Genomic DNA, 55,244 nt, shown 5'->3' on the forward strand with positions numbered 1-55,244 from the left:
AGAGAAACTTCGCCGTGCGGTGGCCTTCCAGGTGCTTGAGTTCGGTCAGGGCGTTGTAGACCTTGCTCGAGGTGCATAAACCGACGATGCGGTGCGGATTTTGTGTAGGCATTCAAGTCGTCCTTGTTGTTATCAACCTGTTGTATGCGGACGGATTCAGAGTGCGGTTCCGTCATGACAAATAGATGACCGTTTGTGTTTTGCCCCCGACGGTCGAGTCCATCATGCCGACTTTAACGGTTCAAACTGTCCCCACAGCGACCTTGGCGAGATTTTTTCAGACCTTGGCCGACGGACGGTTGGCTTTCCTGGAGGCAATAAAAAGCCCCGCTATCAAGCGGGGCTTCGTGTGCCGGTTACCAGCGCGGGCCACCGTAGTAGTGTGGCCGACCGTAATAACCGCGCGGCGGGCCGTAATAGACCGGGGCCGGTTGGACGTAGACCGGTTGCTGCACATAAACCGGGGCCGGCTGGTAATAGACCGGTGGCGGCGGTTGCTGCACGTAGACCGGTGCCGGTTGAGCGTAAACAGGCTGTTGGACGTACACCGGCCGATCCTGGTTGATGAGCGCCGAGCCGATGATGGCCGAGCCGACGATCGCACCAAATACCGCCGGGCCCTGCCAGCCACCGCCGTGGGCTTCTGCCTGACCCGTGATCGCGAATGCACCAATCAACAAGGCCACGATGGGGAGTTTACGAATCATGATAATTCCTCGGTTCTTCGACCCGGCGTCCGAACCTGCAGCAGGCCCGGAATGGCGCGGGGATACTTCTAAGACAGCAACATTTTGAAAAACAGCACGGCCGCTAGGTAAATTTTGTGTAAGGTCTGTACCGGTTTGTTTACCGGATTTCCGGCATCGGCTGTGGTGCCCGGAACAGACCGCCTTATGATCGTTCAGAACCCGATGGCCTGGCTAATCCCGTCCATCCGAAAGTGCATTCGAAGGAGCCTCCCATGCAGATGAACCCCAACAAAGACACCCAATTGTGCATGTCCCTGTCTGGGCGTCCCGGGAATTTCGGTCTGCGTTTTCATAACCATTTGTATGAACAACTGGGCCTGAATTTCTACTACAAGGCGTTCAGCAGCCAGGATCTGTCCGGTGCCGTCGGCGGGATCCGCGCGCTGGGAATTCGCGGTTGCGGCGTATCGATGCCGTTCAAGGAAGCGAGTATTGCGCTGGTCGATGAACTGGATGCCTCGGCGGCGGCGATCCAGTCGATCAACACCATCGTCAACACCAACGGCCATCTCAAGGCCTACAACACCGATTACATCGCCATTGCTCAGTTGCTGGAAACCCACGCGGTGCCGAAGGACACGACTTTCGCCCTGCGCGGCAGCGGCGGCATGGCCAAGGCTGTGGCCAGTGCCTTGCGCGATGGCGGTTACAAGAACGGTTTGATCGTCGCCCGCAATGAGCGGGCCGGGCGTGCGCTGGCAGATTCACTCGGGTATCGCTGGCAGGCGGAACTGGGTGACGAGCGCCCGCAGATGGTGATCAACGTGACTCCGGTCGGGATGGATGGCGGTCCGGAAGCGGGTCAGCTTTCTTTTGACGTGGATGTGATCAAGTCTGCCGACACTGTGTTCGATGTGGTGGCGATCCCCTCGGAAACCCCGCTGATCGTGCGTGGTCGTGCGGAAGGTAAAAAAGTGATCACCGGGCTGGAAGTGATTGCGATCCAGGCACTTGAGCAGTTTGTGCTGTACACCGGCGTGCGGCCGACGGCCGAGCAGTTCGATGCAGCGGTGGCGTTTGCCCGTAGCTGATGGAGCCTGAGCAACGGCATATCCGCCCGGATTTGTCGTTGCCTATACTGCCGGATCAGCAAGCACAGACTTGCCCATCACAAAAGCCGAGGTTTGCATGCATCCGCCCATTCTCAACCTGAATGACGTCGAACTCGAACCGCTTCCCGAATCATTGGCCCCCGAGGGCGAAACCGCCGGGCGTTATCAGCAACGGTTCGCCCGGGTCGGCCAGCAACTGGGCGCGCAGAAACTCGGTTATCGCCTGTATGCGTTGCCGCCGGGCATGCGCGGCAGTCCGTTTCACAGTCATCGGGTCAATGAGGAAATGTTCTACGTGGTGGCCGGGGAAGGGGAAGTGCGCCTCGGTGCCGAACGTTTCCCGATCCGCGCTGGTGATGTGATCGCCTGTCCGCCGGGCGGCCCGGAAGCCGCGCATCAGATCATCAACACCAGTGCTGCGGAACTTCGCTATCTGGCCGTCAGCACCCAGCAGCAACCGGAAATCTGCGAGTACCCGGACTCGAACAAATACGCGGTGATGGACAACTTCAACGTCGATGCCGACGGCAATGCCTCGGGATTCGTCGCGGTGGCGCGGCAGGCAGACGGCGTGGATTACTGGGACGGCGAATAACGCCGCCCCGGTGCGTTTATTCTTCGAGGCGGGCCAGACGCTCTTCCAGCGCTGCAATCCGCGCTTCCAGCTCTTCGATGCGCTCCACTGACACGCCGCTGGCAGCGCCGCGATCACTCGGGTTCTGTCGTGCCGCGATAATCGCCTCGATGTCCGCCGGATCGCCCAGCGCGTGGGTGTAGCGATCTTCGCGCTGACCGGCCTGACGCGGAATCAACACCGCCAGCTCCCGGGCGATCAGGCGTTCCAGCTGATGCACCACTTGTTCGGCGTCTTCGAATTCATGCATGCGACCGCTGCGGGTCAGCAGTTCGTTGACGGTCTGCGGGCCGCGCAGGAACATCAACCCGGTCAGGATCAATTGCGCCGGCACCAGCTCCAGCGCCTTGTCGACCTTGTGCTCCCAGCGGTCGGCGCGACTGCCCATCACCAGTTTGGCGAAACCGCGGCTTTCGAGGGCGCGCAGGCTCTGGCCGACCTGGCCCTGAGTCAGGTTCATCACTGGCTCCCGGCTGGTTTTCTGGTTGCAGGCCAGCACCAGTGCGTTGAGGGTCAACGGGTAGGTTTCCGGGCTGGTGGCCTGTTTCTCGATCAACGAGCCCAGAATGCGGATTTCCGTGGCGTTGAGCCGTGGTTCGTCGGAGCGGGTTTCAAATTCTGTGGTCATCGCGCGTTCCCTCTGCAGTCGAAGGCGCCTAGCCTAATCCTTGCTGGATAAAAGACAAGCCGCGCCGCCATGCGAGCATGGCTATAATCGCCCCCACGATTCACCCAGCCACCACGTGAGACTGCCATGACCATTTCCCTTTACGCCGCATCCGTCCCGGTTTTCCAACAAATGCTCAACGCCGTGAGCGATGTGCTGAAAAAGGCTGAAGCCCACGCCACCGAGAAAAACATCGACCCGAACGCCTTCCTGCAAGCGCGTCTGTACCCGGACATGTTCCCGCTGGTGCGTCAGGTGCAGATTGCCGTGGACTTCGCCAAAGGCGTTTCCTCGCGTCTGGCCGAAATCGAAATCCCGAAATATGACGACACCGAAACCACCTTCGCCGAGTTGCAGGCGCTGATCGCCAAGGTTCTGGCTTTCATCGGCGAGATCAAGCCAGAGCAGATCAATGGCAAGGAAGGCATCGAGATCGTGACTCGTCCGGGCACGCCGAAAGAGAAGCGCTTCAGTGGCCAGGCTTACCTGCTGAGCTACGGCCTGCCGCAGTTCTTCTTCCACGTCACCACCACCTACGCACTGCTGCGTCACAACGGTGTGGAAGTGGGCAAGCGCGATTACATGGGCGCGTTCTAAAACGTTCTGCAACAAAAAGCCCGCCAAGGTTTGCGCCTTGGCGGGCTTTTTTATTGCGTGGTTTTTTACGCCGGACGCTGGGCTTTCTGTTCTTCGCCCAGGCATGCGGCGGCGGTGAACAGCACGTCGGTGGAGGAGTTCAGCGCCGTCTCGGCCGAATCCTGCAATACACCGATGATGAAACCGACCGCCACCACTTGCATGGCGATCTCGCTCGGGATGCCGAACAGGCTGCACGCCAGCGGGATCAGCAGCAGCGAGCCACCGGCCACACCCGAAGCACCGCAAGCGCAGATCGCGGCGACGACGCTGAGCAGGATCGCGGTCGGGATGTCCACGGCGATGCCCAGGGTGTGTACGGCTGCGAGGGTCAGCACGGTGATGGTGATCGACGCGCCGGCCATGTTGATGGTGGCGCCGAGCGGAATCGATACCGAGTAGGTGTCTTCATGCAGGCCCAGGCGCTTGCTCAATTCCAGGTTGACCGGAATGTTCGCCGCCGAGCTGCGGGTGAAGAACGCGGTGATGCCGCTTTCACGCAGGCACTGAAGCGTCAGCGGGTACGGGTTGCGACGCAGCTTCCAGAACACGATCAGCGGGTTCATCACCAGCGCGACGAACAGCATGCAGCCCAGCAAAACCGCCAGCAGGTGCGCGTAACCGACCAGCGCGCCGAAACCGGAGGTGGCCAGGGTCGAGGCCACCAGACCGAAAATCCCCAGCGGCGCGAAGCGGATCACCACACGCACGATCAGGGTCACGCCGTTGGACAGGTCGCTGACCACTTCGCGGGTGGTGTCGCCGGCGTGGCGGATGGCCACGCCCATGCCGATGGCCCAGGCCAGAATGCCGATGAAGTTGGCGTTCATCAGTGCGCTCACCGGGTTGTCGACCACGCTCAGCAACAGGCTTTGCAGCACTTCACTGATGCCGCCCGGCGCGCTTACCGCGATGTTGTCGGTGGACAGCACCAGATGCGACGGGAACATCATGCTGGCGATCACCGCGACCACGGCAGCGGCGAAGGTGCCCAGCAGATACAGGAACAGAATCGGCCGGATGTGGGTTTCCTGGCCGTGCTTGTGGTTGGCGATCGACGCCATGACCAGCACGAACACCAGGATCGGCGCCACGGCTTTCAGCGCCGAGACGAACACCTTGCCGATGAAGGCCGTGCCTTTGGCCGCTTCCGGCGCGAACAGCGCGAGGGCGATGCCGGCAATCAGGCCGATCAGGATCTGGGTGACCAGGCTGAGGCTTTTAAGGCGTTGCAATAGAGAAGGGGATGAAGCGGTCATAACGGCATCTCTGGTTTTTTTATAGGGTGCAAGGTTGCGTGATCCGGGCGATGAATCGGGGGCAGGCCACAGACACGAACCGAAAGGACTGACGCGACAGCCACGCCGTTAAACGGTTGGCTGAACAGGGTGTACGTTTTGCAGGGCGCGGACTTTATCACAGCGTCGTCCGGATCCTTCAGACCTGTGACGATCTGCCACCGGATCCATCCACAACTTAGACAGGTTTGTGCAAGTCACTCGGGAAACACTCTGTTAAGATTGCGCATCCTTATTTTCAAGTTCTGCCGGCGGGCCCTCGGGTCAGCGCTGGTGTCGTCGTTTTGCTGGAGTTCCTCATGCTGTTGCCCATCCTTCTGTTGTCTGCCGCCGGGTTTACGGTGCTGACCACGGAGTTCGTCATCGTCGGCCTGCTGCCGGCGATTGCCCGCGACCTGGCCGTCACCATCCCGCAGGCCGGGCTGCTGGTGACTCTGTTCGCGTTCACCGTGGCGATGTTCGGTCCATTCTTGACCGCGTATTTCGCCCGCTTCGAGCGCCGCAAACTGTTCATCACCATCCTGATCATGTTCGGTCTGGCCAATACCGTGGCGGCATTGGCGCCGAACATCTGGGTCATGGCGATTGCCCGGCTGATCCCGGCACTGGGGCTTCCGGTGTTCTGGGCGCTGGCCAGCGAAACGGCGGTGGACATCGTCGGCCCGGACTTCGCCGGTCGCGCGATCGCCAAGATCGGCTTCGGCATCGTCTGCGCCACCGTGTTCGGGATTCCGGTCGGCACGCTGATTTCCGATGCGTTCGGCTGGCGCAGTGCGTTCGCCATTCTGGCGGTGATCGCGTTCGCCAAGGCGTTGCTGCTGTTTGTCTATCTGCCGAAAACCAGCCTGCACCAGCATCAGGTCAGTTTCGCTTCGCAGTTCAAGATCCTGCGCAGCCCGCTGATGCTCGGCCATGTGCTGCTGTCGATCCTGGTGTTCAGCGGCATGTTCACCGCTTATACCTATCTGGCGGACATCCTCGAACGTCTGGCCGGCTTCAATGGCACCGTGGTCGGCTGGTGCCTGATGGGCTTTGGCGCGGTCGGTCTGATTGGCAACTCGCTGGGCGGTCGTGCGGTGGATCGCCATCCACTGATGGCTTCGGTGATGTTCTGCGCGTTCATGATCCCGGGGATGGTGGCGCTGGTGCCGAACATCAATTCGTCGCTGGGTCTGGCGGCGGCGATGGGCATCTGGGGCGTGACTCAGGCGGCGCTGTTTCTGGTCAGCCACGTGCGCTTGATGAAAGCCGCACCTGAGGCGCCGGCCTTCGCCGCGTCGCTGAACATTGCCGGGGCCAATCTCGGGATTGGTTTGGGCGCGATCATTGGCGGTCGAGTGATCGACAGCGCCGGCCTCGGCTTTGTGGGTTTCGCCGCTGCCGGGTTCATTCTGCTGTCGATTTTCCTCGCCATGGTGCTGATGGTGCTCAAGCCGCGCGACGTCTGCGCGCCGGCTTAAAAGGCTGTAAACAGCTCGCGTCGGGCACCTTCGGTAATCGCTTTGATGCCGGGGTGCTTGACCTTGCGTTCCACCGAGATCGCGTAGAACGACTCGCTCACCGCATCGGTCTGACCGATCAACTCGACGCCGTACTGGCGCTTCACCTCATCGGCAATCACGCTCGGGCCAATGAAAATCCCGCTGCCGGACTGGCCGAACGCCTGCATCAAGGCGCTGTCATCGAACTCCCCGACAATCCTCGGCTGAATCTGCTGCTCGGCGAACCAGCGCTGCAACCGGCTGCGCACCACGGTTTCCGCGCCGGGGATCAACAGCGGCGCACCGTGCAGGCTGCGCGGAAAATCCTGACCGTATTGCGCTGCCAGCTCGGCGGTGGCGAAAAAACTGATCCCGCATTCCCCAAGCTTCTGGCTGTAGCCCTTGATGTCCAGGTGCGAGGGCATCGGGCTGTCGGAGATCACCAGGTCCAGGCGCTGGATCGCCAGGTCCGCCAGCAGGCGCTCGAGTTTGTCTTCGCGGCAGGTGATGCGCAGTGGCTCGCTCAATTCCATGGTCGGCGCGATCAGGCGATAGACGATGGATTTGGGCACCACGTCCGCCACACCGACCCGGAACAGGATCTGCTGTTCGTTGGGCTGGGCGCGCAGCATCAGCTCCAGTTCGCCGCCGAGCTGGAACATTTGCTCGGCGTAGGGCAGGGCTTGGCGCCCGGCCTCGGTGAGCTCAAGTTGCCGGCCGACCCTTTGAAACAGTTCGATGCCGTAAGTCTGTTCGAGCAGAGAAATCTGTCCGCTGATGGTCTGTGGCGTCAGATTCAGTTGCTCGCAGGCGCGCACGATGCTGCCGGTCTTGGCCACCACCCAGAAGTAGTGCAGTTGTCGGTAATTGAGCATGGGGTTCGGTCCGTCAAATACAGTTCGTATAAATCGAAGTATAGCCGCTAAAAATACGAATTTTCCTGAAGTGTCTGTCTCCCTAGAATGCCCAGCCATCGACGGCCGGTCTTTACGGCGCTGTCTGTTCTATCGAGGGAAGCATCATGAAACTAAAAACTACGGGGCTGTTGATCGCGTCTTTACTGGTACTGGCCGGTTGCGACCAGGCCGAAAAGAGCGCCCAGCAACTGATGGGGCAGGCGGCCGAAGCGGCCAAGCAAGCCATCGACGACACGCATAAAGCCGCCGAAGAGGCGCTCAGCGATGCCACCGGCAATCTGATCAGCAAGAAAGAACCGAAAGACGACGAAGAAAAATCCGAATCGTCCTCCCAGGAAATCTAAACCGTCTTACACAGAGTCAGGACTGACCCATGGAATATCTGTTAGAACTCGCCGCCAGCCCGACCGCCTGGATTGCCTTGGCCACGTTGGTGGTGATGGAGATCGTGCTTGGCATCGATAACCTGATCTTTATCTCGATCCTGACCAACAAACTGCCCGAGCAGTACCGGCAGAAGGCCCGTCGTCTGGGGATCGGCATGGCGCTGATCATGCGTCTGGCCCTGTTGAGCACCATCGCGTTCATCGTTCAGCTGACCGCGCCGGTCATCGAGATTCTCGGCCACGCGTTCTCCTGGAAAGACATGATCCTGATCGCCGGCGGCCTGTTCCTGTTGTGGAAAGCCACCACGGAAATCCATCACAGCATGGATCCGGCACCGGAAGATCCGAAGACTGCGACGTCTAAGGTGACCTTGGGCTTCGCCGCCGCCATCGGGCAGATCCTGATGCTGGACATGGTGTTCTCGATCGACAGCATCATTACCGCTGTCGGCATGACCGAACACTTGCCGATCATGGTGATCGCGGTTGTGGTCTCGGTGCTGGTGATGCTGTTTGCAGCTGATCCGCTGGCCAAGTTCATCAACGACAACCCGACGGTGGTGATGCTGGCGCTGGGCTTCCTGATCATGATCGGCATGACGCTGATCGCCGAAGGCTTCGGCGCCCATGTACCGAAAGGTTATGTGTATGCTGCCATGGCGTTCTCGGCTTCGATTGAAGTGCTGAACATGATGTCGCGCCGCGCCAAGCAGAAGAAACTGACTGCCGAAGCGTAATCGCCGGAAAACCAAAGGCCGCCTGAACTCGCGAGAGTCCAGGCGGCCTTTTTGTTTGTGTCGGTTACAGAAAGTCAGTGCGCGGTGGCGTGACGGGCGTCGTGTTTCTCGATCTTGCGGGTCGGTGCAGGTTGTACCGGGTGGTGATGGCGGCGGGAAATCCGCAACACGCCCCACAGCATGGCGGCGGCAACGGCCAGCCAGCCGGCAATCAGCATTACGATGGTCATGGTCAGGCTCATCTGTGCCTCCTCTTTGCCCTGCGTCGGGCGCTCTTTCTTTGGCTCTTGTCTGAGTGACAGTCTAGTCGCTGGCGTGTTTCAGGCTATTGACCAAAGGTCGGTGGTGACCAATCAGTTCGCTCTATGCAGCCGATTCATCTGCCGCTTTGGGCTATACCGCAGCGTGGCGCCGTCCTATGATCCTCGACCAAGCCGGAACACGATGACCGGTAACTGATCAAGAGAGTGACGATGGTGCAGCTATTTTCCCGAATTCGCGCGGCGCTGCTGGTGGCCGGTTGCGTAGCAGCATTGGTGGGGTGTGCGGGCAGTGTGGCGCCGGAGGTCAAGCGCCTGCCGGAGCGGGTCGAGCTCAGCGGCACCTTCTATCGCGGTGAGGCCTATCAAAGCGGGCCGCAAGTGCTGGCCAGCCTCCTGTCGCAGCAGGGCATCGTGATCACGCCGGGTCTGCTGGAAAAACCGCTGCACTTGCCGGGCGCCGAGGACAAGTTGCAACAGAATCTACAGAGCCTTGCGCGTGAGTATGGGATGGTCGTGTATCCGCTGGACAGCAATCTGCCGGCGTTGCTGACCCAAGTGGCGGCCGGGTATCCGGTGATGGTGCGTTTCAGCGAAGGTTCGGCATTCTGGGCGGAGCCGCGTTACGCGATCCTCTCCGGCTATGATCGTCTGAAGCAGAAAGTGCTGCTGCGCGCCGGGATGAATCGCCGTGAATTGATGAGCTTCAGCTCGTTCGAGTCGGCTCTCGAAAAGTCCGGCGGCTGGGCAGTGTTGATCCAGAAACCGACGCAGATTCCCGCAGCGGTCGATCAACAGCGCTGGCTCAAGGCTGCCGACGCACTGGCGCAAGCTGGACAGGAGCGGGAAGCAGCGCAGGCGAGGAAGGCGCTGGCAGCGCACTGAGGTTCCGTTCGTCGCTTGTCGGGCACCCTGGCGGGGGATGCGCTTCTGAACTGTAGCGTCCCGTGTTTTACGGGTCAGGTATCAGGAGACGAACATGGCAATTCCAAATTCACCCAGTGGGCCGCACTCTTCCGAGCATGGCAGTGGCGACGACCTGGGTTTCGATCCGGACTCGCCTGACCTGGACGATCCGCAAGTCGATCCCATCGGCCCGGCGAAGGCGCCGAAGGATGTGCAGCCGGGCGATGATCCCAAACGTCCGGCCAAGCCTTACGATCCCTTGGCTGATCTCAAGCCTTGAAGCGAGGTGCGTATGAGTACCGATTCGAGTTTCGACGACCACAAGCCTGACAGTGTGCCCACCACGCCTGAGCCGGAAGTTGATCCGGTGCTGGACCCGGAGAGCCCCATGCGCGATCCGCTGGCGCGTCCGGCGGTGATAACGCCGGAGCATTCGCGCGACCCGAGCGCCGGTGACGGCATTCCCGATGACGACAAGATGCCGTTGCCCAACGACTGAGTGCATAAATGAAAAAGCCCCGACGATTCGGGGCTTTTTCATGAGTGACGGATTATTTGGAGGCTTCGATCACGCCGCTCTGGCGACTCTTGAGGTTTTTGTCGGCCTTGTATTGCTGAGCCACGGCCGGGACGTTGGCGCTCTTGCCGGTTTCCACCCAGCTGCGGATGCGGCTGGCATCGGCAAAGTGGGTGTACTTGCCGAACGCGTCGAGAATCACCAGGGCGACCGGGCGGTTGGCCATGCGAGTCACCAGCACCAGGCAGTGGCCGGCCGGGTTGGTGAAGCCGGTTTTGGTGATGCGGATATCCCAGTCGGCCTTGTTGACCAGGTGGTCGGTGTTACGGAAACCCAGGGTGTAATTGGGTTTGCGGAACGAGACGGTCTTCTCCTTGGTGGTGGTCAGCTCGATGAGCAGCGGCTGTTTGTGCGCAGCCACCAGCAACTTGCTCAGGTCGCGGGCGGTGGAAACGTTGCGCTCGGACAGGCCGGTGGGTTCCACAAAGTGCGTGCTGGTCATGCCCAGCGCCTTGGCCTTGGCGTTCATCGCGGCGATGAACGCCGCGTAACCGCCCGGATAGTGATGAGCCAGGCTGGCGGCAGCGCGGTTTTCCGAGGACATCAGGGCAATCAGCAGCATCTCTCGGCGGGGCAGTTCGCTTCGCAGTTTGACGCGGGAAAACACGCCCTTCATTTCCGGGGTGCGGCTGATGTCGACGTCAATCCATTCGTCCATGTTCTGGTGCGCTTCGACCACTACCAAACCCGTCATCAACTTGCTCACGGAAGCGATGGGCACCACCACGTCCGGGTTGCTGGAATAAATGACTTTGTTGGTCTGCAGATCCATCAGCAGGGCGCTGCCGGAGGCAATCTTCAATTGCGAAGCGTCTCGAGGGGCAGCGGTAGTTTCGGCGGCGTTGACCGTTGGCGTGAGGAGCGTGCCTGAAAATGCAAAAACCAGGCTCAGGATGGACAGACGAATATTCACGCGGGCGAACTCATGAAGGTTGGAAATGCCGTACTTTGTAACGGCCTGTGTCGTAAAAACGACGCATTTTAGGAGTATGGCTGAAGAACTGTCGATGGTTGTTTGAAGGGCATGAAAAACTCGTGAAAAGCCCTGTAAAAATAGGGGTTTCCGGCGAACGGTAAAGGTTTTTTCGAGGGCATGAAAAACCCCGCACAAGGCGGGGTTCTCGAAGGGCGGAAAACGCGACTCAGGCGTGCAGGGTTTTCGGGCCGGGCATGAGGTTAAGATTGGGCCCAAGGTAGTGCTTTGAGCCTGTATCTTGGATTGCTCGACCCGATTCTCCTTGCGGTAACCTGAATGGTCAGTTGCATGTAGAGGTGGCCGTTGATGTCATTCGGGGTCGTGATTTCCGTGGGAATCCTTCCGTGAATAATCTCGCCACTGTTGGTTTTGAATTCAAAGACCCTTTTCTCAGGCAAGACTCCGACAAAGGCCCCGGTTAAGGTCTCATCGTCCTCTTTGATGTTGTCTCGGCTTAACCGCGCTTTACTGCGGCGAACTTGCTCAACGTCGGAGAACTGGAATCTTCGGGTGTTCGTCGTTAGCGCACAGGACGCATCATTTTCAGATAGCTCGTTGAGGAAGTCCGATACGGCAGCTATCGCTCTATCGGCCAGGCGGGAGACTGGCTCGGACAACTCTTCATCGCTTTTGGTCGTGGCCTCAAGCAGCTCGGTGAGAATGTCGATAGCTTGCGATACCGGAGTGGTGCCCTCGATATCAAGCTGCTTGTCCGCAGGGATTTCTTCGAGCTCGAATCCAAAGGATCCGCGAGCTGGTCCAGTAATTAAAAGCTGGTTGCTCAGGCGGTTCGGGATGGGGCCCTTGTCTGCCAGTGATCCGGAAACCGACGCTGCTATTGCCGTTATCGCGACGCTGAATGCCCGGGTCGCATTAGTTCCGAATTCGGCTAGCACGCCGTGTGTCCCCCAAACAGGAACGCCACGATAAGTCAGTCGAACCTTCGCTGGTCGATAGACATGCTTGCCATTGTCGACAAGACAGGCCCGAGCCTGTTCAATTCTTGCCTGAATCGACATGAGGGTAAGTTTGCTTATCCCTGGAGTGGCAGCCTGCTTCTCAAGAAAGCCGAGCTCCGCAGCCTTGTGGGTGTATTCAGATCTGTTCATGTTCAAGCTCCTGCCGGCGTACCACGAGCAAGCCTTCTGCATCTGCATCGTGAGCAGGAGAAAGGTCAACTTTCAAAAAACCTTTCCACTGGCCGGTGCGCCGATGTGACCACATGCTGTACCAATAGGTTGTCATGGCTACCAACGTTTCGGCAGGGTCGCTCAATGACTGGATGTAGAAGTCGATCTTGAACTCTTTCTTGAGATTAGCCCGATCGCCGCCAAGTAGTTTGATTTCGCGGTCGTCGAGGGTGTCAAAAAATACATCACCAGCAGGAGTGAAGGTCACCACGTCAATATCTCGGGGAGGGCGGTGCTCCAGCATCTCGATGTCCTCAGTAAAGCTGCCGTCCAGCCACTGAAAACCGCAATCGATACCCATCTTGTGCAGTTCTGCTCTGTGAGCAAGGTATCCGGCCAAAATATCACACCGTTCCGGGCTGGTCGCGAACCGATCCACCACCTGACCAAGGCTTACCTCATAAGGTGCTCTGATGTGTCCTGCAGGGTCATCCTCGTTAACAGGGGGCAGAACCCCTTCAGCGTTCCATTCTGGTATCAAGTCAGCCTCCAGGCATTTCGCTATTCCAAGCTACCCGGCGTGGTAGCGAGATGCTGCCGTGCCGAGTGGGATTGGATTGGTCAAAAATCCAATCCTGCTTCAGTCTGGCCACGATACGCCCAGGCATCTCAACATCCCATGATAGAGATGCTTCAGCGTGTTAGCTCGAATACGCCTCCTCCCATTAGAGATCGGTAGCTCCGTGCATCGATGCCTGCTGTTCTGTCGCGGGACAGTGCGGAGAGTTTTTTTCGAAGGCATGAAAAACCCCGCACAAGGCGGGGTTCTCGGAGGGCGGAAAACGCGACTCAGGCGTGCAGGGTTTCTGCCGCGTAGAGGGTGTTTTCCAGCAGGCAGGCGCGGGTCATCGGACCGACGCCGCCGGGTACCGGGGTGATCCAGCCGGCGCGGGGCAGGGCGGTTTCGTACACGACGTCACCGACCAGTTTGCCGTCGTCCTGACGGTTGATGCCGACGTCGATCACGATCGCGCCTTCCTTGATCCACTCGCCCTTGACCAGGCCCGGCTTGCCGGCGGCCACGACCACCAGATCGGCACGGCCGACATGGCCGGCCAGATCCTTGGTGAAGCGGTGAGTGACGGTCACGGTGCAACCGGCCAGCAACAGTTCCATCGCCATCGGGCGACCGACGATGTTGGACGCGCCGACAACGACTGCGTCCATCCCGTACAGATCGGCACCGGTGCTTTCCAGCAGGGTCATGATGCCTTTCGGGGTGCACGGACGCAGCAGCGGAATGCGCTGGGCCAGACGGCCGACGTTATAAGGATGGAAACCATCGACGTCCTTGTCCGGGCGGATGCGCTCCAGCAGCTTGGAAGCGTCCAGGTGCTCCGGCAGAGGAAGCTGAAGCAGAACGCCGTCGATTGCCGGATCGTCGTTCAGTCGATCGATCAGATCGGTCAGTGCTTCCTGAGTGGTTTCGGAAGGCAGGTCGTAGGCTTGAGAGAGGAAGCCGACCTCTTCACAGTCTTTACGCTTGTGCGAGACATAAACCTGAGAGGCAGGATCGCTGCCGACCAGGATCACCGCGAGGCCGGGAGTGCGCAAGCCTTGCTCGCGACGTTCGGCTACCCGTTGGGCGATCTGCTGGCGCAGGCTGGCGGCGATTGATTTGCCGTCGATTAGTTGTGCAGTCATTGCGCGTGATTAACCATCGAGAGGGGAAAAAAAGAGAACGCATTCTCGCATGTCAAACGGTGAGGGCAAAGGCGCTTGGTCAGCAAATTCCCCTAAGCCCTTTAATTAAATGAATTTTTTTCAAAAAGGATTTGACGACCTTCGGGTCGCTCTATACTATTCGTCGCACTTGTCGGGCACAGCCTAGCACTGGTTAAGAAGGTCGAACGAAATTACAGTTTCGAACGACTGGAAAGCACTTAGTTTGTAGTCCTCCAAGGGTACAGCTAACAAGGCGCCCGTAGCTCAGCTGGATAGAGCATCCGCCTTCTAAGCGGATGGTCGCAGGTTCGAGTCCTGCCGGGTGCGCCATTAGGCAGCATTGGCACAAGTAACGCGATATGGTGGGCGTAGCTCAGTTGGTAGAGCACGGGATTGTGACTCCCGTTGTCGTGGGTTCGATCCCCATCGTCCACCCCATATTTCGAAAGGCGCCAGATGTAACAGTCTGGCGCCTTTGCTTTAAAAAGCTTCATCCGCGGATGTGGTGGAATTGGTAGACACACTGGATTTAGGTTCCAGCGCCGCGAGGCGTAAGAGTTCGAGTCTCTTCATCCGCACCAATCAAAGCTTCATTCATGCCGTTGGCCGGGTGAGGTTCTACAAAGAAGTTGTTTGGCTTCTTTGACACGCAATATGGTGGGCGTAGCTCAGTTGGTAGAGCACGGGATTGTGACTCCCGTTGTCGTGGGTTCGATCCCCATCGTCCACCCCATATTCCGAAAGGCGCCAGATTTAACAGTCTGGCGCCTTTTTTGTTTTACGGTTTCGGATTTTGGCGGCTGCAGGTTTCGGGTCGCAGGGCAGGGTGCTTCGTCGTATTAATGTTGCTCGATGATGCTGCACTGCCCGTCGGCCTTGCTTGCGAGGTCGGCTGTCAGGGAGATGATTCAACCGCCTCTATATATAGAAGAGGTTGGCGCAGAGCCCTGGCTTGAATTGGCTGTATTTGCTAACAGGGCGAGGCGCAACCGTTTGTCCCCGCCTTCAAATGGCCTGCTGTTTTTTTACCCGTTTTCAGTAGGGTGACTTCTTGAGTTTGACCTACTAGAATGCTTGCCCTTGATTCTTGGGTCGGAAACGGCCGGCTAACGTCTGTGCAACGAGGAATATCCATGCAAGTTTCTGTTGAAAATACTACTGCTCTTGAGCGCCGCATGAGCATCACCGTGCCGGCTGAGCAGATTGAGAGCCAGGTCAACAAGCGTCTGCAGCAGACTGCCCAGAAAGCCAAAATTGCTGGCTTCCGTCCAGGCAAAGTGCCAATGAGCGAAATCAAACGTCGTTTCGGTGCTGACGCACGTCAGGAAGCGATCGGCGACGTGATTCAAAAATCTTTCTACGAAGCTGTGGTTGAGCAGAAGCTGAACCCGGCCGGTTCGCCATCCATCGAGCCAAAATCGCTCGAAGCTGGCAAGGACCTGGAATACGTAGCCGTATTCGAAGTGTTCCCTGAGTTCACCGTTGCCGGCTTCGAAGGCATCACCGTTGAGCGCCTGAGCGCTGACGTGGCTGACGCCGATCTGGACAAGATGCTGGACATCCTGCGCAAGCAGAACACCCGTTTTGAAGTGGCCGATCGCGCTGCCCAGAACGAAGACCAGCTGAACATCGATTTCGTTGGCAAGGTTGACGGCGAAGTATTCGCTGGCGGTTCCGCCAAGGGCACTCAGCTGGTACTGGGTTCCGGCCGCATGATCCCTGGCTTCGAAGAAGGCCTGGTTGGTGCTAAAGCCGGCGAAGAGCGCGTTCTGAACCTGACCTTCCCAGAGGACTATCAGAACCTGGACCTGGCTGGCAAAACCGCCGAGTTCACCGTGACTGTAAACACCGTTTCCGAGCCAAAACTGCCTGAGCTGAACGAAGAGTTCTTCGCTCAATTCGGCATCAAGGAAAGCGGCATCGACGGTTTCCGCACCGAAGTTCGCAAGAACATGGAGCGTGAACTGCGTCAGGCGATCAAATCCAAGGTCAAGAATCAGGTAATGGACGGTCTGCTGGCCACCAACCCGATCGAAGTGCCTAAGGCTCTGCTGTCCAACGAAGTTGACCGTCTGCGCGTGCAGGCTGTTCAGCAGTTCGGTGGCAACATCAAGCCAGACCAACTGCCGGCCGAGCTGTTCGAAGAACAAGCCAAGCGTCGCGTTGTTCTGGGTCTGATCGTGGCCGAAGTGGTCAAGCAGTTCGACCTGAAGCCGGACGAAGCCCGCGTTCGCGAAATGATCCAGGAAATGGCTTCGGCTTACCAAGAGCCTGAGCAGGTCGTGTCCTGGTACTACAAGAACGAGCAGCAACTGAACGAAGTTCGTTCGGTTGTGCTGGAAGAACAAGTTGTGGATACTGTTCTGCAGAAAGCTAGCGTGACCGACAAATCGGTCTCTTACGAAGAAGCGGTCAAGCCGGTAGAAGCTCCAAAAGCCGACTGATTGTTTTTGCGTTAGAAGCACACACCATAAGCCAGCCTTCGAGCTGGCTTATGCGTATTCAAGACATGACTATTTGGGAGTGACTGCAGAGCATGTTCCGTAATTCCTATATTCAGCAGAACTCTGATATCCAGGCCGCCGGCGGCCTGGTCCCGATGGTTGTCGAGCAATCTGCTCGTGGCGAGCGCGCCTATGACATCTACTCGCGTCTTCTCAAGGAACGAGTAATCTTTCTGGTGGGTCCTGTAGAGGACTACATGGCCAACCTGATTTGCGCGCAATTGCTGTTCCTTGAAGCGGAAAACCCGGACAAGGACATCCATCTTTACATCAACTCCCCGGGCGGTTCGGTGACAGCGGGCATGTCGATCTACGACACCATGCAGTTCATCAAGCCAAACGTATCGACTACCTGTATCGGTCAGGCGTGCAGCATGGGCGCATTCCTGCTGACGGCCGGTGCTCCTGGCAAGCGTTTCTGCCTGCCGAACTCGCGCGTGATGATTCACCAGCCACTGGGCGGTTTCCAGGGCCAGGCATCGGACATCGAAATCCATGCCAAGGAAATCCTCTTCATCCGCGAGCGTCTGAACACGCTGATGGCCAAGCACAGCGGCCGTACGCTTGAAGAAATCGAGCGCGACACCAACCGCGACAACTTCATGAGTGCAGAAGCTGCGAAGGAATACGGTCTGATCGACGAAGTGATCAACCAGCGCCCAGCTTAAAAATAAGCAGCTCAAAATAGGCTTGGTCGGCTCGTCTGATCAGCGGCGGGCTTGAAAAAGCCCGCAATAGCCTTCATCTTGTGTTGCAAGCCTATCGGATTTGGATCGAACGAATGACTGACACCCGCAACGGCGAGGACAACGGCAAGCTGCTCTATTGCTCCTTCTGTGGCAAAAGCCAGCATGAAGTGCGCAAATTGATTGCCGGCCCCTCGGTCTTTATCTGCGACGAGTGCGTCGACCTGTGCAATGACATCATCCGCGAGGAGGTGCAGGAAGCACAGGCCGAAAGCAGCGCGCATAAATTGCCTTCGCCTAAAGAAATCAGCGGCATCCTTGATCAGTATGTAATTGGTCAGGAACGTGCCAAGAAGGTTCTGGCAGTAGCGGTGTACAACCACTACAAGCGTCTGAACCAGCGTGACAAAAAGGCTGACGACGTCGAACTCGGCAAAAGCAACATCCTGCTGATCGGCCCGACAGGCTCCGGTAAAACCCTGCTGGCCGAAACTCTGGCCCGCTTGCTGAACGTTCCGTTCACCATCGCCGACGCAACCACCCTCACCGAGGCGGGTTATGTGGGTGAAGACGTCGAGAACATCATTCAGAAGCTGCTGCAGAAGTGCGATTACGACGTAGAAAAAGCCCAGATGGGCATTGTCTACATCGACGAAATCGACAAGATTTCGCGCAAGTCCGACAACCCGTCGATCACCCGGGACGTTTCCGGTGAAGGCGTGCAGCAGGCCTTGCTCAAACTGATCGAAGGCACGGTCGCTTCCGTTCCGCCGCAAGGTGGCCGCAAGCATCCGCAGCAGGAATTCCTTCAGGTTGATACCCGTAACATCCTGTTCATCTGCGGTGGCGCATTCTCCGGTCTGGAGAAGGTCATTCAGAACCGTTCCACCAAGGGTGGCATCGGTTTCAACGCAGAAGTGCGCAGCAAGGAAGAAGGCAAGAAAGTCGGTGAATCCCTGCGTGAAGTCGAGCCTGACGATCTGGTCAAGTTCGGTCTGATCCCGGAATTCGTCGGTCGTCTGCCGGTTCTTGCGACGCTGGACGAGCTGGATGAGGCTGCTTTGATGCAGATTCTCACCGAACCGAAAAATGCCCTGACCAAACAGTATGCCAAGCTGTTCGAGATGGAAGGCGTGGATCTGGAATTCCGTTCCGACGCGCTGAAATCGGTCGCCAAGCGTGCCCTGGAGCGTAAAACCGGTGCCCGTGGCCTGCGTTCGATTCTCGAAGGTGTGCTGCTCGACACGATGTATGAAATCCCCTCGCAGTCCGAGGTGAGCAAAGTCGTGATCGATGAAAGTGTCATCGAAGGCAAGTCCAAGCCACTGTATATCTACGAAAACAGTGAGCCGGCTGCCAAGGCTGCACCGGACGCGTAAGCGCCCGGTCTGCCGGAACAAAGAAGGGGCCTTCGGGCCTCTTTTTTTTTATGTCGTTTTTTACATCCCCTTTGCGCTTGTTTTTTTTCAAGTCAGCCCCCATCTTGGTTTCAAGCTTAATTCCATCTGATTACGGCCATATGGCCGCCGTAGAGGCGAAATCATGAAGACCACCATCGAATTGCCTCTCCTGCCATTGCGTGATGTCGTTGTGTATCCGCACATGGTTATCCCGCTGTTCGTGGGGCGCGAGAAATCCATCGAAGCCCTCGAGGCCGCGATGACGGGCGACAAGCAGATCCTGCTGCTGGCCCAGAGAAACCCGGCTGACGACGATCCCGGTGAAGAAGCTCTCTATCGCGTAGGTACCATCGCCACTGTTCTGCAGCTGCTCAAACTGCCTGACGGCACCGTCAAGGTTCTGGTCGAAGGCGAGCAGCGTGGCGCTGTCGAGCGCTTCAGCGAAGTCGATGGCCACTGCCGTGCCGAAGTCTCGCTGATCGACGAAGTCGACGCCGCCGAGCGCGAATCCGAAGTGTTCGTGCGCAGCCTGCTGTCGCAGTTCGAACAATATGTGCAGCTGGGCAAGAAAGTCCCGGCTGAAGTCCTGTCGTCGCTCAACAGCATCGACGAGCCTGGCCGCCTGGTAGACACCATGGCCGCGCACATGGCGCTGAAGATCGAGCAGAAGCAGGAAATCCTCGAAATCATCGATTTGTCGGCCCGGGTCGAGCACGTTCTGGCTTTGCTGGACGCCGAGATCGACCTGCTGCAAGTCGAAAAACGCATTCGTGGCCGCGTTAAAAAGCAAATGGAGCGCAGTCAGCGCGAGTACTACCTGAACGAGCAGATGAAGGCCATTCAGAAAGAGCTCGGCGACAGCGACGAAGGCCACAACGAAATCGAAGACCTGAAAAAGCGTATCGACGCTGCCGGTCTGCCGAAAGATGCCCTGGCCAAGGCCACTGCCGAGCTGAACAAGCTCAAGCAGATGTCGCCGATGTCCGCCGAAGCCACCGTGGTGCGCTCGTACATCGACTGGCTGGTTCAGGTGCCGTGGAAGGCTCAGAGCAAGGTGCGTCTGGACCTGGCCCGTGCCGAAGACATTCTCGACGCCGATCACTACGGCCTCGAAGAGGTCAAGGAACGCATCCTTGAATACCTCGCCGTACAGAAACGCGTGAAGAAAATCCGTGGCCCGGTGTTGTGCCTGGTCGGTCCTCCGGGCGTGGGTAAAACTTCGCTGGCCGAGTCGATCGCCCATGCCACCAACCGCAAATTCGTGCGCATGGCCCTCGGTGGCGTGCGTGATGAAGCGGAAATCCGTGGTCACCGTCGGACTTACATCGGTTCGATGCCAGGAAGATTGATTCAAAAGATGACAAAGGTGGGTGTGCGCAACCCGCTGTTCCTGCTCGATGAAATCGACAAAATGGGCAGCGACATGCGTGGCGATCCGGCGTCGGCGTTGCTGGAAGTGCTCGATCCGGAGCAGAACCACAACTTCAACGACCACTACCTGGAAGTCGATTACGACCTCTCGGACGTGATGTTCCTGTGCACCTCGAACTCGATGAACATTCCGCCGGCGCTGCTGGACCGGATGGAAGTCATCCGTCTGCCGGGCTACACCGAAGACGAGAAGATCAACATCGCGGTCAAGTACCTGTCGCCGAAGCAGATTGCAGCCAACGGCCTGAAGAAGGGCGAGCTGGAATTCGACGAAGAAGCGATCCGCGACATCATCCGTTACTACACCCGCGAAGCCGGTGTGCGTGGCCTCGAGCGGCAGATTGCCAAGGTCTGCCGCAAGGCGGTCAAAGAGCACGCGCTGGAAAAACGCTTCTCGGTAAAAGTGACAGCTGATCTGCTGGAGCATTTCCTCGGCGTTCGCAAGTTCCGCTACGGTCTGGCCGAGCAGCAGGATCAGATCGGGCAGGTGACCGGCCTGGCCTGGACTCAGGTGGGCGGCGAACTGCTGACCATCGAAGCCGCTGTGGTGCCGGGCAAAGGTCAACTGATCAAGACCGGTTCGCTGGGTGACGTAATGGTCGAATCGATCACTGCGGCCCTGACCGTGGTGCGCAGCCGTGCCAAGAGCCTGGGCATTCCCCTGGACTTCCACGAGAAGCGCGACACGCACATCCACATGCCGGAAGGCGCTACGCCGAAAGACGGCCCGAGCGCCGGTGTAGGCATGTGTACTGCGCTGGTGTCGGCTTTGACGGGTATTCCTGTGCGTGCCGATGTCGCCATGACCGGCGAGATCACCCTGCGTGGTCAAGTCCTCGCCATTGGCGGTCTGAAGGAAAAACTGCTGGCCGCTCACCGTGGCGGAATCAAGACAGTGATTATTCCGGAAGAGAACGTGCGCGATCTGAAGGAGATTCCTGACAATATCAAGCAGGATCTGCAGATCAAACCGGTTAAATGGATTGACGAGGTCCTGCAAATTGCGCTGCAATACGCGCCGGAGCCCTTGCCGGATGTGGCTCCGGAGATAGTTGCCAAGGACGAAAAACGTGAGTCTGACTCTAAGGAAAGAATTAGCACGCATTAATACGCTTTTGCCTGGGGGGCTTCCTTGACAGCTTTTTAGAGCCCTTGTTATAAAGCGGCTCTTAAGTGTCTGTAGGCCATTCAGCACTCGTTTTTGCTTTCACCAAAAAACTTAGAATCATACTCAAATAGATATAAGGGGACTTAGAGTGAACAAGTCGGAACTGATTGATGCTATCGCTGCATCCGCTGATATCCCGAAAGCTGCTGCTGGCCGTGCGCTGGACGCTGTAATCGAATCCGTCACTGGCGCTCTCAAGGCTGGCGACTCCGTTGTTCTGGTTGGTTTCGGTACTTTCTCCGTAACTGATCGTCCAGCTCGCATCGGTCGTAACCCACAGACCGGCAAGACTCTGGAAATCGCGGCAGCCAAAAAGCCAGGTTTCAAAGCCGGTAAAGCCCTGAAAGAAGCCGTCAACTAAGTTTGATTCAGGTTTTTACCCATCCGGGTCGGGGTCATGCCTGACTTGGCAGCGGAGCGGTAGAGCAGGCGGTTGGAATAGCTGCCTGTCACACCGGGATCGAGGGTTCGAGCCCTGTCCGCTCCGCCAGTTACGAGAAGGCGCATCCTCGGATGCGCCTTTCTTCTATCCGGATTCTACCCACGCTCCACGGTTGCCTAATTTTGAAGTTCAACCGTTTCTGGGGGACGCATGCTGCAGAATATCAGGGACAATTCACAAGGCTGGATTGCCAAGACCATTATCGGAGTCATCGTTGCACTGATGGCTCTGACCGGTTTCGACGCCATTTTCCAGGCCACGACTCACAAGAATGAGGCGGCCAAGGTCAACGGTGAAGAAATCAGCCAGAACGAGCTGAGCCAGGCGGTGGATATGCAACGCCGTCAGCTGATGCAACAACTGGGCAAGGATTTCGACGCTTCCTTGCTGGACGAAAAAATGCTGCGCGAATCGGCCCTCAAGGGTCTGATCGATCGCAAGCTGCTGCTGCAAGGCGCAGAACAATCGAAATTCGCTTTCTCCGAAGCGGCCCTGGACCAAGTGATCCTGCAGACGCCTGAATTCCAGGTCGACGGCAAGTTCAGCTCCGACCGTTTCGATCAGGTGATCCGTCAGCTGGGCTACAGCCGCATGCAGTTCCGCCAGATGCTGGCTCAGGAAATGCTGATCGGCCAACTGCGCGCCGGTGTGGCGGGCAGCGGTTTCGTGACCGACGCTCAGGTGCTGGCCTTCGCCCGTCTGGAAAAACAGACCCGCGATTTCGCCACGCTGAACATCAAGGCTGACCCTTCGGCCGTCAAGCTGACCGATGACGAGGTCAAGGCTTACTACGACGAGCACGCCAAGGAATTCATGACCCCGGATCAAGTGGTCATCGATTACCTGGAGCTGAAGAAGGCTTCGTTCTTCGATCAGGTCGCCGTCAAGGACGAAGACCTGCAGGCGGCGTATCAGAAAGAGATCGCCAACCTGTCGGAACAGCGTCGTGCGGCGCACATTCTGATCGAAGTCAACGACAAGACCACCGAGGCTCAGGCCAAGGCGAAGATCGAAGAAGTCCAGGCGCGTCTGGCCAAGGGCGAGAAGTTCGAAGCGCTGGCCAAGGAGTTCTCGCAGGATCCGGGTTCGGCCAACAACGGTGGTGACCTCGGTTATGCCGGTCCTGGCGTTTACGATCCAGCCTTCGAGAAAGCCCTGTATTCGCTGAACAAGGATCAGGTGTCCGAGCCGGTTCGCACCGACTTCGGTTTCCACCTGATCAAGCTGCTGGGTGTCGAGGCGCCTGAAGTGCCGACGCTGGCCAGCCTGAAAGACAAGCTGACCCGCGAGCTGAAAACCCAGCAAGTCGAGCAGCGTTTCGTCGAGGCGACCAAGCAACTGGAAGACTCGTCGTTCGAAGCATCCGACCTGGCCCAGCCAGCGCAGGATCTGAAACTGACCGTGCACACCTCCAAGCCGTTCGGCCGTGAAGGTGGCGAAGGCGTTGCAGCCAACCGTGCTGTAGTGACCGCCGCGTTCAGCACCGAAGTGCTGGAAGAGGGTGCCAACAGCACCGCCATCGAGCTGGATCCGGAAACCGTGATCGTGCTGCGCGCCAAGGAGCACCTGAAGCCTGCTCAATTGCCGCTGGAAAGCGTGGCCACTGCCATTCGCGCTCAGTTGACCAAAGAGCACGCCAGCGCTGCTGCCAAAACCAAGGCGGAGCAACTGATCGCCAGTCTGCGTGATGGCAAGACCCCGCTGGACAAGGCGGTGGACGGTCAAAGCTGGAAAGTCACTGAAGCGGCGAACCGCGCTCAGGAAGGCGTTGATCCAGCGGTGCTGCAAGCGTTGTTCCGCATGCCGAAACCGGCCGCGAAGGACAAGCCGACCTTCACCAGCGTAACGCTGGCGGACGGTAGCCTGACCATCGTGCGCCTGAACGGCGTGAACGAAGCAGCGGCTCCGACCGATGAAGAGAAAGCGCAATATCGTCGCTTCCTCGCATCGCGTGTGGGCCAGCAGGACTTCGCAGCGTACCGCAAGCAGCTGGAAGCCGAAGCCGACATCAAGCGTTTCTGATGCCTGGCTGAGCCGCAAGACCCGAGCCCCGGATGAAAATCCGGGGCTTTTTTATGCGCGCTATCCGGCGTTCGGGAAACCATGACTTCGGGCATTGATGGTCGCATACAGAGTCAGCAGCAACAGACCTGCGACCAGCCACGGGTAAGTCCCGACGCCCAGGTTGTTCAGCAGCAGACCGCCCGCAAGTCCGCCGCCGGCAATGCCGACATTCCACAGGGTCACCAGCATCGATTGCGCGGTATCGGCAGCCTCCCTGGCAGTTTTTGCCAGGGCCGTCTGCAACAGCGAGGGCATCGCGCCGAACGCCAGGCCCCAGACGGCGGTGGCGGTGTAGACCACGCCCGGCCATTCGCGCCACAGGCCCAGTGCGATCGCCGACAGCAGGAACAGCGTGGCACTGACCAGTGCCAGCTGACGCAGCCAGCGATCAATCAGGCTACCGACGATCCACAGGCTCAGTACCGATGCCAGACCAAACACCAACAACACCCGGTCGATTTCTGCGCCAAGTCCCGATGGCTCCAGAAAGGGCGCGATGTAGGTGTACAGAAGGTTGTGCGCGACGACGTAGGACAAGGTTACAAACAGCACGGATCGCACGCCCGGCAAGGTAAACACCTGACGCAGTGGCAGGCGTTTGCCGGCGCGCTCACCGGCGAAGTCCGGTACTTGCCAACGCACCCAGATCACCAGCAGCACGGTCAGCCCGGTCATGATCGCGAAGCTCAGGCGCCAGCCGACTGCCGTGCCCAGCAGCGTCCCGGCCGGAATGCCCAGCGACAGCGCAAGCGGCGCCCCGAGCATGGCCACCGTAATGGCCCGGCCTTGTAAGTGGGGTGCGACCATCCGGCTCGCGTACCCCGCCAGCAAAGCCCACAGCAGCCCGGCGAACACGCCTGCGATCAAACGTGCAATCAGGGTCAGCCAGTACAGCTCCGACAACGCGGTGATGCTGTTGGCGATAGCAAACCCACCAATGGCCGTCAGCAGCAGCGGGCGCCGACGCCAGCCCCGGGTGGCAATGGTGAGCGGAATGGCCGCCAGCATCGAACCGATGGCGTACAGCGTGACCAGTTGCCCGATCAGGGCCTGAGAGACATCAAGCCCAGCGCTCATCTGCGGCAACAGGCCGGCGGGCATCGCCTCGGTCAGCACGGTGATGAACCCGGCGGTGGCCAGCGCGAGCAGTGCACCCAGCGGTAATCGTTCTGCGGGCTCGACGGTACCGGCGAGCGTGGGGGAAGTGAGTGGCGCATCGTTCATGGGCGGGTTTCCATTTTGCCAAAGGAGACGAAGGCCATAGGGTAGGGCGCTGCACATTCGGGAAAAACAGGTTAGGGTTCCGAACATCTCGGACAAGAATGTCGTGAATCAGGGAGGGATGAATGGACAGCCTGGGCAGTATTTCGGTGTTCGTGCAGGTGGCGGAAACCCGCAGTTTTACCGAGGCCGGCCGCTTGCAGGGCGTGTCTTCGTCGGCGGTCGGCAAAAGCATCGCCCGCCTGGAAGCACGGCTCAATGTGCGGTTGTTTCATCGCACCACCCGCAGCATCACGCTGACCAGCGAAGGCGCGCTGTTTCTTGAACGTTGCCGCAAGATTCTGGCCGAAGTGGAAGCGGCGGAATTTGAGCTGTGCGATGCCGCAGCGGCGCCTCACGGCAAGTTGCGGGTCAGCCTGCCGCAGGTGCATGACCTGGTGATGCCGGTCATGAACGAATTCATGGCGCTGTACCCGCAGATCGAACTGGATCTGGACCTGACCGATCGCATGGTTGATGTGGTTGAAGAAGGTTTCGACGCAGTGATTCGAACGGGTAAACCGCGAGACTCGCGACTGATGGCACGACCGTTGGGCGAGTTTCATATGGTGTTGGTGGCCAGCCCCGCGTACCTGCGCGAGCGCGGCGAACCGCTGACCCCGGCCGATCTGGCGGAGCACGCCTGCCTGCGCCATACGTTTCACGCCACGGGCAAACTGGAGCCCTGGCCGCTGAAGCGCGAGGAGGGCGCGCCCGAACCGACCCTGCCGACACGCCTTGTGAGTACGTCGATTGAGGCCGTGCGGCATGCGGCGCTGGCGGGCATGGGCATCGCCTGTCTGCCGGACTTCATGATCCATGAAGCGCAGCAGCAGGGTCGCCTGCAGCGCGTACTGGATGAGCATCTGGAGCACGTCGGGCAGTTCTGGGTCCTGTGGCCATCAAGCCGGCATGCAACCGCCAAATTGCGGGTGTTCATCGATCATTTATCGGCGCGACTTTTTCCTGTCGCCCATGACCGGTAGAGTTGTAACTGTTTTAAGACACTAATCCATACGCCGCGGGGCAGCGATCTGTTGCACAATACGCCCCGGACCGTTTTCCCCTCAGGATGTTTAATGTTGAATTCTATTCCCGTGCGTTTTTTCGGGTTGGCGTTGTTGCTGACCGCCGCTGCCGGCTGCTCCAAGGACAAGCCTATCTACGAGCATGAGAATTTCGACGACTCCGGCACCTTTTCGCGCAATTACCCGGTGACCGACACCGCCAGTTGCGAAGCGGCCCGCCGAGCGTTGCTCAGCCAGGGCTACATCATTACCAGCAATGACCCGAAACTGGTCAGCGGGCACAAGAGCTTCCAGCAGACCGGCGAAACCCACCTGGAGATCAGCTTCAACGTGGTGTGCGCCGATGATGGCAGCGCCGGCCATCACGCCACCGTGTTCGCCAACGCCCTGCAGGACCGCTACGCGCTGAAGAAGACCAACAACTCCGCAAGCCTCGGTGTCGGCGTACTGGGCTCGGTGTCGATGCCGATCGGCTCGTCTGACGATTCGATGGTCAAGGTCGCCAGCGAAACCGTGTCGTCGCAGAAGTTCTACGAGCGTTTCTTCACGCTGGTCGAGCTGTTCCTGCCGGCCGACGCGAAGAAAGCTGCGCACATCACCGAAAAACCGAAGACCGACCTGGGTGTGCCGGAAGCCAAGCCAGCGCCGGCTCCGTTGGCCCCAGCACCTGCGGCTGAACCGACCCCGACCCCGACCCCGGCCCCAGCGCCGGCCGCCGAGCCCGCGGCGGCACCGACGCCAGCGCCAGCAGAAGCGACCCCGGCCAGCTCCGAGCCGGTAGCACCGCCGGCCGAAGCCGCGCCGATCACCCCGGCACCGGTTACCGAGCCTGCACCCGCGACGGAAACCATCACGCCGCCGGCCAACCCGACGGACATGCCGCCGCCCTCCGAGCCGATTCCGGCCATGCCTGCCTCCGGGCAGTAAACTTCACGCCACGCCTCCGACCGCTGTCGGACGCGTGGCGTTTTGTTGTCTCCCTTAGCTTCTTCCTGCAAGCCCTGTCGAAAAATATCCCGCGATAAATTCCTGACCGCCTGCTACGTTTATTTCATGAAGGACGCGTTTCATTTTTCCTTCACACGGGCACTTTATGCTCGAGGCACTGGTCATTTGTTCCAGGCCATTTCAAGCAAGCGTCAGGGGGATTACGCAATGGATGACTATCAAGAAGAACTGCTCGAATTCCAGGCTTACGAACTGGATTCACCAGAGCCTGCGGAAGACGCCACCGAGCTGTGAGGCGTCAGCCTGTCTTGCGGTGACTGCGGCGAAATTCGCCCGGTGTCTGGCCGTTCCAGCGCTTGAAGGCGCGCTGGAAAGCTTCGGCCGAGGCAAAGCCCAGCAAGTAGGCGATTTCACCGAATGCCAGTTCGGTGTCGCGGATGTAGGTCATCGCCAGATCACGGCGGGTGTCATTGAGGATCGCGCGAAACTGCGTGCCTTCCTCGGCCAGTTTGCGCCGTAATGTCCAGGTCGGCAGCTTCAGGCGTGCCGCCACTTCTTCCAGATCCGGTTCCCGGCCACCATTGAGCAACGGCCCGAGCAATTGCGTGATGCGTTCACGCAGGCTGCGGGTTCGGGTCAATTGCTCCAGTTCCCGTTCACACAAACCGAGCAAATGTTTCCAGGTGCTGGGGCAATGCTCCGGGTTGCGTTGGGCCAGGCTGGTGAGGCTCAGGCGCAGTTGATTGTGTTCGGCGCCGAACTGGATCGGGCACTCGCCCAGCACGGTGTAGGCGTCGCGATAGTCCGGGGCGTCGAACTCGATCTCGATCCGTTCGGCGCGCAAGGGCTCGGGGCTGACGCTGGACAACTGATGCAGCCAGCCGGCAATGATCGAGTCCACCACAAAGCGGTTGTAGGCGTTGTACGGGCTGATCGAGTAGAAGCGCAGCCACGCACCGCTGGCGTCTTCGTGGAAACTCGACTGGCCGCGATAGTTGGAGCCGTACAGCGGTTCGAAGCGAGTCAGGCAGCGGGCGGCTTCGCGTACGGTCGGCGCCTGCGCGGCGGTCACACCGGCCAGTCCGGCCTGGCTCAGGCGACTGAGTTGGCCCATTCGCAAACCCAATGCCGGATCGCCGGTCAGCTGGATCGCGCCATGCCCCAGGCGCATGTAGCGCGGGATCGACAGGCGGGCGCCGGCTTCGGCCAGGCGTGCGGCATCCAGGCCGTACTGTTCGAGCAATGGCAGCGGATCGACGTCATGGCTGCGCACGGCATCGGCCAGGCTGTGGACGAAGCCCACCGACAGATCCCCGAGACGCATCGGCTGCGGTTTCATGGGTTACAACCAGAGGTTCAGCAGGCGCGCGCCACGGGCCTCGCTGTCGGCGAACTGCTGGCCGTTGCTGCTGAGGAAACTTTGCCCGGAACTCGGTTTGTCCCAGAACTGCCCGCGCAGGAACACACTCATGCCGGCCAGCGCCTTGCTGGCCGGCGGTTGCGCGGTCAGGGTCAGTTGGTGCCAGGCCTGGCCTTCACTGACGTCTCCCGGTTTCAGGCTGACCGAGTCCGGCACGCTCAAGCCCTTGTAACCCTTCCACGGTTGATCCCAAACGCCATGACCGACGACGAACGCGGGCACCGCGATCAGCTGCGCGCCTTGCTCGTCGAGTTTGCGGTAGTTGTCCGGATACCAACTGTCGCTGCCGATCAACACGCCGAGGCGTCCGGCCGGGGTGTCGATCACATTGATCCGGGAAGCTTCGCGGGTGCCGGATGGCTCGTCCTGATCGAAGATCGGACGCATCTGCCGCTGTGGCTGGCCGAGCGGGGTGCCGTCACGACCAAATACCACCGTGCTGTTGTACAGCGCACCACTGCCGGCCTTGAGCCGGCCATCGGTGATGTTCGGTTCAGGCAGCACGATCGAGCCGGCCACCAAAGTGATGTGGAATGCCTTGGCCAGACCGCCGAACAGCGCCTGATAGTCCTTGGCCATGTCCCGGGACTTCATGCGCAGGTGCGCATCATCCAGGCGACTGCTGCCCTTGGCGGTGAGCCAGGCGCGAGCAAATTGCACCGGGTTGCTCGCCGCCAGCCAGTTCATCGCTTCGGCGAGGGTGGCGGCCTGGTACAGCTCGTCTTTCTCGCCGCTGATCATCAGCCAGGTGCCGACATGCTCCGGCAGGATGACCACGGTTTTATCATTCAACAGCCCCTGATCCTGCGCCTGCTGCAAATAGGCGGCGAGCTTGCGGTGCAGGCGTTCGGGGCTTTGGTAGTCGGTGGGGAACAGCTCGGGCTGGATGCCCAGCAGGTTGCCACGGTCGGCGGGCGTGCCCTGATCGACCGCGAGTTTGATCCGCAGGTCCGACAGGTAATGACCGGCCGGGCGGTCAGCCGCCCACATGGCGTAGAAGGTGAGCGCGGCGATGAGCGCCATGGAAAAAGTCAGGTACAGAAGTTTGCGCATGAAATCCAACAACAACCGGGTACAGGGTGTGCGGACAGGGTAGGGCGCCAGCCCCGGCTTGCCAAGGGGCGCTGCGCATTTGGATCAATAACTTGTCAGTTTCGGTCATTGAGTGACAGCGATGCGACTCCTAATCTGTCGAGCATGACTGACGGGGGACGCAGAGCTCCCGCATTTTCCGTGATCGCTGCTGTGGAGTTAACGATGACCGCCACTCAATACCCGCACCTGTTGGCCCCGCTGGACCTGGGATTCACCACGCTGCGCAACCGCACCCTGATGGGCTCGATGCACACCGGCCTTGAAGAGAAGCCGGGTGGTTTCGAACGCATGGCGGCGTATTTCGCCGAGCGTGCCCGTGGCGGCGTGGGCCTGATGGTCACCGGCGGTATCGGTCCGAACGACGAGGGCGGCGTGTACTCCGGCGCGGCCAAGCTGACCACCGAGGAAGAAGCGCTCAAGCATCGCATCGTCACCCGCGCCGTGCATGATGCGGGCGGCAAGATCTGCATGCAGATCCTCCACGCCGGCCGTTATGCCTACAGCCCGAAACAGGTTGCACCGAGCGCCATTCAGGCGCCGATCAACCCGTTCAAGCCCAAAGAGCTGGACGAGGAAGGCATCGAGAAACAGATCAGCGATTTCGTCACTTGCTCGGTACTGGCCCAGACCGCCGAGTACGACGGTGTGGAAATCATGGGTTCGGAAGGTTATTTCATTAACCAGTTCCTCGCGGCCCACACCAACCACCGCACCGACCGTTGGGGCGGCAGCTACGAAAACCGCATGCGCCTGCCGGTGGAAATCGTTCGCCGCGTACGTGAAGCGGTCGGCCCGAACTTCATCATCATCTTCCGCCTGTCGATGCTCGACCTGGTGGAAGGCGGCAGCACCTGGGAAGAAATCGTCACCCTGGCCAAAGCCATCGAGCAGGCCGGCGCGACCATCATCAACACCGGCATCGGCTGGCACGAAGCGCGGATCCCGACCATCGCCACCAAAGTGCCGCGTGCGGCGTTCAGCAAGGTCACGGCCAAGCTGCGTGGCTCGGTGAATATTCCGCTGATCACCACCAACCGCATCAACACTCCGGAAGTCGCCGAGCAGATTCTGGCTGAAGGCGATGCCGACATGGTTTCGATGGCGCGGCCGTTCCTCGCCGACCCGGACTTCGTCAACAAGGCTGCTGAAGGCCGCGCCGACGAAATCAACACCTGCATCGGTTGCAACCAGGCCTGCCTCGATCACACCTTCGGCGGCAAGCTCACCAGTTGCCTGGTCAACCCGCGTGCCTGCCACGAGACCGAACTCAATTACCTGCCGGTCAAGCAGATCAAGAAAATCGCGGTGGTCGGTGCCGGTCCTGCCGGTCTGTCCGCCGCCACCGTGGCCGCCGAGCGCGGGCATCAGGTGACGCTGTTCGATTCGGCCAGCGAGATCGGTGGCCAGTTCAACGTCGCCAAACGTGTGCCGGGCAAGGAAGAGTTCTACGAAACCCTGCGCTACTTCAAACGCAAACTGCAGACCACCAACGTCGAGGTGTGCCTGAACACCCGCGTTGACGTGGCAAAACTGGTCGAAGGCGGTTACGACGAAGTCATTCTGGCGACCGGCATTGCGCCGCGTCTTCCGGCGATTCCGGGCGTCGAAAACGCCAAAGTGCTGAGCTATCTGGATGTGCTGCTCGAGCGCAAACCGGTCGGCAAGCGTGTGGCGGTGATCGGCGCCGGCGGTATCGGTTTCGACGTCTCGGAATTCCTCGTCCATGAAGGCGTGGCCACCAGTCAGGATCGCGCCGCGTTCTGGAAAGAGTGGGGCATCGACACCCATCTGGAAGCCCGTGGTGGCGTGGCCGGGATCAAGGCTGCACCGCACGCACCGGCCCGTGACGTGTTCCTGCTGCAACGCAAGAAGTCCAAGGTCGGCGACGGCCTGGGCAAGACCACCGGCTGGATTCACCGCACCGGTCTGAAGAACAAGCAGGTGCAGATGCTCAACAGCGTCGAATACCTGAAGATCGACGACGAAGGCCTGCACATCCGCATCGGCGAAACCGGCGAGCCGCAAGTGCTGCCGGTGGACAACATCGTCATCTGCGCCGGCCAGGATCCGCTGCGCGAGCTGCACGACGGTCTGGTCGAAGCCGGGCAGAACGTGCACCTGATCGGCGGCGCCGATGTGGCGGCCGAGCTGGATGCCAAACGTGCGATCAATCAGGGTTCGCGTCTGGCCGCCGAGCTCTGATCCACCCTAGAATGCCGGCTCTTTGTACAGAGCCGGCCTTCATGTTTCTGCCTCCCACCGACTGGCTGGCCCCAGCCCCCCTCGAACCGCTTGATCTGGACTGGCTCACCGCCGCCGGCATTGAAGTCGCGATCCTGCGTCTCGACCGGATCGATCCGCTGATCAGCGGCAACAAGTGGTTCAAACTCGTCGAACATCTCAAAGCCGCCGACCGTGTGGGTGCCGAAGGCATCATCAGCCTGGGCGGTGCACACTCCAATCATCTGCATGCACTGGCGGCTGCCGGCAAACGCCTGGGATTCGCCACGGTCGGGCTGTTGCGCGGGCATCCGCAGGACACGCCGACGGTCAGGGATCTGCAGGATTTCGGCATGCAGTTGCACTGGCTCGGTTACGGCGGTTATCGGGCGCGGCACGAGCCGGGATTCTGGCAGCCTTGGCTGGCGCAGTATCCGACGCTGCATCCGGTGCCCGAAGGGGGCGGCGGTTTGCCGGGCGCGCAGGGTTGCGCGTCATTGAAGGAGGAAGTCATTAACCAACTCGGGAAGCTCGGCTGGGACGACTACCACGGTTGGTGGCTGGCCTGTGGCACGGGCACCACGCTCGCGGGATTGGTGTTGGCCGAGGCCGGACAACATGCGGTGTACGGCGCAATGGCCGTGCCCGACGATCACGGCGTCGCAGCCAATGTCGAGGCGATTGTGGGCAAGGCTGGAGGCTACGAACTGATCGACGCCAGCCGTGGTGGTTTCGCCAAGGTCGATCCGGCGTTGCTTGAATTCATCGCGCAAACCGAACAGGCCAGCGGCATTCCCCTCGAACCGCTGTACACCGGCAAAGCCTTGCTGGCGCTCAAACAACAGATCGAAGCGGGCCGCTTTGCCCGGGGTTCACGCTTGATCTTCGTCCACACCGGCGGCTTGCAGGGCCGGCGCGGACTCGACGGTTAACCCTGGCTGCGCTTGGGCATCATCCGCAGCAGCGTGTTATCGCGCACCACGTAATGGTGATAGATGCCCGCCAGCGCATGCAGGCCGATCAGCCAGTAGCCGATGGTGCTGATCAGCACATGCCAGTGTTCAACGTCTTTGGCGAACGCCTTGTCTTCACTCACCAGCAACGGCAGGTCGAAACCGTAGAACATCACCTGATGACCCTCGGCGCTGGTGATCAGCCAGCCGAGGATCGGCATGCTGATCATGAACAGGTACAAGGCCCAGTGCATCAAGCGTGCGAGGGTGGTTTGCCATTGTGGCGAAGCGGGGAAGATTTTCGGCGCCGGGCCCAGGCTGCGGGCGAACAGGCGAAACCAGACCAGCACGAACACGGTCAGCCCGAGCATGTAATGCACTTCGCGGATCAGCGTGCGACCGCCGCTGCCCTTGGGAAACAGCCCGCGCAACTCCATGCTGGCGTACACCAGCACCAACAGCACCAGCATCAGCCAGTGCAACAGGATCGACACGGTGCTGTAACGGGATTCGGAATTTGTCCACGGCATACGGCGTTCCTCACGGTTCAGGGCTCAAGCGTGCCGTTCTGCGACGGCATGCCTTAACTGTAATCCCCTTTGGCGCGTTTGCCCGAGGCTAAAAAAGCTTTCACTGAGCTGAGTCAGCGATTTAGCTGAAAACCCCCATGAAAAAACGCCAGTGTCGGGCAGACACTGGCGTTTTTGTTTGCCGCGATGGATGCAATCAGCTGCTTTGCGGCATCTCGCCATTGGCCAGGCGCTTTTTGATGTCGGCGATCACTTCCGGCAGATCGCTGATGGTGTCGATCATGTAGTGCGGGCGCGATCCTTCGAACAGCGCGTGAATGCGTTCGCGCTCACTGGCCAGCGCGTCGCTGCCCAGTGCGCGATAGCCTTCGTAATCCAGGCCCAGCGCGTTGCCAGAGCAGATCAGCGCCACGGTCCACATCCCGGCACGACGACCTTCGAGAATCCCTGGCACGGTGTCGTCGATTTTCACGCAGGCGGCGACATCGTCGATGCCCAGCGCAATCACGTTGGCCAAGGCCTGGGCCGGCCATGGGCGGCCGTTGGGCACTTCGTCGGTGGCGACGACGTGGTCGGCGATGTAGCCGTTGGTGGCGGCCAGTGCCACGACCTTGTCCATCACTTGCTTCGGATAACCCGAGCAGGAACCGATCTTGATGCCTTGCTGACGCAGGTTGGCGATGGTCTCCAGCGCGCCGGGAATCAGCGCCGAGTGCTCGGCGATTTTCTCGATCTGCAGCGGCATGAAACGGTTGTAGATCGCGGTCACGTCATCGTCGGTCGGGGTGCGGCCGAACGCCTTGCGATAGCGCTCGGCAACCTGCGGCTGATCGCACAGGGTGCGGATGTGATCCCATTTGCCCATGCCCATCGGGCCACGGGCTTCTTCGATGGAAACCTGGACGTCGAACTCGGCGAAGGCTTCAACGAAGATCTGGGTCGGTGCGAAAGAACCGAAGTCGACCACGGTGCCGGCCCAGTCGAGGATGGCGGCTTGCAGCTGGGTTGGGTTGTTGTAGTTCATGTTGGTCAGAATCCTGTATTGGCAATGCAATTCAAATGAGGGAGCGGGCCGGGTGAATCAGATGTCGAGGACTTCCATCTCGCGCAGCACTTCACCCACCGCCGCGACGGCTTCGCGCATATGCGCCGGGGTGACGTGGCCGATGCAGCCGACGCGGAAGGTTTCGACCTGGGTCAGCTTGCCGGGGTAGAGGATGTAACCCTTGGCCTTGACCCGTTCGTAGAAGTCCTTGAACTGGTAGCGCGGATCTTTCGGTGCGTGGAAGGTCGCGATGATCGGCGCCTGGATCGCAGCAGGCAGAAAGCTGCGCAAGCCGAGTTTGCCCATCTCTTCCATCAGTGCCTGGCAGTTGGCGGCGTAGCGCGCATGTCGCGCCGGCAGGCCGCCTTCTTCGTTGTATTGCAGCAGCGCTTCGTGCAGCGCCGCGACCACGTGGGTCGGCGGGGTGAAGCGCCACTGACCGGTCTTCTTCATGTAGCTGTGCTGGTCGAACAGGTCCATCGCCAGCGAATGCGAATTGCCGGCGGCTGCGGCCAGGGATTCCTTGCGGGCAAACACGAAGCCCATGCCCGGCACGCCTTCCAGGCATTTGCCAGAGGCGGCAATCAGCGCGTCGAACGGGACTTTTTGCGCATCCACCGGCAAGGCGCCGAAGGAACTCATGGCATCGATGATCAGGCGTTTGCCATGTTGCTCGACGACCTGGGCGATCTCCGGCAGCGGATTAAGGATGCCGGTGCTGGTTTCGCAGTGGATCAGCGCGACGTGGGTAATGTCGCTGTCGGCACGCAGCAGGCGGTCGACGTCGGCGGCGGTGGTCGGTTCGTCTTCAGCGGTTTCAAAGGTGCTGAACGAGCGGCCGAGCACTTCGCAGATTTTCGCCAGACGCTTGCCGTAGGCGCCGTTGATCAACACCAGTACCTTGCCGTCGCGGGGAACGAGGGTGCCGATCGCAGCTTCGACGGCGAAGGTGCCGCTGCCCTGCAAAGGTACGCAGTGGTGGCTGTCGGCGCCGTTGAGGATCGCCAGCAGTTGTTCGCACAGGCTGGCGGTCAGTTGGTTGAAGCGGTCATCCCATGAACCCCAGTCGACCATCATCGCCTGGCGGGTGCGGGCCGAGGTGGTCAACGGGCCGGGAGTGAGCAGGATGGGTGCGGCAGTACTCATTCGTGTGTCCTCGCGATAGCGCTGTGGGATGAAGCTACGGGGCCTACGTTGCAATTCGGCGGATCATCAATCAAATTGTTTGTTGTTATGCCAGCCATCAGTGAGGGTTATTCATGAACCTGTTCCAGCTTCGCGCCTTCGACGCCGTGGCCCGGGAAGGCAGCTTCACCCGTGCCGCCGCGCGATTGTTCATCAGCCAGCCGGCGGTCACCGGGCACATCAAGGCGCTGGAGGAGCATTACCAGATCACGCTGTTGCGACGGACGGCGCGCCGGGTCGAGCTGACGGAGGAGGGCACCAAACTGGCGGCGATCACCCGGGCGATGTTCGGTATGGCGGAAGAGGCGCAGGCACTGCTTGAGGCCAATCGGCAGTTGCTCACCGGACGACTTGAGGTGGCGGCGGACGGTCCGCACATGGTCATGCCGATGCTTGCCAGCTTGCGGGCACGCTATCCGGGGATCACGGTGAATCTGCGGTTGGGCAATGCTCAGGAAACGTTGGCGGCGTTGTTGTCCGAGCATGCTGACGTGGCGGTGCTGACCGAGGTCGAGCCGCGCAAAGGGCTGCATCTGCAAGCGCTGAGCGAATCGCGGATCTGCGCGCTGGTGCCGGCGGGGCATCCGTGGGCGACACGTTCCGGCGAGGTCAGGCTCAAGGAGCTGGATCAGGTGATCATGGTGTTGCGCGAGCCGAGTTCGATTACCCGGCGCACGTTTGATCAGGCCTGTGCGCAGTCATCCGTTAATCCACGGGTGTTGCTGGAACTGGACAGTCGCGAGGCGGTGACGGAAGCGGTGGCGGCTGAACTGGGGGTTGGGGTGGTGTCGTCGGTTGAAGTCAGCCACGATCCCCGTGTCGTCGCGATTCCCATTGCGGGAGAGGGGCTGGTCAATCGGCACATGATCGGCTGCGTGGAGCGGCGGCGGGAGTTGCGGTTGATTCATGCGTTTTTCGGTTTGGCTCCCAACTGATAACCGCCAGATCGTTCCCACGCTCTGCGTGGGAATGCAGCCCGGGACGCTCCGCGTCCCATTCGAGAGCTGGAACGCGGAGCGTCCCTTGAGGCATTCCCACGCGGAGCGTGGGAACGATCTACGAGAGGCTTTCGCGCACCATCTCGAGAAACGTCGCCACCACCCGCCGCGAACTCTGCTCGCGCAAGCACACCAGTGTCTCGGTCAACCGCCGGGTGCAATCGGTGATCGGCAGCGCGCAGACCCGTGAGTCCGCACCAAACTCCGCCGCCGACACCACACCCACGCCAATCCCCACCACCACCGCCTCCCGCGCCGCTTCCCGGCCTTCGACCTGGATCGCCGGGCGGATGCGGAAACCAGCCCGGGCCATTTCTTCTTCCAGGGTCTGGCGGGTGACCGAGCCGTGTTCGCGCAGCACCAGCGGCGTGTCGTCCAGATCTTCCAGGCAGATCGATTCACGCTCGGCCCACGGGTGATGGCGCGAGACAAACGCCACCATCGGGTCGTTGCGCAGCGGTACGCACAACAAACGTTCATCACTGACATCGCGCCCGAGCAACGCCAGATCAGCCTGATAGTTGAACAGCCGAAACAGCGATTCATCGGTGTTACCGGTCTCGATCTTCACGCTGATCCCCGGATAGCGCTCACAAAACCGGGCGATCTGCGGCAGCACATGCACCGGGGCATCCACCGCCAGAATCAGGCTGCCGGTCTGCAAGGCCTGGGATTCCTGCAACAACTCCTGGGCTTCGGCCTCGACCACAAACAGACGCTGGGTGATTGCCAGCAAGCGTTCGCCGAGATCCGTCAGGCGCACCGAGCGCTTGTTGCGGTGGAACAGCAACACACCGAAGCGTTCTTCCAGCTTGCGCACCTGGTCGGAAATCGCCGGTTGCGTCAGATAAAGCCGCTCGGCGGCCTTGGTGAAGCTTCCGTGCACGGCCACGGCGTGAAAGGCTTTGAGCTGGGCGTGGGAAACCGACATGGCTGATTCCTCGTTTACAGGTGCAGTTCAGTAACAAGCTGAGCTTATGTGTGAAATACGATAAATCGATTTTATTTATTAAACAGTAATTGCTTTGATCGGCTCACGCCAACGCTGACTGCCCGGTCGGGCAGCGACGCTGACCATGAGCCTGTGCGTGCAACACCAGGACTCATCTGACCGGTATCGCCGAAGGGACGGGGTGATATCGCAGTGCTCAACAATAAAAAAACACAGGCGTTTACTCATCGATTCTGCCGGCACACTCACACCCTGAGGTCAGAACCACAATGAACAAGCACATCGGCACCATTGCGCGTTGGCGCATGCAGATCTTCGCTGTCACCTGGCTCGCTTACGCCGCGTTCTATTTCACCCGCAAAGCCTTTTCGGTGGCCAAACTGGGCATCGCCGAAGACCCAAGCTTCACCCTCGACAAAATGGCCATGGCCAACCTCGACGCGATTTACCTGGCGGCCTACGCCATCGGCCAGTTCACCTGGGGCATGCTCGCCGACCGCTTCGGCCCACGGGTTGTGGTGCTTGGCGGTTTGCTGATTTCCGCTGCGGCAGCGCTGGTGATGGGCAGTTTCGCGACCTTGCCGATCTTCGCCACCTGCATGCTGATTCAGGGGCTGGCGCAGTCCACCGGCTGGTCGGGGCTTTGCAAGAACCTCGGCAGTTTCTTCCCCTCCGAACAACGCGGGCGAGTGCTCGGGTTGTGGAGTTCCTGTTATGCATTCGGCGGTCTGGTGGCGTCGCCGTTCGCCGGCTGGTGGGCTTACACGCTGATCGGTTCGTGGCACGCGGCGTTCATTTCCAGCGCGGCGGTGGTCGCGGTGGTGGCGGTTTTGTTCTTTATCTTTCAGCGCGACAAACCGGAGGATGTCGGCCTGCCCGCCGTGGAGCCGGAGCCGGTCATCAGCGCCGAAGAGGCCGAAGCCAACAGCAAACTCAGCGTCTGGGAGCCACTCAAGGAAATCCTGCGCAACCGTACGGTGTTGGTGTTGGGTCTCGCGTATTTCCTGCTGAAACCGGCGCGTTACGCGATTCTGCTGTGGGGCCCGGTGATCGTGTTCGAACAGATGCCCTCGGTCGGCAAGGTCGGCGCGGCGATCATTCCCACCGCGTTTGAACTGGCCGGGCTGCTGGGCCCGATCATGATCGGCCTGGCCTCGGACAAACTGTTCGGCGCCCGACGCATGCCAGCCTGCGTGTTGAGTCTGCTGGCGCTGACCGTGACCCTTGCGCTGTTCATGGGCGCCCTGCACACCGGCAGCGTGATGCTGGTGGTCGCACTGTTGTTCGTGATGGGCCTGACCCTGTACGGCCCGGACTCGATGATCAGCGGCGCGGCTGCGATCGATTTCGGCAAGGCCAAGGCTGGCGCCACGGCGGCGGGATTCGTCAATGGCTGCGGCTCGGTCGGTGCGGTGCTCGGTGGTTTGCTGCCGGGTTACTTCGACTCGGTGACGGTGTTCATCGTGTTCGCCGGTTGTGCGCTGTTCTCGGCGCTGGTGCTGCTTCCGCACTGGAACAGCCGCCCGGTCGGCGTCATGGAGCCACGTGCCTACGTGCCCAATCGTGCCCTGACCATCAAACCCCTGCGTAACTGAATAAACCCTGCCTCGCGGCCTGCTGCGGCACTCGCGGCAGGCTGTGCCGTGGCCGACTGACTGGAGAAACTTCATGAGACCGTTTTGGCTGGAGCAGGCTTTGCAGCTCGACACGTCCGAACCTTGCCCGCCGCTGCAAGGCGATGTGCGCACCGACGTGTGCATCGTCGGCGGCGGTTACACCGGGTTGTGGACGGCGATCATGCTCAAGCAGCAGAACCCCGAACTCGATGTGTTGCTGATCGAAGCCGACATTTGCGGCGCCGGCGCCAGTGGGCGCAACGGCGGTTGTGCGCTGTCGTGGTCGGCGAAGTATTTCACCCTCGAGCGGCTGTTCGGTGTCGAGGAAGCGGTGCGGCTGGTCAAGGAATCCGAGCGCAGCATCCACGCCATTGGCGAGTTCTGCGAGCAGTACGGTGTCGATGCCGATTACCGGTTGGACGGCACGCTTTACACCGCCACCAACCGCGCGCAATGCGGCTCCACCGATGCGGTGATCGCGGCGCTGGAGCGCAACGGCATCAACTCGTTTACCCAGCGACCGGTCGCCGATGTACAGCGCATGGCCGGTTCGGAAAAACACCTGGAAGGCTGGTTCTCGCCCGCCGCCGCCAGCGTGCAGCCGGGCAAACTGGTGCGCGGGTTGCGCCGGGTGGCGTTGCAACTGGGCGTGCGAATTCATGAAGGCACGGCGATGACCGGGCTGGAGGAGGGCCGTCCGGCGCGCCTTCACACGGCGAACGGCTGCGTGACTGCTGACCGCGTGGTGCTGGCGATGAACGCGTGGATGGCCCGCGCTTTTCCGCAGTTTGAGCGCAGCGTGGCGATCGTTTCCAGCGACATGCTGATCACCGAACCGCGTCCGGATCTGTTGCAGGAAATCGGTTTGACCAGCGGCGTCACGGTGCTCGACTCGCGCATTTTCGTGCACTACTACCACAACACCCCGGACGGCCGGATCATGCTCGGCAAGGGCGGCAATACCTTCGCTTACGGCGGGCGGATGCTGCCGGTGTTCGACCAGCCCTCGCCCTATACCGGATTGCTCAAGCGCAGCCTCGACGACTTCTTCCCGGCGTTCGCCGATGTGAAGGTCGACGCAACCTGGAACGGTCCGTCGGATCGCTCGGTCACCGGCCTGCCGTTCTTCGGCCAAATGAGTGCCGGCGGTAACGTTTTCTACGGCTTCGGTTATTCCGGCAGTGGCGTCGGGCCGTGCCACATGGGCGGGCAGATTCTCGCTTCGCTGGTGCAGGGCCTCGACAACCCGTGGACGCGTTCGCCGCTGGTCAACGGGCCGCTGGGTTACTTTCCGCCGGAGCCGATCCGCTACCTCGGCTCGCTGATGGTGCGCAACGCCATTCGCCGCAAGGAGCGCGCCGAGGATCACGGCCGGCGGCCCCGGCACCTCGATGTGCGTCTGGCGAAATTCGCGGCAGCGGCGGGCAAGGCCGACAAAGGTTGATCGTCAGCGCGGTGGGGCGGAGCGGTTGAGCAGCCAGTCGAGCAAGAGGTCGTCGTCGGGCTCGGTTTCTGTGGGCTGCGACGTTCGGGGGCGGCAGGCGTCGAGGCAGAGGATCGGCCGGTCGGGATCGCTGTCGAGAAAACTTACCCAGACCTCGCTGCCGGCGCAGGGCAGATTTTCCCGAGGCAGGCCGCCGCCGGCGTGGGGCATGACCACCGGCAACCACAGCCCTTCACTTGCGTCGGCACGAGTCTGATCGGGCCATAACCGCACGGCGATCCGTCCCTGATCGTCGACCTGCGCCGGTTGCCCCGGCGCGCCGAGTACTTGCGCCGGCTGATACCCCGGGATGCCCGGGCGTGGTTGGTTCGGCGGCGGGCGAAACGGGGTCGACCAGGGCAGCGCGGTGAAGTCGTTGTGATAGCGGCGAACCGTTGGCACTGGATCGAGAATCGAAGGTTGCTGACCTTGATGACGCAAGTCGGTGATTAGCCACTGCTCGTTGAAGGCGCTCACCGGATGCTCCATGACTTGCAACAGGCGCCCGCTGAGCAGTCGCGGACAATCGCTGCGGCCCTGAATCGAGCGCGACCGGCAGCGTTGGCGTTCCAGCAGGCGACGACTGCGTTGGGCCGCGTGACGTTGCGCAGTCGGCAAAAATCCCGATGGGGCGACGGCACCGCCCAGCGTTTGATTGGCGGCCTCCTGGCCCGTAATCGAATGCCCTCGCTCACGCACGCCGGCAGGAATCTGAGGCAGCACCGCTTCATGGCGCTGGAACAGGCTGCTGAGGCCGGTTGCTGGCGCATCGATCTGCGTGTTGAAAGCAATCGCCGTCGGTTGCTGCGGCAGGCTCAGGCTGTCATCGGCGAACACCACCACATGGCCGTCCGGCTGATGTTCGAAGTGATAGTGGATGCCTTCCTCTTCACAAAGCCGTTGCAAAAAGGCCAGATCGGTTTCCTCGTACTGAATGCAGAACGGGCGCGGCGGGTAATGGCCGACGGTCATATCGATCCGGTAGCTGTGGGCAGGCAGGTGATGTTCGCTGAGCAGTTGCTCAAGGATGGCCGGCACGTTCAGTTGCGTGAAGACCCGGCGTACGGGATGTTGCTCCAGCGCTTGCAGATGCGGCATCAGCACCAGTTGGTAGGCGATACGGTGCGTCGCCCGGTGTTCGCAACTGGCGCTTTGAATGATGCCGTGAATCCCGTGGTCGTCATCCAGGTGCAGAAACGCCGCTTGATGCAGCAGCGTGCCGGGTGACCAGGCGGGTGCCAGGCCCATGACTTCGATTTCGAACCGAAAGGGCTGATTCAGCGCTTCGTGGCCACTGAAGCGCAGGACCGGCAGGCTGATTCCGCCCTCGGCCAGGGTCAGCGAAAACGGACTTTCCTTGTCATTGAGCATTCGGGCGGGCTCTGTTCAGGCAATACGGGCCACAGAGGGTACGAAAACGCGACGTCGAATGGACGTGGCAAACCGGTTTTTCAGAATCGCCCTACAAGGCGCGTAGAAGATGTCGATGCGCATCGGAATTTTTGGTCGATTGCCGACTTTAGGCCGTATAAACTTGGCGCCATGCGTCGGCCAATAGATGTCTCGGCGCCACAGATCAAGAGAGTGAGTAATGGGCGCACAGTGGAAGGTTAAACACAAAGAAGCGGCAGCCAACGCCAAGGGCAAGATCTTCGGCAAACTGGTGAAGGAAATCACCATTGCTGCGCGTAACGGTGCCGATACCGCCACCAACGCACACCTGCGTCTGGTGGTCGAACAGGCCAAGAAAGCCTCGATGCCCAAGGAAACCCTGGACCGTGCCATCAAGAAGGGTGCTGGCCTGCTGGGCGAAACCGTTCAGTACCATCGCGTAACCTACGAAGGCTTCGCGCCGCATCAGGTGCCGCTGATCGTCGAGTGCGTCACTGACAACATCAACCGCACCGTGGCGGAAATCCGCGTGGCGTTCCGCAAGGGCCAACTGGGTGCATCCGGTTCCGTTGCCTGGGACTTCAACCATGTCGGCATGATCGAAGCGTCGCCGGACACCCCGGACGCCGATCCGGAAATGGCCGCGATCGAAGCCGGTGCCCAGGATTTCGAGCCGGGCGAAGAGGGCGCGACCCTGTTCCTGACCGACCCGACTGACCTGGACTCGGTGCAGAAAGCCCTGCCGGAGCAAGGCTTCACCGTGCTGTCGGCCAAACTGGGCTACCAGCCGAAGAACCCGGTCAGCGGCCTGAGCGACGAGCAAATGGCTGAAGTCGAGGCGTTCCTCGAAGGCCTGGACAACCATGACGACGTGCAGGACATGTTCGTCGGTCTGGCCGGCTGACACACCAGAAAATCGCAGCCCTCGGGCTGCGATTTTTTTTCAGGCGTGTTGCAACGTCTGGCTGATCTCACCAAACCCCGGCCGCGCCAGCACATCCGGCTGACAGCAGCGCTGCTCCAGGGTTTCCAGCACCTGACACTGTTCATCGCTCAACCCTGAGTCGATGCGCGCCAGCAGCTCCCCCAGCAAAATCCCGAACGCACGCACTTCGAGGCGTTGCAGCGCGCGGGTTTCAGGCGTATCCGCCATGGCATGGAACGACGCCGCACCAAAATCCCCCAGCAGACAATCGCCCTGATCGTTCAACAGAATGTTGTGTCCGTAGAGATCGCCATGGGTGATGCCATGACGGTGCAGATGCCCGGCGACCGAGGCGATGCCCCGGGCGATGCGCAAGGCAACGTCGGCACTGAAACGGCAATCATCGGCATACACATCCCGTGAACAGGACGCCAGGCTCGGCAGTCCGGCCAGGTTGCGGTAGCTCGGATCGATCAACTGCATCACCAGGCCCTGCTGGCCGTCGGGATGCTGGTCGATGCGGCCTTCGACGCGGATCAGGTTCGGGTGCAGCCCGGCGGTGATGCACGCGTTCATTTCATGCAGCGGCGAGCCGTCGCTGGTCATCTCGCCCTTGTACAACTTGACTGCCACGGGCGTGGCGGGCTGATTTGCGGGTTGCCACTGCGCCCGATAAATGACCCCGGAGGCGCCTTCGCCCAGCCGTTGCTCCAGCTGCAGCGCCGACCAGTCGATCAGGGGCGCTTTGTCGAGGGCGGCAGCATCGGCTTCGGTTTCCAGCGGATTGCCGGCGTAGGCCAGCCAGGTCAGGCTCGGCAGGGTCAGCAACCATTGTGGTAATTCGGTCAACTGGTTGGCGGCGATGCGGATCAGCTCCAGCCGATGGCACTGGCTCAGTGACGGCGGCAGGGCGCGCAGGCGATTGCCGGCAAGCATGAGTTTTTGCAGCAGCGGACGTTCGCCCAGTTCGGTGGGCAGGGTTTCGATGGCGTTGTCGGTCAGGATCAGCCAGCGCAGATTTGGCGGCAGCGCCGCGCCGGGCACCTGAGTGATGCGGTTGGCCTTGAAACCGATCATCGTCAGGGCCTGGCATTGGCCCAGGCACGCCGGCAATTGGGTGAACTGATTGTCGGAGCAGAACAGCACGCGCAGGCGCGTCAGACGATGCAGGTCATCCGGCAGGCTGCTCAGGGTGTTGCCGCTGAGGTTGAGCACTTCCAGCGTGTCGGCCAGGTTGAAAATCTCCGGCGGAAATTCGCTCAAGCCTTCGGCCAGATCCAGCCGGGTGATGCCCGACAGTTCGCCGGCGCGCAGTTGTGCAAGGGTGTGCATGAAAAGGATCGCTATCGAGAAGGCGCAAGGCGCCGGAAATGGGCCGCATGATAACGGCAAATCAGCCCGGTTCGTGCACTTCGCTCAATTGCCCGAGCCGGCTGCGGGTGCGGGCCAGATCGATCGCCTGGCCGCCGAGGCTTTCGTGCAAGGGGAGCTGGCCGAGCAGGGTCAGGTGTTTGTCCTGATCGTAGAGCACGTCGATCAGGTTGATGAACCGCTGCTGGGCGGCGATCGAACATTCGCCCAGTTCCGGTAGTTCGTCGATGATCCAGTGGTCGAAGCGTCGGCACAGTTCCAGATAATCCATCACGGCCGTGGGTTGTTCGCAGAGGTCGCTGAAGGTGAAACCGACGCGCCGGTCTTCGCACAGCCGCGCCTGCAAATGGCGGCTGCCGACCGCCAAGGGCAACGGCGCGGCATCGAGGGGCGGCAGGTTCAACGCGAGGCGCTGCCCCGGGGTGGCCGGCCAGACGTAATGGCCTTGGGTGAACAGTTGATGCGCATGCCGGCGCGCCTGGCTGCGGTAATCGTGCGGGCCGCCGACTTCCATGACCTGCATGCGCGCATTGAACAGGTCGATCACCGGTTTGAACCGCGCGTGGTATAGCGGGTTGGGGAGCAAGCCTTCGGGCGGGTAGTTGGAGGTCACCAGCAACAGGATCCCGCGCTTGAACAGCGCCTTGAACAGGCGGGTGATGAGCATCGCATCGCCGATGTCATGCACATGAAATTCGTCGAAACACAGCACCCGACAGTCCGTCAGCAACGCGTCGAGGGTGACGGCGAGGGCGTCGTCGCGGTCGCGGTGCTCGAACATGCCTTGATGCAACTGGGCGAAGAACCCGTGGAAATGCAGACGGCGCTTTTGCTGGATCGGCAACGCCTGGAAGAATCCGTCCAACAGCCAGCTCTTGCCGCGCCCGACCGCCCCGTGCAGATACAGGCTGGGCGGAGTTTGCGCAGGGGTGCCGAACAACAGGCCGGCCTGATGGGCCATGCAATCGATGACCCGCTGCTGGCTGTGGCTGAGGGTGTAGCCCTGGCCGTGGGCCTTTTGCCGGAAATAGTCACGCACCGATTGCGCGCTGGCGGCGCACTGGCCCGCGTTTGTAACGGAGCGTTTGCCGAAGAAATGGCGCAAGGCTGACCAGCGCTGGGTCAGACGCGAACGGTCGGGCAGTCGGGCGGGCACAGCAATCACTCCGTCATCATCGGGCCGGCTCCCCCCGAGCGCGGCGGGGTAGTTTAACCAGACGGGTAGTTTTGCTTCCACTGCGCTTTATCGTTTTTCCGGAGAGCAATCTGCGGCGTGTACAGGATTTTTCAACACTTTAAATCGACGTGTTGCCAACCTTTCGAAACAAATCCCGGCGAGTGACTGGATCCAATCGACTGGCGCAATCGGCGTCCGTTGCTAACCTGAAACACTGTAACGACAGAGACGCTGTCGCCATCAAGGAACGGGCGGTGAATGCAGGGATGGTCTGGGCATTGCTGGGCGGGCTCGCGGTACCGGTCCACGCCGCCGACCTTCAGGTCGAGGTGCGGGTCGATGTGCAGCGCGGTTGCCAGTTGATCGGCCAGCAACGCGAGGCCGGTATCGAACAACTGGGCGTGCTCGACTTCGGCACCACGGCGCGGCTCGGCGACCGGGACGGGCCACTCGGTGCGGCGCTCACGAATTCGCGCCTGCCGCGTCTGGAATGCAACCCGGACACCCCGTACCAGTTGCGCGTCGATGGCGGCCTGCACGGTGGCGTTGGCGAGGTGCGTTATATGGCGGGGGAGGCCGGCAGCAAGCCGATCCCCTATCGCCTGTATCAGGACGCCGCGCGGCGGGTGCCGCTGGTGGTGGATGTGCCGGTCAGCGGTCGGGTGCCGGACAGCGGCACAGTGGACTTGCCGCTATACGGGCGGATCGAGCGGATGGCCGAAGTGCCACGGGTCAGCCGGTATTCGGATCTGGTGAAGGTGACGGTCACCTGGTGATCGCGGAGTTTTTTCAGCCATCCGGTGGAGCCGGGTGGCGCAGGGAAGGGCGTTCAATGACGAGCGCAGTGGTCGAGTGATCCTGAAGGAGTAGGGGCTCAATGATGGGCAGACACGGGCGGCTAATCGCCACAGCCACATTGCTGTTGTTCACCGAGGTCGCGTCGGCGGCGGTCAGTGGGCAGATCCTTGCGCGGCTGACGCTGATCGCCGGCTGCGAGGTGACCAACGCCACCAGTCCCGCCAGCCCGGTGGACGGGCTGGGCTCTCTTGATTTCGGCCAGCAGGGCCCGACCTGGAACGCACCGATCAAGGCCAGCCTCAGCGAAGCAGGCAGCGGTCAGCTGAATGTCGCCTGCAACCCTTCGGTCACCGGGTTCACCGTGACCATCGACGGCGGCACTCATGGCGATGGCACGACACGCCGGCTGAGCAACGGTCGCCAGACACTCCCTTATCAGCTGTTTCTCGATGCCTCCGGCAGCCAGAGCTACAGCATCGGTCAACAACACAATTTCGCTGTCACCAGCGGCGCACAGATACCCATCCCGGTATTTGGCTCGGTGGTGGCGAACACCCGTGCGGTACCGGCCGGTGTCTATACCGACACCCTGACGGTGACGCTCGACTGGTAACCCCGTAGAGGACGGACACCATGCGTACGATTGCATCAAGGATAGGTTTGTCGTTGCTCGGCCTGACGCTCGCTTCCAGCGTCAATGCCGCCACCACGGTCACCGGCCAGATCACCTCCAGCCTGATCCTGATCAGCAGTTGCCAGGTCAACGGTTCCGGCGGTTCTACCGGACTGAACTTCGGTGCGTTGAACTTCGGCACCGCCAACAGCCTGTTCACCACGGCCACCGGGCAGGTGCTGGGCGGCGGGGGCGGGGCGCTGTCGATCCTGTGCTCGGCCGGCACCACGCCGACGGTCAAGGTCCGGGCCGGCGCCCATGACGGGCTCTCGCCGGGTGGTACGCGCGCGCTGTACGACGGGGTCGCCAACTACGTGCCGTATGACCTGTACACCGACGCCGGGCACTCGCAATTGCTGGCCATCGACGGGGTGATCAACCTCGCAGCCAGCACCGGTGTGGCGCAGACCGTGAACATCTACGGTCAGGCGGTGGGCAAGGCCGGGCTGCCGGCGGGCACCTATACCGACACGATTTCCGTCGAACTGACGTTCTAGTGCCATGGGCCGGCATGGCTGTGCGGCGCTGCTCCTGCTGTGTGCGGGCAGCTTGCCGCTGCCCTTGGCGGCGGTGACCAGCCAGAGTTTTCAGGTCAGTGCGACAGTGACGCCGGGCTGTCTGGTGGTAGGGGGCGTATCGAACTATGGCGGGCTGAATTTCGGTTCGCGTTCGGCGCTGGCCACCGGCACGGTGCAGGTCGCGTTGACCGGCGGCGTCACGCTGCAATGCACGCCGGGGGTGGCGCTGAACATGACGGTCGATGGCGGCCAGTACAACAGCGGCGGGCGACGCATGCAGATCAGCGGAGGCAGCGCGAAGGTGGCGTACACGCTGTTTCGCGATGCGGCATACAGCCAGAGTCTGGGCATCGGCCAGAGTGTGGCGGTGGCCTACAGCGATGCGAACAACATCAGTCTGCCGATCTACGGTCAGGTGCAATTGCCGGGCAATCAGCCCGGGGGGACATACAGCGATGTGTTGCAGGTGCAACTTTCGTGGTGATGTGAAATGACAAGGAGCAGATTTATGGGGTTTTTCACGTCACGCTATTCGTCCGTGTGTTGCGCCGTGCTGGCGCTGGTCATGTTCGGGACGCTCAAGGCCCAAGCCGCCAGTTCGGTGCTGATCTGGCCGATCGACCCGGTGCTGGAGGCCGATCAGCAGGCCAGTGCGCTGTGGCTGGAAAATCGCGGCACGGAAACCGCCAACCTGCAGATCCGCGTGTTCGGCTGGAGCCAGAGCGGTTTTGAAGAGCAATACCGCAATCAGCGCGAGGTGATCGGCAGTCCGCCGGTGGCGAAGATCGAGCCGGGCCAGAAGCAACTGGTGCGCCTGACTCGCACCAAGGATGTGCCGCCAGGCCAGGAACTGGCGTACCGGATCATCATCGATGAAATCCCCTCGGCCCAGCCGCCCGTCGCCGAAGACGGCAAGACTGCGGCGGCGATCCGCTTCCAGATGCGCTATTCGGTGCCACTGTTCGCCTATGGCGCTGGGCTGTGGAGCAAGGAAGACAGCGCCCGCCAGCGTGACCCCAAAGGCATCGGCCTGCCGCAATTGAGCTGGCGCACGGTGGCGGTGGAGGGCCGTCCTTATGTGGAAGTGCGCAATCAGGGCGCGGTCCATGCGCGACTGACCGATGTGGCCGTCACACAGGGCGGTCAAAGCAAACCGCTGGCCGAGGGATTGCTCGGCTACGTATTGCCCGGCGCGGTGATGCGCTGGCCGGCACCGGGACCGGTGGCGGGAGAATTGGCTGGGCGGATCAATGGCGCGGCAAAGGTGCAGAGCATTCCGCCGGCGCGATAGCCGTAGCGAGTCATGTCGAAGCTTTCGGGTTTCGGCGCCAGCGGTTTCAGGAGGAATCAGTCCATTGACGGACGTAACACGCTAATGAGTCCGGGATGGGCTCGCCGTATTCAGCGTCCGTTGTGGCTCATGACCGGCGCGTGGTGCCTGATGTTCATTCATCCATCCGGGGCCGGTGAACTGCCGCCGCCTCCCAGCGGCATGGAGGCCGTCAGCGATGCACAGTTGTTTCTGGAACTGGTGGTCAACCAGATGAATACCGGTCGGGTGGTGGCGGTGGAGCAGCGCGGCGGGCGCCTGTTCCTGCCTGCCAGCGTATTGCGCGATACGGGCATGAAGCTGCCGGAAGAGGCCGGTGCCGAAGTCGATCTCGACGGCCTGCCGGGCCTGCACAGCGATTACGACAGCGTCAGCCAGCGCTTGCTGCTCGACGTGCCACCGGACTGGCTGCCGGAGCAGTTCATCGGCAACCGCGAGGTTTATCCGCGCACGCCGGCGCTGAGCAGTTTCGGCGCGTTGTTCAATTATGACCTGTACCTCAATGACACCGACGACGCCGGCACTTATCTGGCGGCGTGGAACGAGGTGCGGCTGTTCGACAGTTGGGGCACGTTGTCGAACACCGGGCAATATCGCCGCACATTGTCAGGGGATGCGGTCAGCACGCTGGACAACGGCTATCTGCGTTACGACACCACCTGGCGCTACTCCGATGACGAACGGATGCTGACCTACGAGGCCGGGGACGTGGTCAGCGGCGCCTTGCCCTGGAGCAGTTCTGTGCGGCTGGGCGGTGTGCAGTTCTCAAGGGATTTTGCAGTGCGTCCGGATCTGGTGACCTATCCGCTGCCGCAGTTCGCCGGGGAAGCGGCGGTGCCGTCCTCGGTGGATCTGTTCATCAACGGCTACAAATCCAGCAGCACCGACCTGCAACCGGGGCCTTACACCCTGACCAACATTCCGTTTATCAACGGCGCGGGTGAGGCGGTTGTAGTCACGACCGATGCGCTGGGCCGGCAGGTGTCGACCACGGTGCCGTTCTATGTCACCAGCAGCCTGTTGCAAAAAGGCCTGAGCGATTTTTCTGTGGCTGCCGGTACGTTGCGCCGGGATTACGGCCTGAAGGATTTCAGCTATGGGCCGGGCGTGACCTCGGGCAGTCTGCGCTATGGAGTCAGCGACACGTTTACTCTGGAAAGCCACGCAGAAGCGGCGGATTCCCTGAGCCTCGGCGGGCTGGGCGGCAACTTGCGGCTGGGCAATTTCGGGGTGCTCAACAGCGCGATCAGCCAGAGCCGTTTCGATGGCGACGGCGGTCAGCAACTGAGCCTCGGTTATCAATACAGCGGGCAGCGCTACAGTTTTTCCTATCAGCGTCTGCAACGCCGCGATCTCTATGCCGACCTGACCGTGGTCGACAGCCCTTACACCACACTCAGCAAGCGCAGTGAACAGGCGACCCTGAGCCTCAACCTCGAACGCTGGGGCAGTCTCGGCGTCGGGTATTTCGACATTCGCGCGGCGGACGAAACCCGCACGCGGTTGCTCAACCTGAGCTGGAGCAAACCGCTGTGGCGCAACAGCAGTTTCTACCTGTCGGCCAACCGCGAAATCGGCGACAGCAACTGGGCGGTGCAGGCGCAACTGGTGATTCCGTTCGACCTGCGCGGCAGCCTGGCCATCAGCAGCGAACGCAGCAAGACCGGGCAGACGCAGCAACGGGTCAACTACAGCCGCGCCGTGCCGTCCGAGGGCGGGGTGGGCTTCAATCTCGGCTACGCCAAGGGGGACGGCGCCGATTACCGCCAGGCGGACGTGACCTGGCGTCTGCAATCGGTGCAATTGCAGGCTGGCGTCTATGGGACGTCCGACGCCGAAACCCGTTGGGCCGATGCCAGCGGCTCGCTGGTTTGGATGGATGATCAAGTGTTCGCTGCCAACCGCATCGACGATGCGTTCGTGGTGGTCAGCACCGATGGCTACGCGGACATTCCGGTGCGCTACGAGAACCAGCAGGTCGGCCAGACCGACCGTAACGGCCACTTGCTGGTGCCGTGGAGCAGTGCCTATTACCGCGGCAAATACGAAATCGATCCGCTGAACCTGCCGGCCAACGTGCGTAGCCCCAACGTCGAACAGCGTGTCGCCGTACGCCGGGGCAGTGGCTATCTGCTGGAATTTCCGCTGAGCCGGGTGATCGCCGCGAGCATCGTGCTGGTGGATGCGCAGCAAAAGGAATTGCCGCTGGGCAGTGGCGTGCTGCACGAACAGAGCGGCACGCGGACGGTGGTCGGTTGGGACGGACTGGTCTATCTGGAAAACCTCCAGGCGCAGAATTCGCTGCGGGTGACTCTCGCGGACGGCAAGACTTGCCAGGCGCAATTCAGCGTCGATCTGCAGCAAGATGAAGTACCGCTGATCGGCCCGTTGGTGTGCCAATGATTCGGGTGCGGCTTGTTCTGTGGTTGCTGTTGCTGCTGCCGGGGCTGGCGCAGGCGCTGTGTTCGGTGGTCACCACCACACCCGCCGGGTTCGGGAACATCAGTTCGATCGCCGTGCGCACCACCTCGCAACCCAGTTCCACTCTGAACGGAGGCTTGAGTTGCACCGGTTCGTTGCTGTCGCTGTTGACCAACAATGACCATTTCTGGGCCACCGTCACTTCGACCCAGAGCGGTTTGCTCGGGCCCACTGGCGACGTGATCGGTTACACGATCTACGCCAACAACAGCACCAGTTACCCGCTGACGCGGGGCACCGCCTATGACTTCGCCCGCAACGGCATCATCGACGCCCTCGGTTTGCTCGGCGGTACTTTGCCGAAAACCGTTCCGCTCTATTTCGGTACCACCATCGGCAGCAACGTGGCGGCCGGCGTGTATACCGAGACCCTGAGCATTTTCTGGAACTGGAATTATTGTTCGGGCATCGGCATCGGCGGGCTTTGCCTGGGCCGCGACATCAACAGCGGTACCACGACGTTGACGGTCAACCTGACGGTGTCCAACGACTGCACCATCACTGCGCCGAACATCGCATTCGGCAGCGCGCCGGTGGTCAGCGCGTTTACCCCGGTGACCGGGCAGACCATCAATCTCGCCTGCACCAAGGGCAGTGCCTACACCGTGGGGCTGAACGACGGGCAGAATGCGCTGAGCGTCGGCGGACGGCGACGGATGATTTCCGGCAGCAACTATCTGGCCTACGACATTTTCAAGAGTGCCGGTACCACCCGTTGGGGCAGTGTCGGCGCGGCCCGTCGGGCCAGCAGCGATGCCGAGGTCAACCCCGGCAACGGGCTGGGCACCGGCAGCCAGATCTTCAATTACAACGCGAAAATCTACACCGACCAGACCACACCGCCCGCTGGAACCTACCTGGACAATGTGGTGCTGGATGTGGGGTTCTGAACCGGCTAGAAACTCACGGATTGCTTGAGCATTTTCGCCGCCGGGGTATCGGTCGGACTGACCATCGCGTAGTTGTAGCCCTTGCCGGACCAGTACTCGGCCTGCAGATCCCCGTCCTGACGGCTGCCCCGGGGCAGGAAGGTATTTTTCGGTCCCGGTGGACGCACATAGAAACTGACCTTGTGCCCGCTCTGGTCTTCATACATCACCATCGCCGCCGGCCCTTCATCGGTGCTCAGCAGGCGGCCGCTGACCGGTGCAAACCCGGCTGCCGTCAGGTCCGGCAGACGATTGGCCTGAGTGAAATAACGGTCGAGCCAGCGCTGGATGTCACCGTCACCATCGACCTTGTAGTCCGCCGGCAGAAGCCCTTGCTGGGCGATCAAGCGGTACGCCTGCAAGGCGTCCGTCATCGGTGCCGGGGGATGAAACACGGTCATGTCCCGGGCTTTCCAGCCACCGACACCGCCGAGGCTGACGGCAATCAGCAACACCGCCGCGCTGGCCCACTGGCGGCGCGATTGGCGTTTGAGGCGCTGGCGAATCAGCGACGGATCGAGGTCCGGATTGGCTGGTTGTTGCAAGGCACCGCCGAGGGCGGCGCGCAGGTGCTGGGCGTCCTGTTGCCAGGCGCGAACCTGCGCCGCTTCGTCCGGGTGACTGGCAAGCCATGTTTCCAGCACATGCCGGTCGGCCTCGCTGAGCTGGTGGTCGACGTAGGCGTGCAGGTCACGTTCGTTGGGGGGCAGACTGATCATTTGAGTATCCGCAAGGAAGGACTGCTGATTTCCCCGTCGCTGAGCTGGCGCAGGGCCTGGCGAGCACGGGACAGGCGCGACATCACGGTGCCGGTGGGGACGTCGAGAATCTCGGCGACCTCCTTATAAGTCAGGCCTTCCACCGACACCATAAGCAGCAGTGCGCGCTGTTCGGTGGGCAGTCGGTCGAAGGCCTGCAAGGTCGATTGGGCAATCACGGTGCGTTCCACCGAGGGCTCGGCGTCATCGCGGCCGGTGAAGAATTCGAGCATCCGCGCATAACGCCGCGAACGCCGATGCGCATCGAGAAACTGCCGGTACAGGATCGAAAACAGCCAGGCGCGCAGATCGCCGTCGGCGCGTTTGTCGCCCCAACCCGACAGCGCCCGCTCCAGACTGGCCTGTACCAGGTCGTCGGCGCTGCTGCCGTTGCGTGTCAACGACACGGCAAAGCGCCGCAATCTGGGAATGATTTCTCTCAGTTGTTCGTCGAATTCGCTCATGAAGTTCTGCTAGTCACTACGCTGTGGACTAGGAAGACGCCCGGCATTGGAGGTTATTCCACGTTCCGAAAAATAAATACCGGGCCGTGGAATAAATCCCGATGGCGTGCGTCTTGCTGATTCTTCCTACTTGTGGCCGATGGCCCTGGAGTGCTTCATGGTTGATCGCAGCTCATCGCCCGGCGGGCCACAACGCCCGCCACTGAGTGCCGCGAGCCTGGTGTTGCGGCTTGGCGGAATCGCCGTGGTCGTCGCAGCCCTGGCCGGGGCGTTTGCCTACGTTCATGGTTCATTTGACCCACAACGCCTGACGCCGAAAGCGTTGGTCGATGTGCTGGAGAAGAACAACGGCGTGCATCCCGGCTTTCGCCGCAATCACGCCAAAGGTGTTTGCGTGATCGGACATTTCGAGAGCAGCGGCGAGGCTCGCTCGTATTCTGTCGCGCAAGTGTTCAACGAGCCGCGCACCCCGGTGGTCGGGCGTTTTGCGTTGCCGGCCGGCAGTCCGTATGCGCCGGACAGCGCCGTACCGATCCGCAGTCTGGCGCTGCGTTTCACTCAGACCAACGGCCAGCAGTGGCGCACCGGGATGAATAGCATGCCGGTGTTCCCGGTCGGCACGCCCGAGGCGTTCTATCAATTGCAGCAGGCGCAATCGCCGGATCCTGCCACAGGCAAACCGGATCCGACCAAGGTGCCGGCATTTTTTGCCTCACACCCGGAAGCCGTACCGTTTCTGACCTGGATTAAAACCGCCAAACCTTCGGCGAGTTACGCGACGGAAACCTACAACAGCGTCAACGCGTTCTATCTGGTGGATGCCAGCGGCAAGAAGCAAGCCGTGCGCTGGAGCATGACGCCTCTGGCCCAGGACGCTGCCGGTGCGACTGCGCCTGAAGGTAGCGACTTCCTTGAAAAAGACCTGGTGCAACGCCTGGCCGAAGGGCCGCTGCGCTTTCAGTTGAACATCACCTTGGCCAATGCCGACGATCCGGTGAACGATGCGAGCAAGACCTGGCCTGCCGGTCGCAAGGTGTTGAACGCCGGCACCCTGGTGCTGGAAAAGACCCAGCCGCAGCTCAGCGGCGAATGCCGTGACATCAACTACGATCCGCTGGTGCTGCCGGCCGGCATTCAGGGTTCCGACGATCCGTTGCTGGCCGCGCGCTCGGCCGGTTACGCCGATTCCTACCTACGTCGCACCAGCGAAGTCAGCCAACTGCCAACCGGCAAAAAGGAGGCTCGCCCATGAGCACGCAACCGACTCATTTCAATCCGCTGGCGCGGTTGCTGCACTGGCTGATGGCGTTGATGATCATCGCGATGTTGTTCATCGGCGCCGGCATGGTGACCTCGGTGTCGGCGCGGCATGAATGGTTGATCAATCTGCACAAGCCGCTGGGCATCGCGATTCTGTTGCTGGTGATCGTGCGCATTCTGGTGCGACTGGGCACGCGTCAGCCGCCGCTGCCGGCGGATCTGCCGGGCTGGCAGGTGATGGCGGCCAAGGCTTCTCATCTGTTGTTGTATGCGCTGATGCTGGTGTTGCCGCTGCTGGGCTGGGCGATGATCAGCGCGGCGGGGGATCCGGTGATGCTCGGCACCTCCCTGCAATTGCCGTCGATCGTGCCGGCGGATGCGCAGGTGTTTGCGTTGCTGCGCAAGGCTCACGGGTATCTGGCGTATCTGTTGTTCCTGACCGTGCTGCTGCACCTGGCGGCGGCGCTATTCCATGGCTGGGTGCGCCGCGACGAGGTGCTCGACAGCATGCTGCGGGGACGCAATCGCAGTTGATCGTGTGTCAGTCCGACGTGGCGAGGGCGCAAGCAGCCTCGCCACGTTTCGGTGTGGCCAGCGTTCGCCACCAGT

General features: G+C 61.0%; 56 protein-coding genes and 4 tRNA genes (2 of these 60 running past the window's edge). 37 read left to right on the forward strand and 23 right to left on the reverse strand.

Annotation, left to right across the window (positions count from 1 at the left end; genetic code table 11):
* Together CAF90_RS20685 and CAF90_RS20690 are read right to left on the reverse strand one after the other, a co-directional pair.
* Positions 1–112, reverse strand: partial view of a hypothetical protein gene (locus CAF90_RS20685; RefSeq protein WP_007951579.1) — the 5' portion only. 83 nt of this gene lie to the left of the window's left edge; only the first 112 of its 195 coding nucleotides appear in the window; the start codon lies at positions 110–112; its stop codon lies off the left edge, out of view.
* A 244-nt stretch (positions 113–356) separates the two neighbouring features.
* Positions 357–707 (reverse strand): hypothetical protein, encoded by a 351-nt coding sequence (locus CAF90_RS20690; RefSeq protein ID WP_007951578.1) that lies wholly within the window; start codon positions 705–707, stop codon positions 357–359.
* A 254-nt stretch (positions 708–961) separates the two neighbouring features.
* Here CAF90_RS20690 and CAF90_RS20695 point away from each other — a divergent pair, with 254 nt between their 5' ends.
* Positions 962–1,780 (forward strand): shikimate 5-dehydrogenase, encoded by an 819-nt coding sequence (locus tag CAF90_RS20695; RefSeq protein WP_085608316.1) that lies wholly within the window; start codon positions 962–964, stop codon positions 1,778–1,780.
* Positions 1,781–1,877: 97 nt separating this feature from the next.
* Entirely contained in the window at positions 1,878–2,396 is a 519-nt protein-coding gene (locus tag CAF90_RS20700; protein ID WP_085608317.1) for a cupin domain-containing protein, read from the forward strand.
* 16 nt (positions 2,397–2,412) lie between these two features.
* Here the strand turns inward: CAF90_RS20700 and CAF90_RS20705 are convergent, their stop codons facing one another.
* Positions 2,413–3,063 carry a YceH family protein gene (locus tag CAF90_RS20705; protein ID WP_011335047.1) on the reverse strand — a complete coding sequence of 217 codons (651 nt, stop codon included), beginning with the start codon at positions 3,061–3,063 and terminating at the stop codon, positions 2,413–2,415.
* 126 nt (positions 3,064–3,189) lie between these two features.
* Here CAF90_RS20705 and CAF90_RS20710 point away from each other — a divergent pair, with 126 nt between their 5' ends.
* Complete coding sequence (locus CAF90_RS20710; protein ID WP_007951572.1) at positions 3,190–3,699, forward strand: DUF1993 family protein; 510 nt, start codon at positions 3,190–3,192, stop codon at positions 3,697–3,699.
* A 65-nt stretch (positions 3,700–3,764) separates the two neighbouring features.
* Here CAF90_RS20710 and sstT read toward each other — a convergent pair whose 3' ends face one another.
* On the reverse strand, positions 3,765–4,997 hold the full coding sequence (gene sstT, locus CAF90_RS20715) for a serine/threonine transporter SstT (RefSeq protein ID WP_085608318.1): 1,233 nt from the start codon (positions 4,995–4,997) through the stop codon (positions 3,765–3,767).
* Positions 4,998–5,335: 338 nt separating this feature from the next.
* Between sstT and CAF90_RS20720 the strand changes: the two genes are divergently transcribed.
* Positions 5,336–6,496 (forward strand): MFS transporter, encoded by a 1,161-nt coding sequence (locus CAF90_RS20720; protein WP_007951570.1) that lies wholly within the window; start codon positions 5,336–5,338, stop codon positions 6,494–6,496.
* Here CAF90_RS20720 and nhaR read toward each other — a convergent pair.
* Positions 6,493–7,392 carry a transcriptional activator NhaR gene (gene nhaR, locus CAF90_RS20725; RefSeq protein ID WP_007951569.1) on the reverse strand — a complete coding sequence of 300 codons (900 nt, stop codon included), beginning with the start codon at positions 7,390–7,392 and terminating at the stop codon, positions 6,493–6,495. The genes CAF90_RS20720 and nhaR overlap by 4 nt on opposite strands.
* A 146-nt stretch (positions 7,393–7,538) precedes the next feature.
* Here nhaR and CAF90_RS20730 point away from each other — a divergent pair, with 146 nt between their 5' ends.
* On the forward strand, positions 7,539–7,778 hold the full coding sequence (locus CAF90_RS20730) for a hypothetical protein (RefSeq protein ID WP_085608319.1): 240 nt from the start codon (positions 7,539–7,541) through the stop codon (positions 7,776–7,778).
* A 29-nt stretch (positions 7,779–7,807) separates the two neighbouring features.
* Entirely contained in the window at positions 7,808–8,557 is a 750-nt protein-coding gene (locus CAF90_RS20735; RefSeq protein WP_085608320.1) for a TerC family protein, read from the forward strand.
* Between the two features lie 74 nt (positions 8,558–8,631).
* Here the strand turns inward: CAF90_RS20735 and CAF90_RS29590 are convergent, their stop codons facing one another.
* A complete protein-coding gene (locus CAF90_RS29590; protein WP_007951566.1) occupies positions 8,632–8,799 on the reverse strand; it encodes a hypothetical protein in 168 nt (55 codons plus the stop codon).
* A gap of 231 nt (positions 8,800–9,030) precedes the next feature.
* On the opposite strand from CAF90_RS29590, the gene CAF90_RS20740 reads away from it, so the two are divergent.
* The 3 genes from CAF90_RS20740 to CAF90_RS20750 all read left to right on the forward strand — a co-directional run bounded on the left by CAF90_RS20740 (position 9,031) and on the right by CAF90_RS20750 (position 10,222).
* Positions 9,031–9,702, forward strand: a complete 672-nt coding sequence (locus tag CAF90_RS20740; protein ID WP_085608321.1) for a peptidase C39 family protein — start codon at positions 9,031–9,033, stop codon at positions 9,700–9,702.
* A gap of 94 nt (positions 9,703–9,796) precedes the next feature.
* Complete coding sequence (locus CAF90_RS20745) at positions 9,797–10,003, forward strand: DUF6021 family protein (RefSeq protein WP_064380821.1); 207 nt, start codon at positions 9,797–9,799, stop codon at positions 10,001–10,003.
* 12 nt (positions 10,004–10,015) lie between these two features.
* The gene (locus CAF90_RS20750; protein WP_085608322.1) at positions 10,016–10,222 is read left to right on the forward strand and encodes a hypothetical protein; all 207 of its coding nucleotides are present in this window, start codon (positions 10,016–10,018) and stop codon (positions 10,220–10,222) included.
* 52 nt (positions 10,223–10,274) lie between these two features.
* Here the strand turns inward: CAF90_RS20750 and pbpG are convergent, their stop codons facing one another.
* The 4 genes from pbpG to folD form a co-directional block, all read right to left on the reverse strand.
* A complete protein-coding gene (gene pbpG, locus CAF90_RS20755) occupies positions 10,275–11,213 on the reverse strand; it encodes a D-alanyl-D-alanine endopeptidase (RefSeq protein WP_007951562.1) in 939 nt (312 codons plus the stop codon).
* 263 nt (positions 11,214–11,476) lie between these two features.
* Positions 11,477–12,385: a hypothetical protein gene (locus CAF90_RS20760; RefSeq protein WP_085608323.1), complete on the reverse strand. Its 909-nt coding sequence runs from the start codon at positions 12,383–12,385 to the stop codon at positions 11,477–11,479.
* On the reverse strand, positions 12,372–12,947 hold the full coding sequence (locus tag CAF90_RS20765; protein ID WP_085608324.1) for a hypothetical protein: 576 nt from the start codon (positions 12,945–12,947) through the stop codon (positions 12,372–12,374). The genes CAF90_RS20760 and CAF90_RS20765 overlap by 14 nt, the downstream gene beginning before the upstream one ends.
* A gap of 308 nt (positions 12,948–13,255) precedes the next feature.
* Positions 13,256–14,110: a bifunctional methylenetetrahydrofolate dehydrogenase/methenyltetrahydrofolate cyclohydrolase FolD gene (gene folD, locus CAF90_RS20770; RefSeq protein ID WP_085608325.1), complete on the reverse strand. Its 855-nt coding sequence runs from the start codon at positions 14,108–14,110 to the stop codon at positions 13,256–13,258.
* Positions 14,111–14,384: 274 nt separating this feature from the next.
* Between folD and CAF90_RS20775 the strand changes: the two genes are divergently transcribed.
* From CAF90_RS20775 to CAF90_RS20820, 10 genes are all read left to right on the forward strand, one after another.
* A tRNA-Arg gene (locus CAF90_RS20775) sits at positions 14,385–14,461 on the forward strand.
* Between the two features lie 32 nt (positions 14,462–14,493).
* A tRNA-His gene (locus CAF90_RS20780) sits at positions 14,494–14,569 on the forward strand.
* Between the two features lie 58 nt (positions 14,570–14,627).
* Positions 14,628–14,712 (forward strand) — tRNA-Leu (locus CAF90_RS20785).
* Positions 14,713–14,788: 76 nt separating this feature from the next.
* Positions 14,789–14,864 (forward strand) — tRNA-His (locus CAF90_RS20790).
* A 400-nt stretch (positions 14,865–15,264) separates the two neighbouring features.
* Positions 15,265–16,575, forward strand: a complete 1,311-nt coding sequence (tig, locus tag CAF90_RS20795; protein ID WP_045121656.1) for a trigger factor — start codon at positions 15,265–15,267, stop codon at positions 16,573–16,575.
* A gap of 92 nt (positions 16,576–16,667) precedes the next feature.
* Positions 16,668–17,303: an ATP-dependent Clp endopeptidase proteolytic subunit ClpP gene (gene clpP / locus CAF90_RS20800; RefSeq protein WP_007951559.1), complete on the forward strand. Its 636-nt coding sequence runs from the start codon at positions 16,668–16,670 to the stop codon at positions 17,301–17,303.
* Between the two features lie 113 nt (positions 17,304–17,416).
* Positions 17,417–18,700 carry an ATP-dependent Clp protease ATP-binding subunit ClpX gene (gene clpX / locus CAF90_RS20805; RefSeq protein ID WP_007951558.1) on the forward strand — a complete coding sequence of 428 codons (1,284 nt, stop codon included), beginning with the start codon at positions 17,417–17,419 and terminating at the stop codon, positions 18,698–18,700.
* Between the two features lie 163 nt (positions 18,701–18,863).
* On the forward strand, positions 18,864–21,260 hold the full coding sequence (gene lon / locus CAF90_RS20810) for an endopeptidase La (protein ID WP_007951557.1): 2,397 nt from the start codon (positions 18,864–18,866) through the stop codon (positions 21,258–21,260).
* A 148-nt stretch (positions 21,261–21,408) separates the two neighbouring features.
* Positions 21,409–21,681 (forward strand): HU family DNA-binding protein, encoded by a 273-nt coding sequence (locus CAF90_RS20815; protein ID WP_002552737.1) that lies wholly within the window; start codon positions 21,409–21,411, stop codon positions 21,679–21,681.
* Positions 21,682–21,912: 231 nt separating this feature from the next.
* Complete coding sequence (locus CAF90_RS20820; protein WP_085608326.1) at positions 21,913–23,784, forward strand: SurA N-terminal domain-containing protein; 1,872 nt, start codon at positions 21,913–21,915, stop codon at positions 23,782–23,784.
* 60 nt (positions 23,785–23,844) lie between these two features.
* Here the strand turns inward: CAF90_RS20820 and CAF90_RS20825 are convergent, their stop codons facing one another.
* Positions 23,845–25,050: an MFS transporter gene (locus CAF90_RS20825; RefSeq protein ID WP_085608327.1), complete on the reverse strand. Its 1,206-nt coding sequence runs from the start codon at positions 25,048–25,050 to the stop codon at positions 23,845–23,847.
* A gap of 122 nt (positions 25,051–25,172) precedes the next feature.
* Between CAF90_RS20825 and CAF90_RS20830 the strand changes: the two genes are divergently transcribed.
* From CAF90_RS20830 to CAF90_RS29325, 3 genes are all read left to right on the forward strand, one after another.
* Positions 25,173–26,072, forward strand: coding sequence for a LysR family transcriptional regulator (locus CAF90_RS20830; RefSeq protein ID WP_085608328.1), 900 nt, complete (start codon positions 25,173–25,175; stop codon positions 26,070–26,072).
* Positions 26,073–26,165: 93 nt separating this feature from the next.
* Complete coding sequence (locus tag CAF90_RS20835) at positions 26,166–27,041, forward strand: DUF2242 domain-containing protein (RefSeq protein ID WP_085608329.1); 876 nt, start codon at positions 26,166–26,168, stop codon at positions 27,039–27,041.
* A 126-nt stretch (positions 27,042–27,167) separates the two neighbouring features.
* The gene (locus tag CAF90_RS29325) at positions 27,168–27,356 is read left to right on the forward strand and encodes a hypothetical protein (protein ID WP_139834508.1); all 189 of its coding nucleotides are present in this window, start codon (positions 27,168–27,170) and stop codon (positions 27,354–27,356) included.
* A 4-nt stretch (positions 27,357–27,360) separates the two neighbouring features.
* On the opposite strand, the gene CAF90_RS20840 is transcribed toward CAF90_RS29325, so the two are convergent.
* On the reverse strand, positions 27,361–28,401 hold the full coding sequence (locus tag CAF90_RS20840) for an AraC family transcriptional regulator (RefSeq protein ID WP_085608330.1): 1,041 nt from the start codon (positions 28,399–28,401) through the stop codon (positions 27,361–27,363).
* Between the two features lie 3 nt (positions 28,402–28,404).
* Complete coding sequence (locus CAF90_RS20845; protein WP_085608331.1) at positions 28,405–29,535, reverse strand: nitrilase-related carbon-nitrogen hydrolase; 1,131 nt, start codon at positions 29,533–29,535, stop codon at positions 28,405–28,407.
* Positions 29,536–29,739: 204 nt separating this feature from the next.
* Between CAF90_RS20845 and CAF90_RS20850 the strand changes: the two genes are divergently transcribed.
* Together CAF90_RS20850 and CAF90_RS20855 are read left to right on the forward strand one after the other, a co-directional pair.
* Entirely contained in the window at positions 29,740–31,779 is a 2,040-nt protein-coding gene (locus CAF90_RS20850) for an FAD-dependent oxidoreductase (RefSeq protein ID WP_085608332.1), read from the forward strand.
* A gap of 41 nt (positions 31,780–31,820) precedes the next feature.
* Positions 31,821–32,729, forward strand: a complete 909-nt coding sequence (locus tag CAF90_RS20855; protein ID WP_085608333.1) for a 1-aminocyclopropane-1-carboxylate deaminase/D-cysteine desulfhydrase — start codon at positions 31,821–31,823, stop codon at positions 32,727–32,729.
* Here CAF90_RS20855 and CAF90_RS20860 read toward each other — a convergent pair.
* The 3 genes from CAF90_RS20860 to CAF90_RS20870 all read right to left on the reverse strand — a co-directional run bounded on the left by CAF90_RS20860 (position 32,726) and on the right by CAF90_RS20870 (position 35,471).
* Positions 32,726–33,280 (reverse strand): cytochrome b, encoded by a 555-nt coding sequence (locus CAF90_RS20860; RefSeq protein WP_085608334.1) that lies wholly within the window; start codon positions 33,278–33,280, stop codon positions 32,726–32,728. The two genes, CAF90_RS20855 and CAF90_RS20860, sit on opposite strands and share 4 nt — an antisense overlap.
* Before the next feature lie 196 nt (positions 33,281–33,476).
* Positions 33,477–34,304, reverse strand: a complete 828-nt coding sequence (phnX, locus tag CAF90_RS20865; protein WP_085608335.1) for a phosphonoacetaldehyde hydrolase — start codon at positions 34,302–34,304, stop codon at positions 33,477–33,479.
* A 57-nt stretch (positions 34,305–34,361) separates the two neighbouring features.
* A complete protein-coding gene (locus tag CAF90_RS20870; RefSeq protein ID WP_085608336.1) occupies positions 34,362–35,471 on the reverse strand; it encodes a 2-aminoethylphosphonate--pyruvate transaminase in 1,110 nt (369 codons plus the stop codon).
* 113 nt (positions 35,472–35,584) lie between these two features.
* Here CAF90_RS20870 and CAF90_RS20875 point away from each other — a divergent pair, with 113 nt between their 5' ends.
* Positions 35,585–36,445 carry a LysR substrate-binding domain-containing protein gene (locus CAF90_RS20875; protein ID WP_085608337.1) on the forward strand — a complete coding sequence of 287 codons (861 nt, stop codon included), beginning with the start codon at positions 35,585–35,587 and terminating at the stop codon, positions 36,443–36,445.
* A gap of 121 nt (positions 36,446–36,566) precedes the next feature.
* Here the strand turns inward: CAF90_RS20875 and CAF90_RS20880 are convergent, their stop codons facing one another.
* Positions 36,567–37,439, reverse strand: coding sequence for a LysR family transcriptional regulator (locus CAF90_RS20880; RefSeq protein WP_085608338.1), 873 nt, complete (start codon positions 37,437–37,439; stop codon positions 36,567–36,569).
* A 290-nt stretch (positions 37,440–37,729) separates the two neighbouring features.
* On the opposite strand from CAF90_RS20880, the gene CAF90_RS20885 reads away from it, so the two are divergent.
* Both CAF90_RS20885 and CAF90_RS20890 read left to right on the forward strand, forming a co-directional pair.
* Positions 37,730–39,055: an MFS transporter gene (locus CAF90_RS20885; protein ID WP_085608339.1), complete on the forward strand. Its 1,326-nt coding sequence runs from the start codon at positions 37,730–37,732 to the stop codon at positions 39,053–39,055.
* 73 nt (positions 39,056–39,128) lie between these two features.
* On the forward strand, positions 39,129–40,520 hold the full coding sequence (locus CAF90_RS20890; protein ID WP_085608340.1) for an FAD-dependent oxidoreductase: 1,392 nt from the start codon (positions 39,129–39,131) through the stop codon (positions 40,518–40,520).
* 3 nt (positions 40,521–40,523) lie between these two features.
* Here CAF90_RS20890 and CAF90_RS20895 read toward each other — a convergent pair whose 3' ends face one another.
* Complete coding sequence (locus CAF90_RS20895) at positions 40,524–41,930, reverse strand: type VI secretion system Vgr family protein (RefSeq protein WP_085608341.1); 1,407 nt, start codon at positions 41,928–41,930, stop codon at positions 40,524–40,526.
* Positions 41,931–42,150: 220 nt separating this feature from the next.
* Here CAF90_RS20895 and CAF90_RS20900 point away from each other — a divergent pair, with 220 nt between their 5' ends.
* Positions 42,151–42,855 (forward strand): YebC/PmpR family DNA-binding transcriptional regulator, encoded by a 705-nt coding sequence (locus CAF90_RS20900; RefSeq protein ID WP_007951538.1) that lies wholly within the window; start codon positions 42,151–42,153, stop codon positions 42,853–42,855.
* A gap of 39 nt (positions 42,856–42,894) precedes the next feature.
* On the opposite strand, the gene CAF90_RS20905 is transcribed toward CAF90_RS20900, so the two are convergent.
* Both CAF90_RS20905 and zapE read right to left on the reverse strand, forming a co-directional pair.
* Positions 42,895–44,208, reverse strand: a complete 1,314-nt coding sequence (locus CAF90_RS20905; protein WP_085608342.1) for a leucine-rich repeat-containing protein kinase family protein — start codon at positions 44,206–44,208, stop codon at positions 42,895–42,897.
* A 61-nt stretch (positions 44,209–44,269) separates the two neighbouring features.
* On the reverse strand, positions 44,270–45,403 hold the full coding sequence (gene zapE, locus CAF90_RS20910) for a cell division protein ZapE (protein WP_085608343.1): 1,134 nt from the start codon (positions 45,401–45,403) through the stop codon (positions 44,270–44,272).
* 287 nt (positions 45,404–45,690) lie between these two features.
* Between zapE and CAF90_RS20915 the strand changes: the two genes are divergently transcribed.
* From CAF90_RS20915 to CAF90_RS20945, 7 genes are all read left to right on the forward strand, one after another.
* Complete coding sequence (locus CAF90_RS20915) at positions 45,691–46,200, forward strand: spore coat U domain-containing protein (RefSeq protein ID WP_085608344.1); 510 nt, start codon at positions 45,691–45,693, stop codon at positions 46,198–46,200.
* 101 nt (positions 46,201–46,301) lie between these two features.
* Entirely contained in the window at positions 46,302–46,835 is a 534-nt protein-coding gene (locus CAF90_RS20920) for a spore coat U domain-containing protein (protein WP_085608345.1), read from the forward strand.
* A 20-nt stretch (positions 46,836–46,855) separates the two neighbouring features.
* Positions 46,856–47,392: a spore coat protein U domain-containing protein gene (locus tag CAF90_RS20925; protein WP_007951533.1), complete on the forward strand. Its 537-nt coding sequence runs from the start codon at positions 46,856–46,858 to the stop codon at positions 47,390–47,392.
* A 4-nt stretch (positions 47,393–47,396) separates the two neighbouring features.
* A complete protein-coding gene (locus CAF90_RS20930; protein ID WP_085608346.1) occupies positions 47,397–47,897 on the forward strand; it encodes a spore coat U domain-containing protein in 501 nt (166 codons plus the stop codon).
* Between the two features lie 24 nt (positions 47,898–47,921).
* Entirely contained in the window at positions 47,922–48,704 is a 783-nt protein-coding gene (locus CAF90_RS20935) for a molecular chaperone (RefSeq protein ID WP_007951531.1), read from the forward strand.
* An 84-nt stretch (positions 48,705–48,788) separates the two neighbouring features.
* Entirely contained in the window at positions 48,789–51,146 is a 2,358-nt protein-coding gene (locus CAF90_RS20940; RefSeq protein WP_085608347.1) for a fimbria/pilus outer membrane usher protein, read from the forward strand.
* Positions 51,143–52,114 (forward strand): spore coat U domain-containing protein, encoded by a 972-nt coding sequence (locus CAF90_RS20945; RefSeq protein ID WP_085608348.1) that lies wholly within the window; start codon positions 51,143–51,145, stop codon positions 52,112–52,114. Before CAF90_RS20940 ends, CAF90_RS20945 begins: the two co-directional genes overlap by 4 nt.
* A 5-nt stretch (positions 52,115–52,119) precedes the next feature.
* Here the strand turns inward: CAF90_RS20945 and CAF90_RS20950 are convergent, their stop codons facing one another.
* Together CAF90_RS20950 and CAF90_RS20955 are read right to left on the reverse strand one after the other, a co-directional pair.
* The gene (locus CAF90_RS20950; RefSeq protein WP_085608349.1) at positions 52,120–52,872 is read right to left on the reverse strand and encodes an anti-sigma factor; all 753 of its coding nucleotides are present in this window, start codon (positions 52,870–52,872) and stop codon (positions 52,120–52,122) included.
* Positions 52,869–53,375, reverse strand: a complete 507-nt coding sequence (locus CAF90_RS20955; protein ID WP_007951526.1) for an RNA polymerase sigma factor — start codon at positions 53,373–53,375, stop codon at positions 52,869–52,871. The genes CAF90_RS20950 and CAF90_RS20955 overlap by 4 nt, the downstream gene beginning before the upstream one ends.
* Positions 53,376–53,532: 157 nt before the next feature.
* Between CAF90_RS20955 and CAF90_RS20960 the strand changes: the two genes are divergently transcribed.
* Together CAF90_RS20960 and CAF90_RS20965 are read left to right on the forward strand one after the other, a co-directional pair.
* The gene (locus CAF90_RS20960; RefSeq protein WP_085608350.1) at positions 53,533–54,627 is read left to right on the forward strand and encodes a catalase family peroxidase; all 1,095 of its coding nucleotides are present in this window, start codon (positions 53,533–53,535) and stop codon (positions 54,625–54,627) included.
* Positions 54,624–55,169: a cytochrome b gene (locus CAF90_RS20965; RefSeq protein WP_007951524.1), complete on the forward strand. Its 546-nt coding sequence runs from the start codon at positions 54,624–54,626 to the stop codon at positions 55,167–55,169. The genes CAF90_RS20960 and CAF90_RS20965 overlap by 4 nt, the downstream gene beginning before the upstream one ends.
* A gap of 7 nt (positions 55,170–55,176) precedes the next feature.
* Here the strand turns inward: CAF90_RS20965 and CAF90_RS20970 are convergent, their stop codons facing one another.
* Positions 55,177–55,244: the final stretch of an MFS transporter gene (locus CAF90_RS20970; RefSeq protein ID WP_085608351.1), read on the reverse strand. It continues 1,141 nt past the right edge of the window; the window shows 68 of its 1,209 coding nt (coding positions 1,142–1,209); its start codon lies off the right edge, out of view — the gene reads right to left on this strand; it ends in the stop codon at positions 55,177–55,179.

This window comes from Pseudomonas sp. B37(2017), from assembly GCF_002112885.1.
GTDB lineage: Bacteria > Pseudomonadota > Gammaproteobacteria > Pseudomonadales > Pseudomonadaceae > Aquipseudomonas > Aquipseudomonas paraglycinae.

Bases quoted from the DNA above. Each gene is read 5' to 3' on its own strand.
- CAF90_RS20890 (WP_085608340.1), top strand. From the start codon at position 39,129: ATGAGACCGTTTTGGCTGGAGCAGGCTTTGCAGCTCGACACGTCCGAA.
- CAF90_RS20920 (WP_085608345.1), top strand. From the start codon at position 46,302: ATGATGGGCAGACACGGGCGGCTAATCGCCACAGCCACATTGCTGTTG.
- lon (WP_007951557.1), top strand. From the start codon at position 18,864: ATGAAGACCACCATCGAATTGCCTCTCCTGCCATTGCGTGATGTCGTT.
- CAF90_RS20730 (WP_085608319.1), top strand. From the start codon at position 7,539: ATGAAACTAAAAACTACGGGGCTGTTGATCGCGTCTTTACTGGTACTG.
- CAF90_RS20820 (WP_085608326.1), top strand. From the start codon at position 21,913: ATGCTGCAGAATATCAGGGACAATTCACAAGGCTGGATTGCCAAGACC.
- sstT (WP_085608318.1), bottom strand. From the start codon at position 4,997: ATGACCGCTTCATCCCCTTCTCTATTGCAACGCCTTAAAAGCCTCAGC.
- CAF90_RS20885 (WP_085608339.1), top strand. From the start codon at position 37,730: ATGAACAAGCACATCGGCACCATTGCGCGTTGGCGCATGCAGATCTTC.
- CAF90_RS20825 (WP_085608327.1), bottom strand. From the start codon at position 25,050: ATGAACGATGCGCCACTCACTTCCCCCACGCTCGCCGGTACCGTCGAG.
- CAF90_RS20880 (WP_085608338.1), bottom strand. From the start codon at position 37,439: ATGTCGGTTTCCCACGCCCAGCTCAAAGCCTTTCACGCCGTGGCCGTG.
- CAF90_RS20760 (WP_085608323.1), bottom strand. From the start codon at position 12,385: ATGAACAGATCTGAATACACCCACAAGGCTGCGGAGCTCGGCTTTCTT.
- clpP (WP_007951559.1), top strand. From the start codon at position 16,668: ATGTTCCGTAATTCCTATATTCAGCAGAACTCTGATATCCAGGCCGCC.
- CAF90_RS20695 (WP_085608316.1), top strand. From the start codon at position 962: ATGCAGATGAACCCCAACAAAGACACCCAATTGTGCATGTCCCTGTCT.
- CAF90_RS20835 (WP_085608329.1), top strand. From the start codon at position 26,166: ATGTTGAATTCTATTCCCGTGCGTTTTTTCGGGTTGGCGTTGTTGCTG.
- CAF90_RS20950 (WP_085608349.1), bottom strand. From the start codon at position 52,872: ATGATCAGTCTGCCCCCCAACGAACGTGACCTGCACGCCTACGTCGAC.
- folD (WP_085608325.1), bottom strand. From the start codon at position 14,110: ATGACTGCACAACTAATCGACGGCAAATCAATCGCCGCCAGCCTGCGC.
- phnX (WP_085608335.1), bottom strand. From the start codon at position 34,304: ATGAACTACAACAACCCAACCCAGCTGCAAGCCGCCATCCTCGACTGG.
- CAF90_RS20960 (WP_085608350.1), top strand. From the start codon at position 53,533: ATGGTTGATCGCAGCTCATCGCCCGGCGGGCCACAACGCCCGCCACTG.
- CAF90_RS20925 (WP_007951533.1), top strand. From the start codon at position 46,856: ATGCGTACGATTGCATCAAGGATAGGTTTGTCGTTGCTCGGCCTGACG.
- tig (WP_045121656.1), top strand. From the start codon at position 15,265: ATGCAAGTTTCTGTTGAAAATACTACTGCTCTTGAGCGCCGCATGAGC.
- CAF90_RS20870 (WP_085608336.1), bottom strand. From the start codon at position 35,471: ATGAGTACTGCCGCACCCATCCTGCTCACTCCCGGCCCGTTGACCACC.
- CAF90_RS20700 (WP_085608317.1), top strand. From the start codon at position 1,878: ATGCATCCGCCCATTCTCAACCTGAATGACGTCGAACTCGAACCGCTT.
- CAF90_RS20860 (WP_085608334.1), bottom strand. From the start codon at position 33,280: ATGCCGTGGACAAATTCCGAATCCCGTTACAGCACCGTGTCGATCCTG.
- CAF90_RS20875 (WP_085608337.1), top strand. From the start codon at position 35,585: ATGAACCTGTTCCAGCTTCGCGCCTTCGACGCCGTGGCCCGGGAAGGC.
- CAF90_RS20915 (WP_085608344.1), top strand. From the start codon at position 45,691: ATGGTCTGGGCATTGCTGGGCGGGCTCGCGGTACCGGTCCACGCCGCC.
- CAF90_RS20735 (WP_085608320.1), top strand. From the start codon at position 7,808: ATGGAATATCTGTTAGAACTCGCCGCCAGCCCGACCGCCTGGATTGCC.
- CAF90_RS20705 (WP_011335047.1), bottom strand. From the start codon at position 3,063: ATGACCACAGAATTTGAAACCCGCTCCGACGAACCACGGCTCAACGCC.
- CAF90_RS20750 (WP_085608322.1), top strand. From the start codon at position 10,016: ATGAGTACCGATTCGAGTTTCGACGACCACAAGCCTGACAGTGTGCCC.
- CAF90_RS20830 (WP_085608328.1), top strand. From the start codon at position 25,173: ATGGACAGCCTGGGCAGTATTTCGGTGTTCGTGCAGGTGGCGGAAACC.
- CAF90_RS20965 (WP_007951524.1), top strand. From the start codon at position 54,624: ATGAGCACGCAACCGACTCATTTCAATCCGCTGGCGCGGTTGCTGCAC.
- CAF90_RS20855 (WP_085608333.1), top strand. From the start codon at position 31,821: ATGTTTCTGCCTCCCACCGACTGGCTGGCCCCAGCCCCCCTCGAACCG.
- CAF90_RS20845 (WP_085608331.1), bottom strand. From the start codon at position 29,535: ATGCGCAAACTTCTGTACCTGACTTTTTCCATGGCGCTCATCGCCGCG.
- CAF90_RS20745 (WP_064380821.1), top strand. From the start codon at position 9,797: ATGGCAATTCCAAATTCACCCAGTGGGCCGCACTCTTCCGAGCATGGC.
- CAF90_RS20740 (WP_085608321.1), top strand. From the start codon at position 9,031: ATGGTGCAGCTATTTTCCCGAATTCGCGCGGCGCTGCTGGTGGCCGGT.
- CAF90_RS20895 (WP_085608341.1), bottom strand. From the start codon at position 41,930: ATGCTCAATGACAAGGAAAGTCCGTTTTCGCTGACCCTGGCCGAGGGC.
- CAF90_RS20940 (WP_085608347.1), top strand. From the start codon at position 48,789: ATGAGTCCGGGATGGGCTCGCCGTATTCAGCGTCCGTTGTGGCTCATG.
- CAF90_RS20720 (WP_007951570.1), top strand. From the start codon at position 5,336: ATGCTGTTGCCCATCCTTCTGTTGTCTGCCGCCGGGTTTACGGTGCTG.
- CAF90_RS20905 (WP_085608342.1), bottom strand. From the start codon at position 44,208: ATGCACACCCTTGCACAACTGCGCGCCGGCGAACTGTCGGGCATCACC.
- clpX (WP_007951558.1), top strand. From the start codon at position 17,417: ATGACTGACACCCGCAACGGCGAGGACAACGGCAAGCTGCTCTATTGC.
- CAF90_RS20955 (WP_007951526.1), bottom strand. From the start codon at position 53,375: ATGAGCGAATTCGACGAACAACTGAGAGAAATCATTCCCAGATTGCGG.
- CAF90_RS20935 (WP_007951531.1), top strand. From the start codon at position 47,922: ATGGGGTTTTTCACGTCACGCTATTCGTCCGTGTGTTGCGCCGTGCTG.
- CAF90_RS20710 (WP_007951572.1), top strand. From the start codon at position 3,190: ATGACCATTTCCCTTTACGCCGCATCCGTCCCGGTTTTCCAACAAATG.
- CAF90_RS29325 (WP_139834508.1), top strand. From the start codon at position 27,168: ATGAAGGACGCGTTTCATTTTTCCTTCACACGGGCACTTTATGCTCGA.
- CAF90_RS20850 (WP_085608332.1), top strand. From the start codon at position 29,740: ATGACCGCCACTCAATACCCGCACCTGTTGGCCCCGCTGGACCTGGGA.
- nhaR (WP_007951569.1), bottom strand. From the start codon at position 7,392: ATGCTCAATTACCGACAACTGCACTACTTCTGGGTGGTGGCCAAGACC.
- CAF90_RS29590 (WP_007951566.1), bottom strand. From the start codon at position 8,799: ATGAGCCTGACCATGACCATCGTAATGCTGATTGCCGGCTGGCTGGCC.
- CAF90_RS20930 (WP_085608346.1), top strand. From the start codon at position 47,397: ATGGGCCGGCATGGCTGTGCGGCGCTGCTCCTGCTGTGTGCGGGCAGC.
- CAF90_RS20690 (WP_007951578.1), bottom strand. From the start codon at position 707: ATGATTCGTAAACTCCCCATCGTGGCCTTGTTGATTGGTGCATTCGCG.
- CAF90_RS20900 (WP_007951538.1), top strand. From the start codon at position 42,151: ATGGGCGCACAGTGGAAGGTTAAACACAAAGAAGCGGCAGCCAACGCC.
- CAF90_RS20840 (WP_085608330.1), bottom strand. From the start codon at position 28,401: ATGAAACCGCAGCCGATGCGTCTCGGGGATCTGTCGGTGGGCTTCGTC.
- CAF90_RS20945 (WP_085608348.1), top strand. From the start codon at position 51,143: ATGATTCGGGTGCGGCTTGTTCTGTGGTTGCTGTTGCTGCTGCCGGGG.